Origin of the sequence: Arthrobacter sp. UYEF21, assembly GCF_040546085.1 — a bacterium.
In the GTDB taxonomy this organism is placed as follows: domain Bacteria; phylum Actinomycetota; class Actinomycetes; order Actinomycetales; family Micrococcaceae; genus Arthrobacter.
The window spans coordinates 1-54,751 of record NZ_JBEPNF010000011.1 but is presented as its reverse complement, the minus strand read 5'-3'; the positions used below and the strand labels follow the sequence as shown (position 1 = coordinate 54,751).

At 65.3% G+C, this 54,751-nt stretch carries 57 protein-coding genes, 1 tRNA gene and 2 pseudogenes (1 of these 60 cut by a window edge); 31 read left to right on the top strand and 29 right to left on the bottom strand.

Features of this window, described 5'->3' with window-relative positions; genetic code table 11:
- Positions 1-841 carry the 5' portion of a hypothetical protein gene (locus ABIB27_RS12455; RefSeq protein ID WP_354217541.1) on the bottom strand. The gene continues 530 nt to the left of window position 1, outside the view, so the window shows 841 of its 1,371 coding nt (coding positions 1-841); the start codon lies at positions 839-841; its stop codon lies off the left edge, out of view.
- Positions 842-1,245: 404 nt separating this feature from the next.
- Between ABIB27_RS12455 and acs the strand changes: the two genes are divergently transcribed.
- From acs to ABIB27_RS12440, 3 genes are all read left to right on the top strand, one after another.
- Positions 1,246-3,297, top strand: a complete 2,052-nt coding sequence (acs, locus tag ABIB27_RS12450) for an acetate--CoA ligase (RefSeq protein ID WP_354217542.1) — start codon at positions 1,246-1,248, stop codon at positions 3,295-3,297.
- A gap of 268 nt (positions 3,298-3,565) precedes the next feature.
- Entirely contained in the window at positions 3,566-4,051 is a 486-nt protein-coding gene (gene aroQ, locus ABIB27_RS12445) for a type II 3-dehydroquinate dehydratase (protein WP_354217543.1), read from the top strand.
- Positions 4,052-4,090: 39 nt separating this feature from the next.
- Positions 4,091-4,297: a hypothetical protein gene (locus ABIB27_RS12440; RefSeq protein ID WP_354217544.1), complete on the top strand. Its 207-nt coding sequence runs from the start codon at positions 4,091-4,093 to the stop codon at positions 4,295-4,297.
- Positions 4,298-4,328: 31 nt separating this feature from the next.
- Here ABIB27_RS12440 and ABIB27_RS12435 read toward each other — a convergent pair whose 3' ends face one another.
- Positions 4,329-5,513 carry a MarP family serine protease gene (locus tag ABIB27_RS12435; protein ID WP_354217545.1) on the bottom strand — a complete coding sequence of 395 codons (1,185 nt, stop codon included), beginning with the start codon at positions 5,511-5,513 and terminating at the stop codon, positions 4,329-4,331.
- Positions 5,514-5,756: 243 nt separating this feature from the next.
- Here ABIB27_RS12435 and ABIB27_RS12430 point away from each other — a divergent pair, with 243 nt between their 5' ends.
- Entirely contained in the window at positions 5,757-6,434 is a 678-nt protein-coding gene (locus tag ABIB27_RS12430; RefSeq protein ID WP_123254700.1) for a Crp/Fnr family transcriptional regulator, read from the top strand.
- Between the two features lie 293 nt (positions 6,435-6,727).
- Here ABIB27_RS12430 and ABIB27_RS12425 read toward each other — a convergent pair whose 3' ends face one another.
- From ABIB27_RS12425 to sp36, 3 genes are read right to left on the bottom strand one after another with little or no spacing between them, the layout of a single operon-like run.
- On the bottom strand, positions 6,728-7,639 hold the full coding sequence (locus ABIB27_RS12425) for an NUDIX hydrolase (protein ID WP_354217546.1): 912 nt from the start codon (positions 7,637-7,639) through the stop codon (positions 6,728-6,730).
- A 17-nt stretch (positions 7,640-7,656) separates the two neighbouring features.
- Positions 7,657-8,190: a RidA family protein gene (locus tag ABIB27_RS12420; RefSeq protein WP_354217547.1), complete on the bottom strand. Its 534-nt coding sequence runs from the start codon at positions 8,188-8,190 to the stop codon at positions 7,657-7,659.
- Between the two features lie 2 nt (positions 8,191-8,192).
- Positions 8,193-8,348, bottom strand: coding sequence for a Sp36 family protein (gene sp36, locus ABIB27_RS12415; protein WP_011693223.1), 156 nt, complete (start codon positions 8,346-8,348; stop codon positions 8,193-8,195).
- On the opposite strand from sp36, the gene ABIB27_RS12410 reads away from it, so the two are divergent.
- From ABIB27_RS12410 to ABIB27_RS12390, 5 genes are all read left to right on the top strand, one after another.
- Entirely contained in the window at positions 8,347-10,671 is a 2,325-nt protein-coding gene (locus ABIB27_RS12410) for a transglycosylase domain-containing protein (RefSeq protein WP_354253948.1), read from the top strand. The genes sp36 and ABIB27_RS12410 overlap by 2 nt on opposite strands.
- A gap of 5 nt (positions 10,672-10,676) precedes the next feature.
- Positions 10,677-11,624 (top strand): metallophosphoesterase, encoded by a 948-nt coding sequence (locus tag ABIB27_RS12405; RefSeq protein WP_354253947.1) that lies wholly within the window; start codon positions 10,677-10,679, stop codon positions 11,622-11,624.
- A gap of 156 nt (positions 11,625-11,780) precedes the next feature.
- On the top strand, positions 11,781-13,601 hold the full coding sequence (locus ABIB27_RS12400; RefSeq protein WP_354253946.1) for an ABC transporter ATP-binding protein: 1,821 nt from the start codon (positions 11,781-11,783) through the stop codon (positions 13,599-13,601).
- Positions 13,598-15,535 carry an ABC transporter ATP-binding protein gene (locus ABIB27_RS12395; protein ID WP_354253945.1) on the top strand — a complete coding sequence of 646 codons (1,938 nt, stop codon included), beginning with the start codon at positions 13,598-13,600 and terminating at the stop codon, positions 15,533-15,535. Before ABIB27_RS12400 ends, ABIB27_RS12395 begins: the two co-directional genes overlap by 4 nt.
- Before the next feature lie 93 nt (positions 15,536-15,628).
- Positions 15,629-15,705, top strand: a tRNA-Pro gene (locus ABIB27_RS12390).
- A 125-nt stretch (positions 15,706-15,830) separates the two neighbouring features.
- On the opposite strand, the gene ABIB27_RS12385 is transcribed toward ABIB27_RS12390, so the two are convergent.
- Positions 15,831-16,058: a hypothetical protein gene (locus ABIB27_RS12385; RefSeq protein WP_354217858.1), complete on the bottom strand. Its 228-nt coding sequence runs from the start codon at positions 16,056-16,058 to the stop codon at positions 15,831-15,833.
- Between the two features lie 130 nt (positions 16,059-16,188).
- Here ABIB27_RS12385 and ABIB27_RS12380 point away from each other — a divergent pair, with 130 nt between their 5' ends.
- Positions 16,189-17,466: a helix-turn-helix domain-containing protein gene (locus ABIB27_RS12380; protein ID WP_354253944.1), complete on the top strand. Its 1,278-nt coding sequence runs from the start codon at positions 16,189-16,191 to the stop codon at positions 17,464-17,466.
- A gap of 12 nt (positions 17,467-17,478) precedes the next feature.
- On the opposite strand, the gene ABIB27_RS12375 is transcribed toward ABIB27_RS12380, so the two are convergent.
- Both ABIB27_RS12375 and purD read right to left on the bottom strand, forming a co-directional pair.
- Positions 17,479-18,432, bottom strand: a complete 954-nt coding sequence (locus tag ABIB27_RS12375; RefSeq protein ID WP_354217856.1) for a phosphoribosylaminoimidazolesuccinocarboxamide synthase — start codon at positions 18,430-18,432, stop codon at positions 17,479-17,481.
- Position 18,433: 1 nt separating this feature from the next.
- Positions 18,434-19,750, bottom strand: coding sequence for a phosphoribosylamine--glycine ligase (purD, locus tag ABIB27_RS12370; RefSeq protein ID WP_354217862.1), 1,317 nt, complete (start codon positions 19,748-19,750; stop codon positions 18,434-18,436).
- Positions 19,751-19,855: 105 nt separating this feature from the next.
- Between purD and ABIB27_RS12365 the strand changes: the two genes are divergently transcribed.
- The 3 genes from ABIB27_RS12365 to ABIB27_RS12355 are packed head-to-tail and all read left to right on the top strand — an operon-like array spanning position 19,856 to position 22,884.
- The gene (locus tag ABIB27_RS12365) at positions 19,856-21,433 is read left to right on the top strand and encodes a molybdopterin-dependent oxidoreductase (RefSeq protein ID WP_354253943.1); all 1,578 of its coding nucleotides are present in this window, start codon (positions 19,856-19,858) and stop codon (positions 21,431-21,433) included.
- Between the two features lie 57 nt (positions 21,434-21,490).
- Complete coding sequence (locus ABIB27_RS12360; RefSeq protein WP_354217854.1) at positions 21,491-22,507, top strand: asparaginase; 1,017 nt, start codon at positions 21,491-21,493, stop codon at positions 22,505-22,507.
- Positions 22,507-22,884: a sterol carrier family protein gene (locus tag ABIB27_RS12355; protein ID WP_354217853.1), complete on the top strand. Its 378-nt coding sequence runs from the start codon at positions 22,507-22,509 to the stop codon at positions 22,882-22,884. The genes ABIB27_RS12360 and ABIB27_RS12355 overlap by 1 nt, the downstream gene beginning before the upstream one ends.
- Positions 22,885-22,963: 79 nt before the next feature.
- Here ABIB27_RS12355 and ABIB27_RS12350 read toward each other — a convergent pair whose 3' ends face one another.
- The 4 genes from ABIB27_RS12350 to ABIB27_RS12335 form a co-directional block, all read right to left on the bottom strand.
- A complete protein-coding gene (locus ABIB27_RS12350; protein ID WP_354217852.1) occupies positions 22,964-23,977 on the bottom strand; it encodes a putative endonuclease domain-containing protein in 1,014 nt (337 codons plus the stop codon).
- A gap of 234 nt (positions 23,978-24,211) precedes the next feature.
- Complete coding sequence (locus ABIB27_RS12345) at positions 24,212-24,922, bottom strand: HAD family hydrolase (RefSeq protein WP_354253942.1); 711 nt, start codon at positions 24,920-24,922, stop codon at positions 24,212-24,214.
- Positions 24,922-25,221, bottom strand: coding sequence for a YegP family protein (locus tag ABIB27_RS12340; RefSeq protein WP_354217850.1), 300 nt, complete (start codon positions 25,219-25,221; stop codon positions 24,922-24,924). Before ABIB27_RS12340 ends, ABIB27_RS12345 begins: the two co-directional genes overlap by 1 nt.
- 112 nt (positions 25,222-25,333) lie before the next feature.
- Entirely contained in the window at positions 25,334-27,157 is a 1,824-nt protein-coding gene (locus tag ABIB27_RS12335) for a glycoside hydrolase family 15 protein (protein ID WP_354217849.1), read from the bottom strand.
- A gap of 180 nt (positions 27,158-27,337) precedes the next feature.
- Between ABIB27_RS12335 and ABIB27_RS12330 the strand changes: the two genes are divergently transcribed.
- Both ABIB27_RS12330 and ABIB27_RS12325 read left to right on the top strand, forming a co-directional pair.
- The gene (locus ABIB27_RS12330) at positions 27,338-28,069 is read left to right on the top strand and encodes a DUF72 domain-containing protein (RefSeq protein WP_354253941.1); all 732 of its coding nucleotides are present in this window, start codon (positions 27,338-27,340) and stop codon (positions 28,067-28,069) included.
- 67 nt (positions 28,070-28,136) lie between these two features.
- Positions 28,137-29,222 (top strand): App1 family protein phosphatidate phosphatase, encoded by a 1,086-nt coding sequence (locus ABIB27_RS12325; RefSeq protein WP_354217847.1) that lies wholly within the window; start codon positions 28,137-28,139, stop codon positions 29,220-29,222.
- A 48-nt stretch (positions 29,223-29,270) separates the two neighbouring features.
- Here ABIB27_RS12325 and ABIB27_RS12320 read toward each other — a convergent pair whose 3' ends face one another.
- On the bottom strand, positions 29,271-30,818 hold the full coding sequence (locus ABIB27_RS12320; protein WP_354217846.1) for a glycoside hydrolase family 1 protein: 1,548 nt from the start codon (positions 30,816-30,818) through the stop codon (positions 29,271-29,273).
- A 97-nt stretch (positions 30,819-30,915) separates the two neighbouring features.
- Between ABIB27_RS12320 and ABIB27_RS12315 the strand changes: the two genes are divergently transcribed.
- Entirely contained in the window at positions 30,916-32,343 is a 1,428-nt protein-coding gene (locus ABIB27_RS12315; RefSeq protein WP_354253940.1) for an AAA family ATPase, read from the top strand.
- On the opposite strand, the gene ABIB27_RS12310 is transcribed toward ABIB27_RS12315, so the two are convergent.
- The 3 genes from ABIB27_RS12310 to ABIB27_RS12300 all read right to left on the bottom strand — a co-directional run bounded on the left by ABIB27_RS12310 (position 32,335) and on the right by ABIB27_RS12300 (position 33,608).
- Positions 32,335-32,712, bottom strand: coding sequence for a hypothetical protein (locus ABIB27_RS12310; protein WP_354253939.1), 378 nt, complete (start codon positions 32,710-32,712; stop codon positions 32,335-32,337). The two genes, ABIB27_RS12315 and ABIB27_RS12310, sit on opposite strands and share 9 nt — an antisense overlap.
- Before the next feature lie 28 nt (positions 32,713-32,740).
- Entirely contained in the window at positions 32,741-33,094 is a 354-nt protein-coding gene (locus ABIB27_RS12305; protein ID WP_354253938.1) for a J domain-containing protein, read from the bottom strand.
- Positions 33,095-33,185: 91 nt separating this feature from the next.
- The gene (locus tag ABIB27_RS12300; RefSeq protein ID WP_354217861.1) at positions 33,186-33,608 is read right to left on the bottom strand and encodes an Hsp20/alpha crystallin family protein; all 423 of its coding nucleotides are present in this window, start codon (positions 33,606-33,608) and stop codon (positions 33,186-33,188) included.
- Between the two features lie 143 nt (positions 33,609-33,751).
- On the opposite strand from ABIB27_RS12300, the gene ABIB27_RS12295 reads away from it, so the two are divergent.
- Complete coding sequence (locus ABIB27_RS12295; protein ID WP_354253937.1) at positions 33,752-34,072, top strand: MerR family transcriptional regulator; 321 nt, start codon at positions 33,752-33,754, stop codon at positions 34,070-34,072.
- A 12-nt stretch (positions 34,073-34,084) separates the two neighbouring features.
- Here ABIB27_RS12295 and ABIB27_RS12290 read toward each other — a convergent pair whose 3' ends face one another.
- A complete protein-coding gene (locus tag ABIB27_RS12290) occupies positions 34,085-34,867 on the bottom strand; it encodes a phosphatase PAP2 family protein (protein ID WP_354253936.1) in 783 nt (260 codons plus the stop codon).
- Positions 34,868-35,100: 233 nt separating this feature from the next.
- Entirely contained in the window at positions 35,101-35,997 is an 897-nt protein-coding gene (locus tag ABIB27_RS12285) for an NYN domain-containing protein (RefSeq protein ID WP_354253935.1), read from the bottom strand.
- On the opposite strand from ABIB27_RS12285, the pseudogene ABIB27_RS12280 reads away from it, so the two are divergent.
- Together ABIB27_RS12280 and ABIB27_RS12275 are read left to right on the top strand one after the other, a co-directional pair.
- Positions 35,896-36,408 (top strand): annotated as a pseudogene (locus ABIB27_RS12280) (FCD domain-containing protein); the annotation flags it as partial. The gene ABIB27_RS12285 and the pseudogene ABIB27_RS12280 overlap by 102 nt on opposite strands.
- A gap of 79 nt (positions 36,409-36,487) precedes the next feature.
- Positions 36,488-36,736 (top strand): hypothetical protein, encoded by a 249-nt coding sequence (locus tag ABIB27_RS12275; protein WP_354253973.1) that lies wholly within the window; start codon positions 36,488-36,490, stop codon positions 36,734-36,736.
- Here ABIB27_RS12275 and ABIB27_RS12270 read toward each other — a convergent pair.
- The 4 genes from ABIB27_RS12270 to ABIB27_RS12255 form a co-directional block, all read right to left on the bottom strand.
- Positions 36,733-38,580 (bottom strand): S8 family serine peptidase, encoded by a 1,848-nt coding sequence (locus ABIB27_RS12270; protein ID WP_354253934.1) that lies wholly within the window; start codon positions 38,578-38,580, stop codon positions 36,733-36,735. The genes ABIB27_RS12275 and ABIB27_RS12270 overlap by 4 nt on opposite strands.
- A gap of 162 nt (positions 38,581-38,742) precedes the next feature.
- Positions 38,743-39,615, bottom strand: coding sequence for an NAD-dependent epimerase/dehydratase family protein (locus tag ABIB27_RS12265; protein WP_354217838.1), 873 nt, complete (start codon positions 39,613-39,615; stop codon positions 38,743-38,745).
- A complete protein-coding gene (locus ABIB27_RS12260; protein ID WP_354253933.1) occupies positions 39,612-40,127 on the bottom strand; it encodes a nucleoside monophosphate kinase in 516 nt (171 codons plus the stop codon). Before ABIB27_RS12260 ends, ABIB27_RS12265 begins: the two co-directional genes overlap by 4 nt.
- A gap of 570 nt (positions 40,128-40,697) precedes the next feature.
- Positions 40,698-41,234 carry a DUF488 domain-containing protein gene (locus tag ABIB27_RS12255; protein ID WP_354253932.1) on the bottom strand — a complete coding sequence of 179 codons (537 nt, stop codon included), beginning with the start codon at positions 41,232-41,234 and terminating at the stop codon, positions 40,698-40,700.
- A gap of 67 nt (positions 41,235-41,301) precedes the next feature.
- Between ABIB27_RS12255 and ABIB27_RS12250 the strand changes: the two genes are divergently transcribed.
- On the top strand, positions 41,302-41,688 hold the full coding sequence (locus ABIB27_RS12250) for a response regulator transcription factor (RefSeq protein WP_354217860.1): 387 nt from the start codon (positions 41,302-41,304) through the stop codon (positions 41,686-41,688).
- 311 nt (positions 41,689-41,999) lie between these two features.
- On the opposite strand, the gene ABIB27_RS12245 is transcribed toward ABIB27_RS12250, so the two are convergent.
- The gene (locus ABIB27_RS12245; RefSeq protein WP_354217834.1) at positions 42,000-42,764 is read right to left on the bottom strand and encodes a lytic transglycosylase domain-containing protein; all 765 of its coding nucleotides are present in this window, start codon (positions 42,762-42,764) and stop codon (positions 42,000-42,002) included.
- A gap of 62 nt (positions 42,765-42,826) precedes the next feature.
- Between ABIB27_RS12245 and ABIB27_RS12240 the strand changes: the two genes are divergently transcribed.
- From ABIB27_RS12240 to ABIB27_RS12230, 3 genes are all read left to right on the top strand, one after another.
- Complete coding sequence (locus tag ABIB27_RS12240) at positions 42,827-42,982, top strand: hypothetical protein (protein WP_354253931.1); 156 nt, start codon at positions 42,827-42,829, stop codon at positions 42,980-42,982.
- 187 nt (positions 42,983-43,169) lie between these two features.
- Positions 43,170-43,367 carry a hypothetical protein gene (locus ABIB27_RS12235; protein WP_354217832.1) on the top strand — a complete coding sequence of 66 codons (198 nt, stop codon included), beginning with the start codon at positions 43,170-43,172 and terminating at the stop codon, positions 43,365-43,367.
- Between the two features lie 103 nt (positions 43,368-43,470).
- Entirely contained in the window at positions 43,471-44,307 is an 837-nt protein-coding gene (locus ABIB27_RS12230) for an alpha/beta fold hydrolase (protein WP_354253930.1), read from the top strand.
- A gap of 76 nt (positions 44,308-44,383) precedes the next feature.
- On the opposite strand, the gene ABIB27_RS12225 is transcribed toward ABIB27_RS12230, so the two are convergent.
- From ABIB27_RS12225 to ABIB27_RS19460, 3 genes are all read right to left on the bottom strand, one after another.
- On the bottom strand, positions 44,384-45,571 hold the full coding sequence (locus tag ABIB27_RS12225) for a fatty acid desaturase family protein (protein WP_354217830.1): 1,188 nt from the start codon (positions 45,569-45,571) through the stop codon (positions 44,384-44,386).
- Between the two features lie 13 nt (positions 45,572-45,584).
- Positions 45,585-46,682, bottom strand: a complete 1,098-nt coding sequence (locus ABIB27_RS12220) for a ferredoxin reductase (RefSeq protein ID WP_354217829.1) — start codon at positions 46,680-46,682, stop codon at positions 45,585-45,587.
- 147 nt (positions 46,683-46,829) lie between these two features.
- Positions 46,830-47,540 (bottom strand): DUF1326 domain-containing protein, encoded by a 711-nt coding sequence (locus ABIB27_RS19460; protein ID WP_502909205.1) that lies wholly within the window; start codon positions 47,538-47,540, stop codon positions 46,830-46,832.
- A gap of 26 nt (positions 47,541-47,566) precedes the next feature.
- On the opposite strand from ABIB27_RS19460, the gene ABIB27_RS12205 reads away from it, so the two are divergent.
- Positions 47,567-47,929 carry a DUF1326 domain-containing protein gene (locus tag ABIB27_RS12205; protein WP_354217827.1) on the top strand — a complete coding sequence of 121 codons (363 nt, stop codon included), beginning with the start codon at positions 47,567-47,569 and terminating at the stop codon, positions 47,927-47,929.
- A gap of 86 nt (positions 47,930-48,015) precedes the next feature.
- Here ABIB27_RS12205 and ABIB27_RS12200 read toward each other — a convergent pair whose 3' ends face one another.
- Positions 48,016-48,141: a hypothetical protein gene (locus ABIB27_RS12200; protein WP_354217863.1), complete on the bottom strand. Its 126-nt coding sequence runs from the start codon at positions 48,139-48,141 to the stop codon at positions 48,016-48,018.
- Here ABIB27_RS12200 and ABIB27_RS12195 point away from each other — a divergent pair.
- Genes ABIB27_RS12195 through ABIB27_RS12175 form a run of 5 tightly spaced genes read left to right on the top strand, consistent with a single transcriptional unit; the run spans position 48,098 to position 49,745 of the window.
- Complete coding sequence (locus ABIB27_RS12195) at positions 48,098-48,367, top strand: hypothetical protein (RefSeq protein WP_354217859.1); 270 nt, start codon at positions 48,098-48,100, stop codon at positions 48,365-48,367. The two genes, ABIB27_RS12200 and ABIB27_RS12195, sit on opposite strands and share 44 nt — an antisense overlap.
- An 11-nt stretch (positions 48,368-48,378) precedes the next feature.
- Entirely contained in the window at positions 48,379-48,585 is a 207-nt protein-coding gene (locus ABIB27_RS12190; protein WP_354217826.1) for a copper chaperone, read from the top strand.
- Positions 48,586-48,592: 7 nt separating this feature from the next.
- Positions 48,593-48,952 carry a YnfA family protein gene (locus ABIB27_RS12185; RefSeq protein WP_354217825.1) on the top strand — a complete coding sequence of 120 codons (360 nt, stop codon included), beginning with the start codon at positions 48,593-48,595 and terminating at the stop codon, positions 48,950-48,952.
- Positions 48,953-48,982: 30 nt separating this feature from the next.
- Entirely contained in the window at positions 48,983-49,399 is a 417-nt protein-coding gene (locus tag ABIB27_RS12180; protein WP_354217824.1) for a YidH family protein, read from the top strand.
- 4 nt (positions 49,400-49,403) lie between these two features.
- Positions 49,404-49,745 (top strand): DUF202 domain-containing protein, encoded by a 342-nt coding sequence (locus ABIB27_RS12175; RefSeq protein WP_354217823.1) that lies wholly within the window; start codon positions 49,404-49,406, stop codon positions 49,743-49,745.
- A 118-nt stretch (positions 49,746-49,863) separates the two neighbouring features.
- Here the strand turns inward: ABIB27_RS12175 and ABIB27_RS12170 are convergent, their stop codons facing one another.
- Positions 49,864-50,262 (bottom strand): hypothetical protein, encoded by a 399-nt coding sequence (locus ABIB27_RS12170; protein ID WP_354253929.1) that lies wholly within the window; start codon positions 50,260-50,262, stop codon positions 49,864-49,866.
- A gap of 458 nt (positions 50,263-50,720) precedes the next feature.
- Here ABIB27_RS12170 and ABIB27_RS12165 point away from each other — a divergent pair.
- Positions 50,721-51,327, top strand: a pseudogene (locus tag ABIB27_RS12165) (ammonium transporter); the annotation flags it as partial.
- 326 nt (positions 51,328-51,653) lie between these two features.
- Here the strand turns inward: ABIB27_RS12165 and ABIB27_RS12160 are convergent.
- Positions 51,654-52,292 carry a PadR family transcriptional regulator gene (locus ABIB27_RS12160; protein ID WP_354217821.1) on the bottom strand — a complete coding sequence of 213 codons (639 nt, stop codon included), beginning with the start codon at positions 52,290-52,292 and terminating at the stop codon, positions 51,654-51,656.
- Positions 52,293-52,504: 212 nt separating this feature from the next.
- Here ABIB27_RS12160 and ABIB27_RS12155 point away from each other — a divergent pair.
- The coding region (locus ABIB27_RS12155) for a transglycosylase domain-containing protein (protein WP_354253928.1) at positions 52,505-54,751 on the top strand (2,247 nt) is incomplete at its 3' end.

Genomic DNA, 54,751 nt, shown 5'->3' with positions numbered 1-54,751 from the left:
TCCATTCCCTGACCTCAGGGGCGGAGGACACTGCCGCGGACATGGCCGGGGCGGGGGAACCAGTACCAGCGGGTGCGGACGCAGCGGGGACCGAGGCGCCGGGCGAGGCCTCTGCCGGTTTGGAGGCAGCGGAACGGCCGGATGACCACGGCCCGGCAGGGATACCAAAAGCGCGCTTGGACGCCGGTTCGGCACCGTCCGCCGCTTTGGGTTCTTTGGGCGTGTGTGGCTTGGGAGCCGGAACGGCTGAGTCGCGCGCCATGATGTGGGCGGACATTTCGTCGCGTCCCAGGAAGTCGCCGGCAAAATACGGAATGAAGCGGCTCAGCACCGTCGCCGCGAACAGGACCACGGAGCCCACCAGGCCCACCAGGAGGCTGGGGACATAGGCAGCGGCGGCGGAAACGAAGAAGAACGCCAAAGCAAAGGACGCCACCACCGAGGCGAACTGGTCAACGGACAGCGAGCCAATCCGGACCTTGGTGGCGGGGGCCAGCCGGCGGGCCGCAAAAAGTGCGGTGACGATCATCGGCAGCACCACGCCCAGCCCAAGGAAGAACAGGCTGCCCGCATTCCAGAGATTGAACCGGCCGAAGAAGATCGGCAACACCGAGGCGACCAGGAGGATCAGGGTGGCGCCGAAAACTGTCAGGTCACGCAGCGTGAACGGGCCCAGCACGGCCTGGTTGGTGGTGCCGGGCTTGGCACCGGGTTTGGCACCGGTCGGGTGTTGCGGGTCCTTCGCTGCGGCGCTCTCTGGCGCGATGCCGTTTACTGGCACGGCGTCAGGCCCGTCCTCCATTGCGCGGCCAATTTTCTGACCGGAGCTTTGCTGGTTCATTCTGTTCTCCTTAGCGTGGCGGCACGGGACGGTTCCGCCCCAAAACTGTGCCGTCCGGAACGGCGGAGCGGCCAGGCCCGGGCAGTGATGCTCCGGATCGGACAGCCCCGTAGAAAGTCACAATTCAATCTCAGCCTAGTCAACCGTATGGCCGTTCACTAGCTGATCGGTGGCGCCCGGAGCTAAGCGGGCGTGGCCCGGCAACCATTCACCGCTTAATAAATGCCGTTCGCGGGCGGCTGTGTGACAGGTGACACACGGGGCCATGCTCACGCATTAGGCTTGATCCCGGAACAGCTCTTTGCGGAACGTCCGTGATCGGCCCTGCCCCATGCCACACAGCGGCGGGGCACGGCAACGTGACGGCCAGCCGCAGAATAGACCGATGAATGATGAGGTTCACCATGTCCCAGGACACTCCCGGCTCCATTGTCACAGCCCCCGCAGCCTCCGTGCCGAGCAGCCAGCAGGGCGACGCCTTTGAAAACCTGCTGCACGAGAACCGGACATTTGCTCCCAGCCCGGAATTCGCTGCCGACGCCGTTGTCACCGCAGCCGATTATGCAGAGGCCGACGCCGACCGCCCGGCTTTCTGGGCGAGGCAGGCCCGCGAGTTGCTGACCTGGTCAAAGGACTTTGACCAGGCGCTGGACTGGTCCAATCCGCCGTTCGCGAAGTGGTTCGTGGGCGGGGAAGTCAACGCCGCGTACAACGCCCTGGATCGCCACGTGGAAAACGGGCTCGGCGACCGGGTCGCGATCTACTTCGAAGGCGAACCCGGCGACACCCGCACCTACACCTACGCCCAGCTCACCGAAGAGGTGAAGAAGGCAGCCAACGCGTTCGAGTCCCTCGGCGTGGCCAAAGGCGACCGCGTGGCCGTCTACCTGCCGATGATCCCCGAAGCCGTGATCACACTGCTCGCCTGCGCCCGCATCGGTGCCGTGCACTCCGTGGTGTTCGGCGGGTTCTCCGCGGACGCGCTCCGTTCCCGGATCGAGGACGCCGAAGCCAAGCTCGTGGTCACCGCCGACGGCACCTACCGGCGCGGCAAGCCCAGTTCCCTGAAGACCGCCGTCGACGACGCGTTATCCCTTGGGGACGACGGTGACGGCCACACCGTCCAGAACGTGGTGGTGGTCAAGCGCAACGGCCAGGACGTGGATTGGCACGAAAGCCGGGACCACTGGTGGGCCGACACCGTCGGGGCGGCCTCGGCGGAGCACACCGCCGTCGGGCATGACTCCGAGCACCCGCTGTTCATCCTCTACACCTCCGGCACCACCGGTAAGCCCAAGGGCATCCTGCACACCACCGGCGGCTACCTCACCCAAGGCGCCTACACTCACAAGGCCGTGTTCGACCTGCACCCCGAAACGGACGTGTACTGGTGCACGGCCGACGTCGGCTGGGTCACCGGCCACTCCTACGTCGCCTACGCCCCACTGATCAACGGCGCCACCCAGGTCATGTATGAGGGCACCCCGGATTCCCCACACCAGGGCCGCTGGTGGGAAATCATCGAAAAGTACAAAGTCACCATCCTCTACACCGCCCCCACTGCGATCCGGACGTTCATGAAGTGGGGCCGGGACATTCCGGACAAGTACGACCTGTCCTCGATCCGCGTCCTCGGCTCCGTGGGCGAATCCATCAACCCCGAAGCCTGGATGTGGTACCGGGACGTCATCGGCGCCAACGCCGGGAAGAACGGCGAGAAGAAGGACAACCCGGCCCCCATCGTGGACACCTGGTGGCAGACCGAAACCGGCGCCCAAATGATCGCCCCGCTGCCCGGCGTGACCGCCACCAAGCCCGGCTCCGCGCAGGTCCCGCTGCCCGGCATCGCCGTGGACGTCGTGGACGAGAACGGCGAATCAGTGCCCGACGGCCACGGCGGTTTCCTGGTGATCCGCGAACCCTGGCCGGCCATGCTCCGCGGCATCTGGGGCGACCCCGAACGGTTCAAGGACACCTACTGGTCCCGCTTCGAGTCCATGTACTTCGCGGGCGACGGCGCGAAGAAGGACGAGGACGGCGACATCTGGCTCCTGGGCAGGGTGGATGACGTCATGAACGTCTCCGGTCACCGGCTCTCCACCACCGAGATCGAATCCGCCCTGGTCTCCCACCCCGCCGTGGCCGAGGCCGCCGTCGTGGGCGCCGCGGACGACACCACCGGCCAGTCCGTCGTCGCGTTCGTGATCCTCCGCGGGGACGCCGTGGACTCCGGCGACGCCATCGTCCAGGAACTCCGCAACCACGTGGGCAAGGAAATCGGCCCCATCGCCAAACCCAAAACCATCCTCGTGGTCCCGGAACTGCCCAAAACCCGCTCCGGCAAGATCGTGCGGCGCCTGCTAAAGGACGTCGCCGAAGGACGCGACGTAGGCGACGCCACCACCCTCGCCGACAACACCGTCATGGCCCAAATCGCGGCCTCGCTGCGGAAATAGCCGGCGAACACGCAAACACGGCGACGGCGCTTCCCACCACGGTGGGCGGCGCCGTCGCCGTATGCATGGTTTCATGCTTCCCGCCGCAGGACCGGCGGACGTGAAGCCTCGTGGGGACTCTAACCGGGACGACGCGGCTCGGCACGGTCCTGCCTGACGGATCCTGCGCAATCATTCCCCTGCCGCAGCCCACGGCCGCCGGAAATCCGGTCGCCTGGAATCGCCCGGGCCGAATGATGGTGCAGAATCCGACGGGTAGATTGGTGCCATGACTGACGCTTCCTCCTCTGACTCCAAAGCTGGCACCAGCACAACGGCCGGGCGCGGCACCATCCTGGTGATCAACGGCCCCAACCTCAACCTGCTGGGTAACCGCGAACCGGAAAAGTACGGCACGTCCTCCCTCGCCGACGTCGAACGGCTTGCCGCTACCGCGGCTGAGGCCCATGGCTTCACGGTGGACTGCGTCCAGTCAAACCATGAGGGCGTCCTGCTGGACGCCATCCACGCGGCCCGAACCACTGCCGTCGGCATTGTCCTGAACGCCGGCGCGTTCACCCACACGTCCGTTGCCCTGCGCGACGCCCTGGCGGCGGTGCAGCTGCCCGCCGTCGAGGTCCACATCACCAACGTGCACCAGCGTGAAGAGTTCCGGCACCACTCGTTCCTGTCGCCGGTGTGCGCCGCGGTGATCGTGGGAGCTGGCGTGTTCGGTTACAAGCTCGCCATCGACTACCTGGCCGAAGCCCTGTAGCCATGCCCGCCGGGCCGGAACTTCAGCCTGCACCGGACCGTGACCGCGTCCCGGCGGTTCCCGGCGGCCGCACCGCGGCGTGGTACTGCACTTCGGCACGGTGGCGGCGCCCGGCAGGATCCGCCGCGGCTGGCGGCCGGCGACCTCAATGAGCGGCAGCTGATCCTGGGCAAGTTCCTGCTCACGCACAACCGCCATCCGGTAGCCATCACCGGCCCTCACGGCCAAAGCCTCGAATGGCTTTGAGCGGTTCTGACGGGCTTTGACCGGCCTCCCGCTACTTCTGGATGCACTGTCCGGAAGACACAGGCGCGTCCAGGCCGGCAGCCTGTGACGCCACCGGGAACAGATCGTCCATGGTGATTGCGAACCCCATTTCGGCGTCGGAGGTTGCCTTCGCAAAGATGACGCCGGCCACCTGGCCGTCCATGGTCAGCAGCGGTCCGCCGGAGTTCCCGGGCTGGACGTCCCCGGCCAGGCGGTAAATATCCTCGGGTGCCGGGTTCTGGCCGTAGATATCCGGCACCAGGACCGAGGCGATGTCCTGGATGGTGGCGGGGTTGGACTTGAAGGGACCGCCGTGGGGGTAGCCGGCGAACGCGGCGGGGCTGCCGCCTGGAAGGTCGGACGTCAGGGCCAGCGGCTCGGAAGGCAGTCCGTCAACAGCCAGCACGGCGAGGTCGTGCCGGGTGTCGAAGTAGACCACGCGGCCGGGCATCGCTCCCCCGTTGGGAATCTCCACCACCGGCTGCGACACGCCCGCCACCACATGGGCGTTGGTCACAACCCGCCCGGCTGACACCACAAAGCCGGTGCCGGTCTGGTTTTGGCCGCACTGGTACGCCGTTCCCGCGATCTTGAGGACCGATGCGGCGGCCCGGTTCAGCGCCGGTGTGTTGGTGCTGGCGTTGGGCACGGACACTTGCGGACCCTGGCCCAGGCCTTCAATCAGCGTGGGAATGCCGTTGCCGATCATCGTTGAACGCAACTGCGCGAGAGTCGCCTTCAGCGGGACGGGGGTCAGGCCGTCGATGTAGCGGATCACTTTGGACTCGGCGAGCTGCTGCGACACAAGGGGAACGCCCAAGGCGCTGATACTGAAAGCCAGCATGGACATAACGAGGGCTGAAACGACCACGTTGACCGCCCCGCCCACCAGGCGGTCCACCGCGCGCAGCGGCTTGATCCGCACAGCGCCGCGGATTTTCCGCCCGATCATGGTCCCGAGACCATGGCCCAATGCCATGAGCACGACGGCGGACGCCACGATGGCGGTGAGCCGCCAGCCGGACTCCGCCACTAACTCGCTGACCAGCGGGACGGCAAAGAAAGCGGCAACGGCACCCGCCGCGAAACCTGCGATGCCGCCGAGAGTCACCAGGAAGCCGTTGCGCAGGCCATAGATCAAGTAAGACAGCAGAGCCAGGATCAGCAACAGGTCCAGAACGGTCAAGCCAAACACTGACGCTCCTCTAATACGGTTGAGACCCAATTCTAGTGGCGTCCGCTGACATTCTTCTGTGGGGGCGTCCTCCCCCGCCCGTTTCGGCCGCGTTCGGGCGCAAATGCCGCCGCAACTGGCGCTCCTCCCGGCAACAGGAAGGCCACATGGCGGCGTTTCCGCTGCCAAGTACGTCACAGAACCTTGAAAATTCTGAAACAATGGCAAAAGCGCCACAGCCGACACTTTTATTCAGGAGATTTCATGGACATCGAGGTACTGCGCCGAGCACCACTATTTGCAACGCTTGACGACGAAGCATTCCGACTGCTGACGGACGAGCTGACCGAGGTGGATTTGTCGCGCGGCGCCTCGGTCTTCCGCGAGGGTGACCAGGGTGACCAGCTCTACTTCATTGTCTCCGGCAAGGTGAAGCTGGGCCGCACCTCCCCCGATGGTCGGGAATCCCTTCTCGCCATCCTGGGCCCGGGCGAACTGTTCGGTGAAATGGCGCTCTTTGACCCCAGCCCCCGCACGGCCACGGCAACGGCCGTCTCCGAAACCCGCCTGGCCGGGCTGAAGAACGAAAGCCTCAACGGCCTCCTGCGGACCCGCCCCGAGGTTTCGGCGCAGCTGCTGCAGGCCCTGGCCCGCCGCCTGCGCCGCACCAACGATTCGTTGTCCGACCTGGTGTTCTCCGACGTTCCGGGCCGCGTGGCCAAGGCGCTCCTGGACCTGGCGGACCGCTTTGGCCGCCCGGCAACCGACGGTGTGCTGGTGGCCCACGAGCTCACGCAGGAAGAACTGGCCCAGCTGGTGGGCGCATCCCGCGAGACCGTCAACAAGGCACTGGCCGAGTTCGTCCAGCGCGGCTGGCTCCGCCTCGAAGCCCGCGCCGTTGTGATCCTGGATATGCAGCGTCTCCGCCAGCGCTCCCGCTAGTTCTTTACCGGTCGAGGCCCGAAGCCCGACATCCTCCGTGTGCTGGGCCTTCGTCGCTCTGATGCACGCCTCCGGATGCCGCGCCTCGGGCCTTTTGCGAACCTACCGCATAGGTGGGCCGGAATAGGACCGCCTCCCACCCATGGCAGGAGTGCATCGCGGGCATCGGCGGCCGCCGTGTCAACAGAGAGGATCGGGAATGGGCATCCGGCAGCGTGCGTCAAAGCGACGAAGGAGCAGCACGCCGAGGATGCGCGTTTTCGGTCCGCGGGCCCAACAGATCCGCGGACAGGCTAGCGTTCGCGCTGGTGATCTCCGGCTATGGTTTTGGCCGCCTCAACTTCTAGCATCAGTTTGCCTTCTTCCTCGACCAGGCGTGCCTGGTAGACGTGGGGTTTGCGCTTGTAGCTGAGGTAGGCGATGCAGCCGTTCGCGGCGGCCATTTTTTCGAGCATGATCTCTGAGCCTGGCACCAGGAGCTGGCCGAGGGTGAGACCTACGGTGTTCTCCTTGCCCACTTCATCGCCCATTGCGGTGGTGTGGCGTTCGGCGATGACGTTGGTGGCGCACACCCAGCGGCCCCAGATGCCCTTGCTTTCCAGGAGGCTGGGCTGCTGGTTTAGAGGCACTGTGGCAGCGAAGTAGCGGGTGTCGAACCGGTGGTGGGCAAAGTCCGGACTGCGCCAGTTGACCAGCGGTTTCAGGAGGTCTGTACGCAAGGAGAGGCCCCGCTTGGCCAGCAGTTCGGTGAAGGTCTTCTCCTGGTCGGCCACTGCCACCCGGCTCCGCATCCACTCGTGACTGGAGGTGCCTTCAACGGTGGTGGACATGTCCGGTCCGGCCAGGAGCACCCCGGTTTCCTCAAACAGCTCGCGAATGGCGCCCACCACGTGACGGCGCGCCAGCCCGACGTCGGCCGTTCCCAACTGCTCAGCCCAATGCTGGGGTGAGGGGCCCAGCCAGCCGACGGCGTCGTCGTCGGACGCCTCCAAAGACCCCCCGGGGAAGGCGAGCACGCCCAGGGGCGAGGACCCGGGCCGGTAGCCCAGCCACGTTTCCAGGCCCGTGGGCGAGTCCCGCAGAAGCACCACGGAGGATGCCAAACGGGCGGCACGCGGTGTCCGCTCGCCGTGGTCGAGCCAGCTTTGAGCCGCCCCTTCAAGCTCCGGAGGGAGGGCGAACATGCGTCGGGCAAGCTGCGGCAATTGAGTGAACCGGGTCCTTAGCTGAATTCAGCGATCAGTTCGACCTCTACTGGAGAGTCGAGCGGAAGAACAGAAACGCCGACGGCGGAACGGGCGTGCTGGCCCGCGTCGCCAAATACCTGGCCGAGGAGCTCAGACGCGCCGTTGATGACGCCCGGCTGGCCGGTGAAGGACGGGTCCGATGAAACGAAGCCCACCACTTTCACGATCCGGGTGATGCGGTCAAGGTCACCTATGACGCTCTTCACTGCCGCCAGCGCGTTGATGGCGCAGACTGCGGCGTAGGCTTTGGCGTCCTCCGGGGACACTGTGGGCTCGTCGGAGGCGCCCTCCGTGCCGGTGGAAACCTTGCCGGTAGCTTCGAGTTTGCCGTCAATAAACGGCAGCTGCCCGGACGTGTACACGTGGCTGCCGGAGATGACTGCCGGGACGTACGCGGCAACTGGTGCGGCCACCTCGGGAAGGGTGAGGCCCAACTCGGCGAGTCGCTGCTCGACGGCGGAAATCGGCGCGTTAGCCGCGCCGGACGTGGTTTCTGCGGGGGTGCTCACTGTTACTGCTTCTCCCTCTTGAGGTAGGCAACCAAGCCGTTGCCGTCCGGTCCGGTGACAACCTGGACGAGCTCCCAGCCGTCCTCTCCCCACTGGTCCAGGATCTGCTTTGTGGCGTGAATAATGAGCGGAATCGTCGCGTACTCCCATTTGGTCATGAAAGAAAGACTAGTCGTTGCCGGTAAAGTGGAAAACATGGTGACTCGTAAGAACCCCATTTTCGACACGGCCACTACCCTCGGAAAGATTTTTGGCTTCCTTGGCGTGAGCGCTATTTGTGGTGTCCTGGTGGCGGGCCTGTTGGTCCCCGCCGCGGCTGTCTCCGGCAGCGCGGCGAGCGGTTCGATCGAGTTCTTCGACACCCTCCCGGCGGAGCTGAAGGTGGACCCGCCCAACCAGACCACCAGGATCCTGGCCGCGGACGGCAGCCAGATCGCCAGCGTGTACTCAGAGAACCGCACCAAGGTCAGCCTTGACCAGATTTCGCCGTTCATGAAGGAAGCCATCATCGCGGTGGAGGACAGCCGGTTCTTTGAGCACGGCGGCGTTGACACCACTGGCATCATGCGGGCCCTCGTGTCCACCGCCCGGGGAAACAAGCAGGGTGCCTCCACCATCACCCAGCAGTACGTCAACAACGTCCTCAACGCCAACCTTGCAGCCGAGGGAAATGAAGAGGCCATCAAGCTCAACGGCGTTAATAAGGGCGTCGGGGACAAGCTTCGGGAGATGAAGCTAGCCATTGCCCTTGAAAAGGAATTCTCCAAGGAGCAGATCCTTGAGGGCTACCTCAACATCGTCTTCTTCAACCGTGACGCCTACGGCATCGAGGCCGCGTCCAAGTTCTTCTTCAGCACCAATGCCAAAGACCTCACGCTCGCGCAGTCCGCACTCCTTGCAGGCCTCGTCAACAGCCCGTCGGCCTTTGACCCGATCACCCACCCTGAGAACTCCAAGGTCCGCCGGGACTTGGTGCTGGGCCTGATGCTGAACCAGGGCAAGATCACCCAGGCCGATCACGACGCCGCCGTGGCAACCCCGGTGGAGACGAAGATAACGCCTGCGCGCCAAGGCTGCGCCTATGCGTCCACTGGGCCCTATTTCTGCGACTACGTGCTCCACCTGCTGGAGAACAACCCGGCCTACGGCGCCGACGTCAAAGAGCGCCAGCGGCTGATCTACGGTGGCGGCCTGACCATCACCACCACGCTGGATCCCGCAGCCCAGGCATCAGCCCAGGAGCAGGTGAACGCCTCGGCCGGCGCCAACCCGGACAAGTGGGGGGCTGCAATGGTCGCCGTGCAGCCGAACACAGGCAAGATCATCACCATGGCGCAGAACACGTCGTTCCTGCCGGCCCAGGGCGGCTTTGACTCCCAGGTGAACTTCAACGTGGACCAGTTGGATAAGAACGGCAACGACCTCAACGGCATGGGCGGCGCCCAGCCCGGGTCCACCATGAAACCGTTCACCTTTGCCGAATGGCTTGATGAGGGCAAGACCATGAACACTGTGGTCAACGCCGCCCAGCGGCGTTATCCGCTGAACTTCCCATGGAAGAACTCTTGCGGGGTGATGAATGGCGCCTACAACACCGCGGAGAAGGCCCTGGGCGCGGCAGACGACCTGCAGAACGCGGAGCCCCAGTGGTACCGGCCCCTTACCGTCCTTGAGGGCCTGTACAACTCCATCAACACGGTGACCTTTGCTACCGCGGCCCAGCTGGACTTCTGCGGAATCCAGAAGATGGTGGACGCGGTGGGACTTCACAGCGGCCTGCCCGCCGCGGATGGGACGCCGAATCCCAAGGTCGACATGTTCACCCTGGGCAACCTGCTCGGTTCCACCCAGACCTCGCCGTTGACCATGGCCAGCGCGTTCGCCACGTTCGCCAACGACGGAAAGTACTGCGAGCCGATCGCTGTCACCTCAGTAACGGACGCCACCGGCAAGCAGTTGCCGGCGCAGTCCACCAGCTGCCGGGACGCGGTCAAGCCTGAAGTTGCACGCGGCGTGAACTACGCGCTGCAGGAAGTCCTGAACCGTGGCTCCGGTGCCCTGATCCAACCACGGATCGCCACCAAGACCAGCTTCCCGATCGGCGCCAAGACCGGCACGTCCAATAACAACGGGTCCACCTGGGTGGTGGGCCACACCACCGGCCTGGCAACGGCTGCCTGGTACGGCGATCCTTTGGGCAATCAGAGCCGGTCGGGCCAGAACGTGACCATCAACGGCAAGTTCTACCAGGGCATTGACGGATACATGATTGCTGGCCCCATGTTCTCCAACTTCATGAGCAAGATCGCGCCGGGCTACGGAACCAACCCGTTCCCCGCGCCGCCCACCAGCATGGTGAACGGAACGCCCGCCAGGGCTACGCCGTCACCGCAGGGAACCACGCCTAGAAAGGCCCCCGCCCAGCCGGCTCCTACACCCGCGCCCAGTGCGCCGGGCAACAGCGACAACAAGAAAGACTAGGCCGCATGGCTCTCAGTCCCGACTTGGCCAGCCGTGTCCGGAACATCGGGCGCGGCTTTGCCGTCACCGCCGCCACCGGCACTGCGGCAGGTCTCGCTGCCTTCGGATACGGGCTGTGGGAGAAGAACCAATTCGTCCTGCGCGAAGAAACCCTGCCCATTCTGCCGGCGGGCCAGGCGCCCTTCCGCGTCCTGCATTTGAGCGACATCCACTTTGTCCCGGGCCAGGACACCAAGGCAGCCTGGCTGGAGTCCCTGGCATCGCTGAAGCCGGACCTTGTGGTCAACACCGGAGACAACCTCAGCCACGCCAAAGCCGTGGACCCGCTCCTCAAGGCGCTGCGCCCGCTTTTGGAATTTCCCGGCGTGTTTGTGCCGGGGTCGAATGACTACTTCGCACCGTCGTTCAAAAATCCGGCGTCGTACTTGCTGGGGCCGTCGAAGTCCACGCCGAAGCCGGCGGAACTTGACTGGCCTCGGCTGCGCTCCGGGTTTGGCATGCGCGGCTGGGTGGACCTCACCAACCGGCACCAGTCCGTGGTGCTGAAGGGGATCCGCTTCGACTTTTCCGGGGTGGACGATCCGCACCTGAACCGGGAACGCTATGCGGGCTGGCCCCGCGGCACCCGGAACCAGGACAACGATCCGCACCTCCGCATGGCTGTCACCCACGCCCCGTACCAGCGGGTTCTGGACCATTTCACCAGGGACGGCGCAGACCTGCTGCTCGCCGGCCACACCCACGGCGGCCAGCTCTGCGTTCCCGGCTACGGAGCGCTCGTGGCCAACTGCGACCTCCCCACGTGGCGGGCCAAGGGCCTCAACGACTGGGAAAGCGAAGGACGTACGACGCCGGTGAACGTCTCGGGCGGCATCGGCACCTCACGTTTCGCCCCCGTCCGCATCGCGTGCAAGCCTGAAGCCGTGCTGCTGACGCTGACGTCCCGCGACTAACCCCGTTGCCCTATCACTTATAGCTCTTATCCGAGGTGGTGTCGACGACATAAGTTATAGGGCAAGTAGGAAGTGTACTGTGTGAATCGGCTCACGCCGTGGCATAGGGTAGTTGCTACGGGAAACTACGTTCGATTTAAAGCTTGAGAAGCGGGCATGGCCAAGCAGACCTCATTTTTCAGATCCATCAGACGTCTCTACCCCCATGTCAGGCCGATCATTCCCCGGCTGGTACTGGGACTCCTCAGCGCCCTGCTGGCCAGCCTCGTGGCTCTGACCATCCCTCAGGTGCTCCGGGTTCTCGTCAACGAGTCACTGAAACCCGGCGGTGCGACGGACGCGGTCTGGACGGCCGCCGTCGTGATCCTGGTCCTTGGCATTGCCGAGGCGGTCCTGATAGCCCTGCGCCGGCAGTTCGTGATCAACCCGGCCACCACCGTGGAAACCCGGATGCGCGTCTCGCTCTACAGGCACCTCCAGGACCTGACTGTCTCGTTCCATGACCGCTGGGGCTCCGGCCAGCTGCTCTCCCGCGCCATGACGGACCTGAACTTCCTGCGCCGCTGGATGGCGTTCGGCGCCATCATGCTGGTGGTCACCACCCTGACGGTGGTCATCGGCATTGTGGTGATGTTCTCCATGAGCTGGCAGCTGGCCCTGATCTTTATGGCCGCTGCGGTGCCCATCATGGCCTACGGATTCCGTTTCCGGACCCGCTTCAGCAAAGTGGCGCGCCGCAGCCAGGACCAGGCCGGCGACCTCGCCACCACCGTGGAGGAATCCGTCCACGGCATCCGCGTGCTGAAAGCCTTCGGCCGCAGCCGCGAGGCACTGGAAAGCTTCAATGAACAGGCGGAGGAACTCCGCCAGACCGAGATCGCCAAGGCGAAACACCAGGCGACCTTCACGATGGTGGTCACGCTGCTCCCGGAGCTCGCCCTGGGCACCGGACTGGTGGTGGGCGTGATGCTCAGTGCCAGCGGCCAGCTGAGCATCGGCGTTTTGGTGGCCTTCTTTGCCACGGCGGCGGTCATCGCCACGCCAGTGGAATTCTCCGGCATGCTGCTGGCCATGGCACTGACCGCCAAGACCGCGGTCGACCGCCATTACGAGGTGATGGACTCGGTCAATACCATTACCAGTCCCCCGGCCCCGAGCAGGCCGTCGCAGCTGAAAGGGGCATTGCGCTTCGACAACGCCACCTTCGCATTTGAGGACGCCCCGGACAAGCCCATCCTGAAGGACATCAACCTGGAGGTCCTGCCGGGCGAAACCATGGCGCTTGTGGGCATTACCGGGAGCGGCAAGAGTGCGCTGATCCAGCTGGTCCCGCGGCTGTTCGACGTCACGGCCGGTGCCATCACCATCGACGGCGTGGACCTGCGCGGGTTCGACGTCGACGAGCTCCGGCGCGTGGTGGGCGTCGCGTTCGAAGACACCACGCTGTTCTCCAACTCGGTCAGGGACAACGTGCTCCTCGGAGCGCCGGAGCGGACCGAGGCTGCCCTGGACGAAGCACTGGACGTGGCGCAGGCACACTTTGCGTACTCGCTGCCGGAGGGGGTGGACACGCTCATCGGCGAGGAAGGCCTGAGCCTGTCCGGCGGGCAGCGCCAGCGCATCGCCCTGGCCCGGGCCATCGCGGCCAGGCCCAGGGTCCTGGTGCTGGATGACCCCCTGTCTGCCCTCGACGTGCACACGGAGGAGCTGGTGGAAAACCGGCTCCGGGAGGTCCTGAACGACACCACCACGCTGATCGTCGCGCACCGCCCGTCCACGGTGGCTCTCGCCGACCGCGTGGCGCTGCTCGAAGACGGCCGGATCGCCGCCGTCGGAACCCATACCGACCTGCTGGCGCACAACCCCCATTACCGCTACGTCATCGCCAGCCTCGACCAGGAACCCCGGGACCTGGATTCGGAACTGTCGGACCTTGAAGAAGAGGCCGATGCCGTGGCAGAGGAAATCACCCGATGAGCAACGCAACCTTCGGCACGGCCAACGAGGATAACGCCCACCTCAGCAAGGCGGACAGCAAAACCGTACGACGGCGGTCGCTCGCCTTGCTTGCCAGGCTGATCCGTCCGGTTCGGCTCAGGTTCTGGCTGACCATCACCATGGTGGTCCTCTCGCAGGCCGCCCGGGTGGCGGGGCCGGCGCTCATCGCCTTCGGCATCGACCATGCGCTGCCCGCACTGCAGGGCGGCGACAACTTTCCGCTGGTGCTTACCGGCGTCGCCTACCTCCTCGCGGCGATCGCGACGGCGGGACTCACCGCCCTCTACGTCACCTCCACCGCGCGGCTCAGCCAAGCCATGCTTCTGGACCTTCGCGTCCGGGTCTTCCGGCACACCCAGCGCCTCAGCCTGGAATTCCACGAGAAGTACACCTCAGGCCGGATCATCGCCCGGCAGACCTCGGACCTGGAAGCCCTTCGCGAACTCCTCGACTCCGGCGTCAGCTCACTGGCCTCCGGCCTGCTGTTTATGGTCTTCACAGTTATTACCGTTTTTGTCCTCGACTGGCGGAGCGGGCTGATTGTCCTGGCCGCGGGCGTGCCCATGTACTTCCTGGCGCGCTGGTACCAGAAGCACTCCCAGATTGCGTTCCGGGAGTCACGGGTCGTCTCTGCGCGGCTCATTGTGCACTTTGTGGAGACGATGACCGGGATCCGCGCGGTGAAGGCCTTCCGCAAGGAGCAGGAGAACGCTGAGCGCTTCGGCGAGCTCTCCGAGGACTACCGGCACGTCACCGTTCGCTCCATCAACCTGAACGGCATCTTCCAGCCGGGCCTGGTGCTGATCGGGAACGTCTGCATGGCCGTGGTGCTGCTGTTAGGCGGGTTCCGGGCGCTGGGCGGCGACCTGGCGGTTGGCGTGCTGCTGGCGCTGATCCTGTCCACGAAGCGCTTCTTCCAGCCCGTGGACCAGATGGCCATGTTCTACAACTCCTTCCAGAGTGCCCAGGCCGCCCTGGAGAAGGTATCCGGCCTCCTGCAGGAGGTCCCCACGGTCCGCCCGCCCAAAAATGCCGTGGCGCTGCCAAACGCCCGCGGAACCGTCGATTTCAAGGGTGTGGAGTTCCGGTACGGCGACGGTCCGGTGGTCATCACCACGATGGACCTGCACATCCCCGCCGGCCAGACCGTGGCGCTGGTGGGCCAGACCGGTGCCGGCAAATCCACGCTGGCGAAGCTGATCGCCCGCTTCTACGATGTCTCCGCCGGTTCCCTGACCCTGGACGGCGTAGACCTCCGCAGCCTCAGCAGCACCGACCTGCGGCGGAATATCGTGATGGTCACCCAGGAGGCGTTCCTGTTCAGCGGCTCGGTAGCGGACAACATCGCATTGGGCCGGCCCGAGGCTTCGCGGGCCGAGGTTGAGGAAGCGGCCCGGGCCGTCGGCGCCCACGGGTTCATCACCGAACTCCCCGAAGGCTACGACACCGACGTCAACAAGCGCGGCGGCCGCGTCTCCTCCGGGCAGCGGCAGCTGATCAGCTTCGCGCGGGCGTTCCTGGCCCGGCCCGCGGTGCTGATCCTGGACGAGGCCACGTCTTCGCTGGACATCCCCTCCGAGCGCCTGGTGCAGAGCGGCCTGGCCCGGCTCCTGCATGGAACGTCCGACGGCGGGACTTCGCCAGATGCCCCGGGTTCCGTGGGTGGCGCGGGTTCAGCCCGCAATGCTGCGGATGCCCCGGATTCCGTCGACTATGCGCACGGCAGCGCCGCCGCAGGCGTCGGCCGGACGGCGCTGATCATCGCGCACCGGCTCTCCACGGTGGAAACGGCGGACCGGGTGTTGGTGGTCCACGACGGCCGCATCGTTGAGGACGGCACCCCGGCCGAACTCATTGGTGGCGGGGGAAGGTTCGCTGACCTCCATGGTGCCTGGAAAGAATCCCTGGTCTAGGGCTGTGACGTAGGGAACAGGTGGGGACTGCCGGCCGATTTCGCATCCGGACCAAGCATCCGCTATTCTTGTAAAGTTGCTTTTGCAGCGGATCGGGATGTGGCGCAGCTTGGTAGCGCGCGTCGTTCGGGACGACGAGGTCGCAGGTTCAAATCCTGTCATCCCGACCAAATCAAGAAGAGGGTCTCCCCAGGGAGGCCCTCTTTTTGTATCTCATGACTTATTCGCCGGGCATAGAAATAGCCCCGAAGCATGGAGACCACACTTCGGGGCTACCGCCTCCTGAGAGGATTTCTTACACCGGGTTGGGCCAGTTACCGCTGAGCGTGGTGTAAGTGGTGTCGGTACTCTTTTTGCCCTTCTCGACCTTCACCTTTTCGGACACGGGATTCGGCCAGTTACCGCTGGCAACCGCTGCACCCCTGCTGTCTGAAATGGAACCTGCGGACAGGACGGCTGGGGCCGCCGCGGAGAATGCCAGTGCGCCGGCTAGGACGGCGGCTGCCGCTATCTTCTTGAACATGTGAGTTCCTCAATGCGAGTCGGATTCGTTACAAAGTCAGCACGTCCTTGTTGACACTTATTGTAAAATGGATCCCACAGGGCGTGTCAAGCTTTGCGTACAAAGACGGCCCGGAATAAGGAGGAATCCCGTGGGTAACGGATTCGGGGAAAAGCTTCGAGCCGAGCGACTCGAGCGCGGGCTGACACAAGCCGAACTCGGCAAGAACCTCTATTCCCCCAGCTACATTTCGCTCCTTGAGACCGGCCGCCGCGAACCTACCGCCGAAGTAATCGATGAACTCGCCCGTCGGTTGGAACTGGCACCCAAGGCCTTGGAGGCGTGGAGCCAACCCATCTCGGTCAGCGACGCTGAATATGTGCTCGCCGGGCTCTACGCCCGGCAAGCCTGGGACCTTCGCGATTACGAGCTTGCCGCGAGCCATGCCGCCACGGCAGCAAGTATTGCCCTTGAAGGGAAGAACACCAGCGCCTGGTGGAATATGACCTACATGCAGGCCGAATGCCTGGTGCGGCACGGTGATCTGCTCGAGTGCCAGGCCATCACTGAGCGCCTCATTGAGCATCCGATGGCCAGGGAGTCCGTGGGGCTCGGCGTGCGTGCCCGCCAAATGCTTGCAGCTGTCCTGCAGCGGCAGGGCCAGCTGTCTGCCGCTGTCGACCAGGCAATGGAAGCCACGAAGCTGTCCGAGGAGCTGCCTCAAAGTTCCGTAGTTGTGATTGGCACCTTACGCGTCCTCATCGGCGCCCTCGCAGAAAGCGGTCGGCTAGACGAATCGTGGAAGTACTGCCAGCTGCTCGTGGCCCAGGTGGATGAAAATACGATGCCCCAGCTTGCGGGTGAGGTGGCCTGGGTAGTGGGAAATGTGGCCTTCATGCGGCATGACTACGCCGAAGGAGTCAGGGAACACGAGCGGGCGGCGAAACTTCTTTCCCCCGCCAATGACATTGAACTGTGGGCCCGGTTCAACAAAGCGTCTGCCGCCGTCCGGCTGCAGGCCGGCATCGTAGAGCCTGAGACGCTGGCCTCGATTGAACGGGCCGAGCTTGCTTTTTCCATCGTCTACGAGATGAAGAGCGATGAGCTCGAAGTCGCCTTCATCCGCGCCCGCTGGCTGTACCTCACCGGCGACATCGTGGCTGCCATAGAGAAACTTCGCAAAATCCATGCGGAACGCGAGGCCTTGGCCAAGCACACCGCCGGCGAGGTTGCGCTCCTATTGGGAAAGTCCCTCAAGGCCGCTGGCGAGTCCGAGGAAGCGATCGTCTACCTGAAGGAAGCACAAAAGGCCTTCAGCTCCGCCGGAGCCCAAGATCTCGTCCAGCAGGCGTTGGACGCAATCCTGGAAATCAACCTGGCCCAGCAGCGGGCCGCCGCAGCAGCAGCAAAAAACTCCAAGGCCAGCTAACGCCGGAAGCGGTTAGGCGAACGCCCGGCCGGTCAGTTTCTCGTACGCCTCGATGTACCTGCTGCGGGTGCGGGCCACAACGTCCTCGGGCAGCGCCGGCGGTGGCACATCTGAGGAACGGTCCCAGCCCGATTCAGCCGAGGTCAGCCAGTCGCGCACGTACTGCTTGTCGTAGGACGGCTGCGCCTGCCCGGCTTGGTAGGTGGCCGCATCCCAGAAACGGGACGAATCCGGGGTGAGGACCTCGTCGCCCAGAGTGATTGCACCGGCCACGGTATCGTAGCCGAACTCCACCTTGGTATCGGCCAGGATGATGCCGCGTTCGCGGGCGACCTTCTCGGCAGCGGCATAGATCTTCAGGGTCAGTTCGCTGAGGCGTCCTGCGATGTCGTCCCCCACCATCGCTGCAACGTCGTCGTAGGTGATGTTCTCATCGTGTTCACCCACCTCGGCCTTGGCGGACGGCGTGAAGATGGCCTGCTCCAGCCGGGATCCGTCCACGAGGCCTTCGGGCAGCGGAATCTCGCAGACCGTCCCGGCGGCGATGTACTCCAGCAGCCCGGATCCGGTGAGGTAGCCGCGGGCGATGCATTCGACGGGGAACATGTCCAGCTTCTTGCAGATCATCGCACGGCCTTCAACAGCCGCGGGAACTCCGCCTTCCACGGTGGATGCGAGCACGTGGTGCACGACGTCCAGCTGGTCGAACCACCACAGGCTCAGCTGGGTCAGGATCCGGCCTTTGTCCGGGATCTCGCTCGCCAGGACATGGTCGTAGGCGCTGATGCGGTCGCTGGCAACCACCAGGACACAGTCCTGGCCCACCTGTTCCCGGATGGTGTCATCCGCCGGTTCGTACAGGTCTCGGACCTTGCCGGAATAGACGTGCGTCCAGCCGGGCAGCTCAAGGGTTGCCGTGCTTAGGCCGCGCTGCTTTTCTGGTTCCTGAGCGGGATTCGCGGTCATGTTATGCCTTCGCTTTCGTGACAGGCAGCGCTCCGGTTGCGTTGGACACAACCTTGATCTCGCCACGGGTCGCCTTGCGTCCAATGTCCGTCCGGAACTGGGAGCCGTCCAGCTGAACCAGCTCCACGCCGTCGTACGCGCGTTCCCGCGCCTCCACCAGGTCACTGCCGAGGGCTACCACGGCGAGCACGCGGCCACCGGCGGAAATCACTTTACCGTTCTCGTCCAGCGCCGTGCCGGCGTGGATCACATGCACACCCTCGAGTGCATCCACTTTCTTGAGTCCCCGGATACGGTCTCCGGTGCGCGGAGTGTCGGGGTAGTTTTCGGACGCGACGACGACGGCGACTGCAGTCTCCTTGGACCAGCGCAGCTCGTCTGCCTTGTCCAGTTCGCCCTTGGCGGCTGCCAGCAGCAGCGCACCGAGCGGGGTCTTGAGCCTGGCCAGCACGGCCTGGGTCTCGGGGTCGCCGAAGCGGACGTTGAACTCGATGACGCGCGTGCCGCGGGACGTCAGGGCCAGGCCAACAAAAAGAACGCCCACGAACGGGGTGCCGCGGTGGGCCATTTCGTTCACGGTGGGCTGGGCCACGCGGTCGATGACTTCCTGGACCAGCCCGGCCGGGGCCCATTCAAGCGGGGTGTACGCGCCCATCCCGCCGGTGTTGGGGCCTTCGTCATTATCAAAGATGCGTTTGAAGTCCTGGGCCGGAGACAGCGCCACGGTGTTGCGGCCGTCGCAGAGGACAAACACGGAAACTTCCGGGCCGTCCAGGAATTCCTCGATCACCACGGTGCCGCCGGCGTCAAAGCACGTCTGGGCGTGGGCCAGGGCTTCGTCGCGGCTCTTGGTGACCACCACGCCCTTTCCGGCGGCCAGTCCGTCGTCCTTCACCACGTAGGGTACGCCGAAGGTGTCCAGGGCTGAGGCGGCTTCCTCGGCGTTGGTGGCCACCAGGGCCATGGCCGTGGGAACGTCCGCCGCGGCCATAACCTCCTTGGCGAATGCCTTGGAGGCCTCCAGCTGGGCGGCTGCCTTGCTGGGTCCGAAGACTGGAATGCCGGCTTCGCGGACGGCGTCGGACACGCCGGCAGCAAGCGGCGCCTCGGGGCCGACCACAACGAGGTCCACGCCGAGCTTGGCAGCGAGGGCCGCGACGGCGTCGGGATCATTCCCGTCAATGTTGTGGGTGGGGACCAGCTTGCTGATGCCGGCGTTGCCGGGAGCAGCATGAACCTCGGAGACGTTGGGGTCGGCGAGCAGGGAGCGGACAATGGCGTGTTCGCGGCCTCCAGGGCCAATGACGAGTACCTTCACAGTCCCCAAGGGTACTTTGTGCACCCTGCCCTTTCCTAAGGGGTGTGTTCCAAAGCTGTGTCCCCGCACAACCATCCCTGTTGCCGTCCGCAACGAATCCACACCATGAAGAAGCTCCTGAACTGGCTCAAAGAACCCGCTGCCCTGGCCGCCCTGGCAGGCGTGGCTGCCGCCGCCGTCGTGCTCTCCGTGGCTGAACTGATCGGCGCGTTCTTTACGGCGCGGGCCACCCCGGTCATTGCCCTGGGCTCCACGTTCATCGACTTCACCCCGCTGTGGATGAAGAACTTTGCCGTCGAAACGTTCGGCACCAATGACAAAGCCGCCCTGTTCGCGGGGATGGGCCTGACCATCCTCGTGCTGGCCGGCGTCCTGGGCCTGGCGGCCTACCGCAAATGGGCCCTCGGTGTGGCCGGGGTGCTGCTGATGGGCGCCGTGATTGTGGCCAGCGTTGTGACGCGGGCCAGCGTGAAACCACTCGATGCCCTCCCCACCGTCCTGGGCACGGTAGCCGGCCTGGTAGTGCTGAGGCTGCTGATTGCCCCACTCTGGCGGCTAAAGTCCTGGCCGGAAGCACCTGCGGACACGGGGGCCGAGGAGCCTGGGCGGCCCGCCGGCAGCCGCCGCCGTTTCTTCGCCGCCACGACCGCCACACTGGTGGGGGCGGGGATTGCAGCCACCGGTGGACGCCTGCTCAGTTCTGCGCGCAGCAGCATCGCCAAGGCCCGCGAGTCCCTGCAGCTGCCCACGCCGGCCAAGGCTGCCGCAGCTGTGCCTGCCGGCGTCCAGTCCCCGACAGCAGGCGTCACCCCGTGGCTGACGCCCAATGGCGAGTTCTACCGGATCGACACAGCCCTCAGCGTGCCCGAAATCAATGCCGCGGACTGGGAACTCCGTGTCCACGGCATGGTGGAACAGGAAGTCCGGCTTACCTTCCAGGACCTGCTCGACGCTGAACTCATCGAATCGCACGTGACCCTTACCTGTGTCTCCAATCCCGTGGGCGGAAACCTGGCCGGCAATGCAAAATGGCTGGGATTCCCCCTCCGCGAGGTCCTCAAACGGGCCCGGCCACAGGACGGAGCGGACATGGTGCTGTCGACGTCGATCGATGGCTTCAGTGCCTCCACGCCGTTGGAAGTCCTGCTGGATGACCGCGACGCACTGCTGGCGATCGGTATGAACGGCGAGCCGCTGCCGCTGGAACACGGTTATCCGGTGCGCATGGTGGTGCCGGGGCTGTACGGTTTTGTCTCCGCCACCAAGTGGGTGGTGGACCTGGAAGTGACACGGTTCGCCGACAACAAGGCCTACTGGACGCAGCGTGGCTGGTCGGAGCGCGGGCCCATCAAGACCATGGCCCGGGTAGAGATCCCGAAATCCTTCGCCAAAGTGCAGGCCGGCCGCGTAGCGATCGGCGGGACAGCGTGGGCGCAGACCCGCGGCATCACCAAAGTGGAGGTCCAGATCGACAACAACCCTTGGGCCGAGGCTGTGCTGTCCAACGAGGCGTCCCTTATCACCTGGCGCCAGTGGTCTTTCGACTGGGAGGCCACACCCGGGCCGCACTACATCAAGGTCCGCGCAACGGACGGGACCGGCGCGGTACAAACCGACCAGCGGGCCGATCCAGTGCCCGACGGCGCGTCCGGCTGGCAGTCTGTCATGGTCACTGTGGAGTAGCCGGGCCTTCCCGGGACAATCCCCGGGCTGTCCCTCCAGGGGCCCTAGACTGGCAGGATGCCGCACAACCCGCATGCCACGTTCACCGTGGACTCCGCCGTCGAACTCGCCGTTATTGAACGCAGCGGCTTCGTGGAGTCCCGACACATCGGCTCCGCCGTCGTTCTTTCCGCCGACGGCAGCGTAGTCACAGAACTGGGTGACGTCAGAACTCCGATCTACGCCCGCTCCTCGCTCAAACCGCTGCAGGCGCTGGCGTCCATGCAGTCCGGGGTCCCGCTGCGCGGCGCGCAGGTGGCACTGGCCTGCGGCAGCCACGTGGGCTCCCTGGACCACATGGATGTGGTTGAGGGAATGCTCAAGGCCGCCGGTGTGAAGGAAGAACAGCTGCAGTGCCCCGCTGCCTGGCCCCAGGACGAGACGGCCCGGAACTGGATGCTGCGCTCCGATCGCGGCCGGTCCAAACTCGCTTTCAATTGCTCCGGGAAGCACGCTGCTTTCCTGTGGGCCTGCACGGAAAACGGCTGGGATACCCACAGCTACCTCGAGCCGAACCATCCGCTGCAGCAGCGCGTCCGCAGCGTAATCGAAGAATACAGCGGCGAACAGATCGCGCACCTGGGCATTGACGGATGCGGGGCCCCGGTTGCCGCCATTTCGCTGACCGGACTGGCCCGCGCCTATTCGCTGCTGGCCAAGGCGCCGGGAGACAAGAACTCCAACGCCCGCGCCGCCACCGTTACCACGTCCATGCTCGACTACCCGTGGGCGGTCCAGGGCCGCGGCGAGGCCAACACCGTGGTGATGGACGAGCTGGGCATCATTGCCAAGATCGGCGCCGAGGGCGTCCTGGCCATGGCCACACCCCAGGGTGTCTCGGTGGCCCTCAAAATGCTGGACGGGAACCTGAGGGCCACCTCCCTGGTGGGCCTGACGCTCCTCGCAGCCGCCGGCGCGGTGGATATTCCGGGAGTGTCCAGCGTCCTGGAAAAAGTCGTAGCCCCCGTAATGGGCGGCGGCCATCCAGTGGGCAAGATCCGCCTGGGCACTGCCGTGTCCGCACTGCTCGACTGATGGCTGTTGCGCGCCGACGGATCGGCATTGAAGAAGGCACCGCGGCACTGGCCGCGTGGCAGGAGGCTGCCGCGTCGCCGTCGGACGCTCCGCCCCCCCGCAGTCTCACCGCCACAGCCGTGCGCTACTCGCTGGAGGAGGTGACCGCGCGGGCGCCGGGCAATTCGGTGGAGGTGCGGGTGCCGCCGTTCGGCGTCACCCAGTGCGTGGAGGGGCCGCGGCACACCCGAGGCACCCCGCCGAACGTGATCGAGTGCGACGCCGCCACCTGGCTGGGGATGGTGACCGGCCAGTTGACGTGGGCGGACGCAGTAGCTGCGCACCGGGTGGCAGCGTCCGGACTGCGCGCGGACCTGTCAGCCCTCCTGCCGCTATAACCTCCCTCCCCTTCCCGAGTTTTTGTCCACTTATTGGTCCTTCCGGACGGTATTTAGCGAGTTATATGCCCAAAAACTCCTAACGCTGCCAGCCCTGTTTCCGGAGTGCCTGCTTCACCCGGGATACCACCCAGCCGGAGCCATGGTCCATGTCGATTTTGTTGATCTTCACCTGCCGCCACCCCGCGTCGGTAACCCGCTGATCGCGGTAGGCGTCCAAGGCCTGCTGGTCTGGCGTCAGATGATGCAGGCCCTCGTATTCAATACAAGTCCGGAACCGGGCGTTGCCAAGATCGGTCCACACTGGCCGGCCCAGGACGTCGTCAACGGGAAAGTTCGGCAGGAACTCAGGGAGCCCGGCGTCGTCCAGCATCAGGCGCAGAACGGTTTCCGGGGGTGAGTCAACGCCGACACGCAGGGATTCGAGCGCGATCCGGGCCTTGCGCACACCGTGAATGCCGTTCGCCTTTTCCACGAACGTCCGGAGCACGGGCAAAGGAACCATCGCCACTTTTGGCGAGCCGAAAGTCCTAGCGTGCTCGCTGACAATCGCGTCGCCGGCCACAATGAGATCCTCCAGTGGTAGGACCGACCCCAGATCCACCCACGTCCGGGCAGGCGAAGTCACCCGAAGCCCGTCGACGCTGATGACGTCGCCGTCGCGGATCCGGAGCCGATGCCCGGCAACGCCCCTCCGCCGGGGCAGCGTCGCGGCATTTCGGCGCGAAAGGTGCAGGAAGCGGCCGGGCTCCCGGAAGTGGGGGCCGCTTTTCTTACCCCAGGGAACAGGTTCGACGACGGCGGTCACCGGGCCGCCGTCGTCGGGCCTGAACTGGCCCCATGGCGGCAGTGGAACGCCGAGAACCTCTGCTGCCGTCAGCAGACTGGCGAACGTGTCCTCATCCAGCTGGGTGTGGGACCTGACCAGCTCTTGGAGGGTGTGGTCCCCTGACCTTGGCACTCTAATTCCGCGGCTTGGCCGGTGAAGGTCGTCTTTGAGCAGCCGAATCGCGGGAATACCCGCCGAGGCGGCCTCGGCGAGGGTGAATGGCCGCGCGCCGATCTCTTCCGGGAGGGGCGTCAATCTGCTCATGTTCAATTGAGGCACGACCCGCCGGCCCACAGAGAGTTATCCACAGGACGACTTCCCCGCCCCGGAGTTTTTGTCCAGATAATGCGCGTAACAGGCGAGATTTTGGGCATTATCTGGACAAAAACTCGGAGAGAGAGACGGGTCTGGGTGGGTAGGGAAAGGAGGTGAGTGGGGAAGGACGTGGGAAGGACGTGGGGGTGGGCGAGGAGCCTCGGGGGGAGGGGTGGGCCGTGGTCAGGCCGGCAGCGCTAGCAGTTTGCCGATGGCACTTGCCTGCAGGTTATCGAGCAGATCCCGGGGGCCGGCGTAGACCTCTCCGGCGCCCGCTTCAAGAAGTTCAGCGGCGCTCCTGCCGCCGCAGGTGACGCCGATGGCGGGCATCCCCAGCGCGGCGGCGGCTTTCATATCCCACACCGCATCCCCCACAAACACCGCGCCGGCAGCCGGAACGCGGACCGCTTCCAGAGCTGCCACCAGGATGTCTGGGGCGGGCTTGCTTTCTTGGGCATCGTTGGAGCTGGTAGCCGCATGGATAAGGGCATCCGCTGCGAGCGCCTTGCGGTTGGCAGCCAAGTCCTCCCGGCGCGCGGACGATGCCAGGGCGACGGCGAGTCCGCCGGCGTGGCACTGGGCAAGCAGGTCCTTGGCGCCGTCGAACGCGCGCAGCGACGGCCAGCTCATGGCGAAAATCGCCGCATGGCTGGCCAGGATGGCGGCGTCGGCATCACGGTCCCGGCCTGCCGGAAGGAGGGCATCCACCAACCGGTCGCCACCCATTCCGACGCACCAGTGGATGGCTGCCATGGGGACGTCGTGCTGGTGCTGGCGGAATGCCTGCCACCACGCCAGCGTGTGGACGTAGGCGGAGTCCACCAGCGTCCCATCAACGTCAAAAAGGACGGCTCCCCGCCACCACGTGGCGGGGCCATGACTCTGCGGGGCCATCACCGGACTGCCGCGCGCTTGGTCTTGGACGCCTTCCTGCTGTGTGGCACGGTCCGCTCCCTGTCCTTCGGCGCGGACGCCGGACGGGTCCGATCGGGGATGACTGCCCCAGCGCCGTCGCTGCTGCAGTCCCTGATCAGCCCCGTACCGGCAATCTCGCGGGCCATTGCAATGCCGGCCACGGCGGCCCGTTTGGATGGAAAAGTCACCGAGATGGCGATCAGGCTCCCTGCGCCGTCCAGCATCCTCACCCGGTAGCCGCCGTCAGGCGCATCAACCAGCTCAAAATGTCCGGCCATTAGTACCACCCCTCGTTCTCTCGCGGGAAGATGCTTTCTGGAAGCACTCCACAAATATTAGTAAGTGTACTTAGCTCTTTAGCGTAGTTTAAGAGCCAAGCACCCCAAGGCCTCACTGTCCTACCCTCTCTGACTCCGCTCCCGCTTCCGGCGGAATCGGGAGATCACTCCGGCGCACCATCTCCTGATGCAGCGCGAGGGCGCTTGTCACAAGCGCGAAGTGGCTGAAAGCCTGCGGTGTGTTGCCCAGCTGCCGTTTGGCCCCCACCGCCCATTCCTCGCTGAGCAGCCCCACGTCGTTGCGGAGCTCGAGCAGCCGTTCAAAGAGTTCCGTGGCCTCGTCGGCGCGGCCCGCCCCCAGAAGCGCCTCAACCAGCCAAAAGGAGCAGGCCAGGAACACCCCTTCGTCCCCCGGCAGGCCGTCGTCGCTGTCTGCGGGACGGTAGCGCAGCACAAACCCGTCTTCCGTGAGCTCGCGCTGGATGGCGTCGATGGTCCCCACCACCCGTGCATCATCCGGCGGCAGGAAACCTACCCGCGGGATCAGCAGCAGGCTGGCGTCAAGCTCCGGCCTGCCATACGACTGCACGAACGTGTTGCGCACCGGATCAAAGCCGTTGGCCATCACCTCCTCGCGGATAGTGTCGCGGAGGGCCTCCCACCGTTCCACAGGTCCAGGCAGGCCGAAATCACGGACGCCTTTGACCATCCTGTCGGCGGCCACCCAGGCCATGACTTTGGAATGCGTGAAGTGGCGCCGCGGGCCGCGCATTTCCCAGAGCCCGTTGTCCGGCTGGTCCCAGATGGTTTCCAAATGCTGCATCAGGGCCACCTGCACATCCCAGGATTCGTCGGTGTGCTTTAGCAAGGAATTCCGGGTCAGGGACAGGCAATCGAGCACCTCGCCCCAGACGTCGAGCTGAAACTGCTCGGCCGCTCCGTTCCCGATCCGCACCGGCTTCGAATTCTCGTATCCGGCCAGCCAGGGGAGCTCCATTTCGGGCATCCTGCGTTCGCCGTGGATCCCGTACATGATTTGCAAATCGGCCGGATCGCCGGCCACTGCCCGGAGCAGCCAGTCACGCCACGCCGCCGCCTCCGCCGTGTAGCCGGCAGCCAGCAGCGCCTGCAGCGTCAGCGTGGCGTCCCGCAGCCAGCAGTACCGGTAATCCCAGTTGCGGGGACCGCCGAGCTGTTCGGGGAGGGAGGTGGTCACCGCCGCGACGATGCCGCCGGTGGGCGCGTAGGTCAAGGCTTTGAGGGTCACCAGCGAACGGACCACGGCGTCCTGATACTTGCCCTTGACTGTGCACTGCGAAGACCAGCCGCGCCAGTAGGCCAGGGTTGTGCCCAGCACGTGCTCGGCGTCAACGGTGTGCGGGCGGGGAACGTGGCTGGGCGCCCACGTAAGGACAAAGGGCACACGCTCCCCCGCCGTGACCGTGAAGTCACTGACGGAGTGCATCTTCTCCCCGTGGACGGGCGCCGTGGTGACGAAGTAGGCCGCGTCCGGGCCTGCGATCGCGTGCAGGCCCCGCTTGTCCCTCCGAACCCAGGGAACAATGTGGCCGTAGTCGAACCGCATGGCAAGCTCGCTGTGCATCTTGACGCTTCCGGACACGCCCTCGACAATCCGCACGATGTCTGCCACCTCATCGCGTGGCGGCATAAAGTCGATCACCCTCACGGTGCCGTCCGGGGTGTCCCATTCCGTTTCAAGGACCAGCGTGCCGTCCCGGTATCCCCGCCTGGTGCAGGAGCCGCCGCCCTCGGGAGCGAGCAGCCAGCGGCCGGCGTCGGGTGTATCCACGAGCGCGCTGAAACATGCGGGGGAATCGAAACGGGGCAGGCAAAGCCAGTCGATGGAGCCCTCCGTGCTGACCAAAGCGCCGGTATGAAGGTCGCCAACAACTGCATAATCCTCGATGCGCGCCATTACATTACCCTGCCACAAGGACACCTCCCACAGGGGAAAAACGGGAGAAACGGGAGAAACACGGTAAGTTCCGGTGGTCAGGCACAGCGGGTAGCCTGAAGGAGCAGCGAGTCCCGCGAGAGCTGGAGGCATCATGACTGACGCGCTTCGCACAGACCGCAAGCCCGCGGAAGCCTGCTGATGGCGATTCACATTGGCACCTCCGGCTGGAGCTACGACCACTGGGAGGGTGTGCTGTACCTGCCGGGCCTCCCTGCCCGGGACAGGCTCCAGCACTATGTTTCCCGGTTCAGCACGGTTGAGCTGAACGCCAGCTTCTACCGCTGGCCGCGGGATACGTCCTTCGCCAGTTGGCGGCGCAGGCTGCCGGACGGCTTCGCAATGTCGGTCAAGGCTCCCCGCGGCCTGACGCACGGCAAAAAACTCTACGCGCCCGAAGTTTGGCTGGAACGGATTGCACGGTGCTGGCACGAACTCGGCGACAAACGGGCCGTCCTGCTGGTCCAGCTCCGCCCGCAACTGGAGCGCGACGATGCCCGGCTGGATTACTTCCTAGCCGCGGTCCCGTGGTGGATCCGGGTGACCGTGGAGTTCCGGCACCCCAGCTGGGACCATCCGGACGTGTATGCCCTGCTGGAACGGCACGCCGCTGCCTACTGCATCATGAGCGGCGCCCACCTCCCCTGCATCCTGCGCGCCACCGCGCCCTTCGTCTATCTCCGGCTCCACGGCCCCGACCAGCAGCACCTCTACGGCGGTTCGTACTCCGATGCGGACCTGCAGTGGTGGGCGGACCGCATCAGGGAATGGTCGGCGTCGGGCCTGGACGTTTACGCCTATTTCAATAACGACGGCGGCGGGAACGCGGTGCGCAACGCCGAGACCCTCCGGTGGTTCCTTGGGTCGGGCTGACGTCACGCACGACGGCGGCACCGCCGCACGTGACCGGCGGGGCGGTGCGCTGTGGCAGAGTGGAGGCATGGACAGGGCTCCGCAGAACGCGCCACACAACACTCCGCACCCAGCACCGCTGTCCGGCACGCAGCTGTTCCGCCTGGCGCACCGGGTTTCCGACACCGTCAACGGCGTGCGGGTCCGGCTCGCCGGACGCTTGAATTTCGCGCCGCAGACCATCGCGTACCAAGGCTACGGATCATCCACGGGCTGGGTGCGCGTCCTTGGCCGGGTCCTGCTGACCAAAAAGCCCACCCCCGGCAGCAGGGCCGAAAACGCAGCCCTCAACGGCACCCAGAACGTCCGCGGCTGGCGGGCCTTCACCAGCGTTCCCGTGGCGCACACCGGGGTGGAAATAACCATCGGCGGAGTCACCACCCGGGTCAACGCAGACCGTGGCGGGCTGATCGACACGGTGGTGGACGTGGCACTCGCCCCCGGCTGGCACACTGCCGTCCTGCGGGCCGACGGGACCGAACCAGTGGAAACACTGATCCAGGTGATCGATGCCAACGCGAAGTTCGGCATCGTGTCCGATATCGACGACACCGTGATGGTGACTGCCTTGCCGAGGCCGTTCCTGGCGCTGTGGAACACGTTTGTGCTCAGCGAGCGGGCACGGATGGCCACCCCAGGGATGGCCGTCCTGTTGGACCGCCTCACCATCGAACATCCCGATGCGCCGGTCATCTACCTGTCCACCGGTCCGTGGAACGCCGCCCCCACGCTGAAGCGGTTCCTGAGCCGGAATATGTACCCTTCCGGCGCACTTCTGCTCACGGACTGGGGCCTCACCCAGGACCGCTGGTTCCGCAGCGGGCAGGAGCACAAGCTCCGCAATCTGGAGCGCCTCGCCCAGGAATTCCCGGGCATGCGGTGGCTCCTGATCGGCGACAACGGCCAGCACGACGAGCAGATTTACTCCGGCTTCGCCCACGACCACGACGACAAGGTGGCCGCCATCGCCATCCGGCAACTCTCCGTCAGCGAGTCAGTGTTTGCCGGCGGGCACTCCGAGGACGGGGACCACACAACCTCGGTAGTGCCCTGGATCTACTCGACGGACGGCGCGGGAATGGCCAAACAGCTTAAGGCCATGGACCTGCTCTAGGCCCCCCACCCAGGCGGTGGCACCTCACGTCAGGCGGTGCGTCCAGCCTCAGGCGGAGGCATCCGCGGTGGTCACGCCGTCGTCGGGAACTTCTGCTGCCTCCGGTTCCCCGCTGGCGGCCTGCGCGACGGCGGCCCCCGCCGCCCCTGCGAGGTTCCGCTCCTCGATGAGCTCCTGAAACCAGAAATAGGACGCCTTCGGTGTCCGTTCCAGCGTCTCGAAATCGACATGCAGCAGGCCGAACGGCTGCTTGTAGCCCGCAGACCATTCGAAGTTGTCCAGCAGCGACCACACGTAATAGCCGCGCAGGTCTATCGCGTCTGCTTCGCCGCCAGGCGCCGTGGCCTTCAGCGCCGTCTCGATGTGGTCAGAAAGGTATTTCAGGCGCCGCTCGTCCGGGATGAAGGTGGTGTTGGTGGACTTGTCGCGGACGATAATGTCCTCAAAACTGGCTCCGCCTTCGGTGATGATCACCGGCGGCAGGCCGGGATACCGCGCGGCCATCTCCTTGAGCGCAACCGCCATGTATTCGGGCTTGACCGGCCAGCCGTAAGAGGTGATGTCGGCCTCGGGCCAGGTCTCCACGTGGAACGGGGTGGCACCGTTGCCCGCAGCACTCAGGTCGCTGCCCATGGCTTCCGCCATGCTTGCCGGCACGGCCCCCTCGCCTGGTCCCACCGCAACTTTGGTGGGCATGTAGTAGTTCAGGCCGTAGTAGTCCAGCGGCTGGGAAATGATCTCCATGTCCTCGTCCGGGTGCTCGAAGGAGCCGAAAAACTTCGCGGCCCGGATCAGGTCCGGGTACTTGCCAGTCAGGACCGGGTCAGCGTACAGCCGGTTCTGGGCAACGTCCATCAGTCCGGCGCTGATTTTGTCCAGGGGATTAATCGAGTTGGGGACCATCGGCGAGTACACGTTGGTCATCCCGATTTCGCCGGGGACCCCCGCCGCACGCAACGCCTGCATGGCCAGCCCGTGGCCCAGCAGTTGGTGGTGGACGGTGGGCAGGGCGTTGAGCATGAGCGCTTCGCCCGGCGAGTGCAGGCCGAGCGTGTAGCCGTTGGTGGTGACGGTGGCTGGCTCGTTGATGGTGCACCACCGCGCCACCCGGTCACCGTAGGCCGCAGCGGCGATCGCGGCGAACTCCCCCAGGCGGTAGGCGGTATCGCGGTTCATCCAGCCGCCGGCGTCGTCCAGCGCCAGCGGCGTATCCCAGTGGTACAGGGTGAGCATCGGGGAAATGCCGTTAGCCAGCAGCTCGTCAAGGAGCCTGTCATAGAAGGCCAGGCCAGCCGGGTTCACCGGGCCGCTCCCGTTGGGCTGGATCCGGGACCACGAGAGCGAGAACCGATAGGAATCCACGCCGAGCTGTTTCATCAAGGCCACGTCGCCGGGCATGCGGTGATAGTGGTCGCAGGCAACGGCTGGGCTGTGGTTGTCCACAATGGCGCCGTCCCTGGCGGAAAACACATCCCAGCCAGCCGGGCCGCGGCCGTCTTCAGTGAGCGCGCCTTCAATCTGGAACGCGGCGGTGGCCACCCCCAGGGTGAAGTCCGCAGGGATGAGGGCTGCCAGGTCTTTGGCGGAAATATGCATGCTGTCAGCCCTTAATGATGGCGGAAACTGGAACGGGTAAGAATCAGAATGGCACACGCCGGGCGTGGCTGGCCAACGCGGCTGCTAGGGTCTGGGAATGGATGAAAAACTGGGGAAGTTCATCGACGATTTTGGCGCACTGGTCCAGCTGGCGCAGGCCGGAAACTACCGGGAGCAGAAGGGTCAGCAGCTGCTTCCGGCGCTGACCGGGCATCTCGGGGTACCGGCCGACGGGCTGTCCGTGGTGGAGGAGAAGATCCTGCCGCACCGCTTTGTGGACGCTGACATTGTGATGGCGGGACTCGCCGCCCAGGACCCCGTCAGCCGGCTGGTGGGAATCGGCGGCGGCGGCCAGCGCCACCACCAGTCCCTCAGCGACATGGTCCAGCAGTCCCAGCTCTTTCCGCAGTTTCCGCTCGCCCAGCCTGACTACGCCAACCTGGCGGTAGGGCCGGACAAGCAGCGGCAGGCCGTGGCGCTGGGCCTTTGGCTTTTCGCCTTCGCCGGGAGTCCGCTGGCTGTCCTGCAGCGCGACGCCGACCCCCGCTCCGGACGCCAGACCGCCTCGCTGGAAGTGCTGGCCGGCAGCCCGGAAACGGCCGCCCGGTTCCTGGCCGAGTTCCGCCTCCGGATGGACAGCAACAGCGTCCTCAAGGGACAGGTCATTTCCCTGGTGATGTCCGAATACGGCCCCAGCACCGCAGGGGTGACGTTCCACCACCGCCCCAGCCTCCCGGCGTCGGACGTCATTTTGCCCGAAGGACTGCTGCAAAAGGTGGCCGACCACACCGTGGGCATCGCCACCCACCGGGCGTCCCTCAAAAGCCACGGCCAGCACCTCAAACGCGGCATCCTGCTCTACGGCAGGCCTGGAACCGGGAAAACGCACACTGTGCGCCACCTGCTCAGCCAGAGTGAAGGGTCGACGGCGATACTCCTCTCGGGCGGGTCGCTCGCCCGGATCTCCGAGGCCGCCCGCATGGCCCGCGCGCTCCAGCCGTCCATTGTGGTGCTGGAGGACTGCGACCTCATCGCGGAGGACCGGAGCTTCGGGCACGGGCCCCAGCCGCTCCTCTTTGAGGTGCTGGACGCCATGGACGGGCTGGACAACGACGCGGACGTCGCGTTTGTCCTCACCACCAACCGGCCGGACATGCTGGAACGGGCACTGGCGCAGCGGCCCGGCAGGGTGGACCTCGCCGTCGAAATCCCGCTCCCGGCGCACGCCGAGCGGGTCCGGCTGCTGGAACTGTACGGCCACCTCGTCGCGTTCAGCACCGAAGCCCTGGAGGCGGCGGCGCAACGAACAGAGGGCACAACCGCGTCCTTCGCCCGCGAGCTGGTCCGCCGGGCGGTGGTGGCCGCGGCGCTGGAAGACGCGCCGGTGTCCGACGCCCACCTTGCCGCCGCCGTCGAGGATCTGATGGCGGATGCCGAAACCCTCACCCGCAGCCTGCTGGGCAGCGGCGCGGAATCGGCGGCCGCGCCTGGTCCCGGCTTCCCTGGGCGGCCCGGCCTATTGTGAGCCGAACAGGAACTCCTTGGCGTGGGCCACAGCCTTCCGGTAGGCATCGTTCCGGAAGGTGACGAGGTGTTCGGTGTCGCCGTCGGCCGGTTCGAGGTATCCCGTGTAGCCCGGACGGAGTATCCAAATGTCACCGGTGGGCGGGAGATAGAACACCCCGAAGGAGCGCTGCTGGCCTTCGTCGGCCGTCCACACCGGCACCACTGCCAGCGCCGCACCCGTGGAAGGGTTAATCCACTGCGCACGAGGAACCGGCTCCTCATGAGCCTCGGGATCGAGGAACGGTGCCGTGCCCTTGCCCCAGCGCTCTTCGAAGCGCTCATGGAACGCCGGAATCAAATGGGAATCGTAGCGACGCCACTCGCTCATGGAAGTTCTCCTCTGGTGTGTTCGGGACCTAGGCCGAGGGCCCGCTTTCCCAGCGAACCGGGGTGATCCCGATGGCATGGGTGGGCTGGCTCCCGCGGCCTGCGACCTTCCGGATGGGGATGACGGTAGGGGCGGCACTCGGCGTGGTGGCCCCCGCGCGGTTCCCGTCGTAGGCAGCGCGCCGCTCAGGGTTGCGCAGAACGGCATAGGCCTGCATGATCCGCAGCAGCTCGCCATCTTCCGCATGGTGATCAGCTACTTTGAGGCCCTCGACGTCGGGGTGGCGGGTGCGTATCAACGAGCGGTAAGCACGTGAAATCTCCTGCTGGCTGGCGTCGGGTTTCACGCGGAGAACGGCATCAGGGTCGGGCTGGCTTGGCATAGCGGTACTTCTTAAGGATCCGGACGGGTAAGGGGCGCCGGAGGCCCGGCCGCAGCCGGGTCCCCCGCCGCATAAGCCAGTTCTGGACCGGCTACTTAGCTATCTCGTGCACCTGGCTCGTGGTTTCGATCTCTATCCTGCGCGCCTTGACCTGATTGGCCACCGGAATCCGCAAGGTCAGGACGCCCTGGTCGTAGCTGGCCTTGATGTTGTCAGTATCCAAGGTGTCGCCCAGGATCAGTTGGCGGCTGAACACACCGCGGGGGCGTTCCGAGGCCACCAACTCAACATTGGGCTGGGTCGGATCACGGCGCTCGGCCCGCACGGTCAGAACGTTCCGCTCAACATTCAGGTCCACGGAGTCCACTTTGACGCCAGGCAGATCGAACGCCACCACAAACTCTCCGTTGTCCTGCCAGGCGTCCATTGGCATGGCCGCCGGCCGTGCCGCGGTACCGAACACCTGCTGGGTCAGCCGGTCCAGCTCACGGAACGGGTCTGTACGCATCAACATCATTTCCCACTCCTTCAGCATGCCTTTGCATTGAATCTGAGCATATCCACCGCCGCACTTATCTATGGTGGTGAATATAGATTTTTTATAGCACTTGTGGGAAGCTGAAGCAAGCCACTTGGACCAAATTCTTTGGAGCGAAAATGACCGGACCAGAGCCCGCACGTGGACCCACTCCCCAGGCCAGCCGGGCAGTCTACGCAATCTCCGTTGCGTCCCAGCTGGCAGGCACGGGCCAGCAGAACATCCGCCTTTACGAGACCCGCGGACTCCTGACGCCCGCCCGCACCTCCGGTGGCACACGGCAGTACAGTAACGCAGACATCGCCGTCCTCCTGCATATCGGGGAGCTGCTGGAACAGGGACTCAATCTCGCCGGCGTCGCAAAAATACTGGAACTGGAGGCCATCAACGCCGAGCTGGTGCGCGCCCTGGCACGGGCGCGCACCAGCTCGGCGAACTAGCAGTTGCCGGCGTCAGTCGCCCGGCATGTCCGCTTTGGAGAGTTCGCCGGTGACCCGTTCGCCGGGAATCCTGGCCGTCCGCCAGGTATCGAGGGCGATGACGGCGCCCAGAATCACCAGGGACAAGGAAACAGACGCGAGCGCATCACTGAGCCAGTGGTAGCCGAGATACAAGCGGCTTATCACGGCGAGGACAATGCCGATGACCGCTCCCACGAACCCGAAGACGACCGATCGCGGGTTTTGACGCCTCGAAAAGACCAAGAACGCCGTCACCAAGAGGAAATCACAGGCACCCAGGACGTGGCCGGAGGGGTACGAAAACGTGTGGTCGGCCCCGAACAGCATGAGGTCCACAGGCGGACGGGACCGGCGAATGATCTGCAGGATAATCTGCGAAACAATAACTCCGGTCAGCATTGCACCGGCCAGGAGGATGGGGCGCCATGCGTGTTTAGCCGCGAAGCCCCAAACTACAGTCACCACCAGCACGATGATGGGCAGTGCGATCGGGCCAAATATTATGGCCAGAAAGATCATCACGCCAGTGAGCGTTTCGGTCCGGAGCGACACCAGCCATTCGCGGGTGGACTCGTCGGGAACTGAAGGTCCGATGTTGCTCTGCAGGACCACCCACAAGGTGATCGCAAACAGCGCTGTCCCCACGATCATGAGGACCACACCGGTCCGATAAAGACCCTTCCGCGCGGCTGGCTCCACGAAGCGTTCCTCCACCACGAATTTCTCGTGGAAGGTCCGCCAGAGTCCGTTTTTCTTACTGGAATCGCCTGACATACCGGGTCCTGCCTTCTCTGTCACGGTAAATTCTGCCCGTGCGCTGCTGGATTTTTTCCTAGGGTGAAGATTATCCTTTTTCGGGCAGCAGTGGCCCGCTCATGTTCCGCCGGCGCCATTTTTCACAAGGGGGAAGGCCGGCTTCCCGACGGCCAGACCTTCCACGCAGCCGGCGCCTCGGCTGGTGGGTGAACCATCCTGGCGCAGGTTCGCCCCATGCGGGGGTCCGGGACCTAGGCGGAGCTGCCGATCTTCCGAACGGCGCCTCCTGCGGGCTGTGCCGCAGTCTTGAGCCCGCAGCCCTCCTCGACGAACCGGGTAAGGGTGGCATAGCCGAATGTCTTGTACGTGATGTTGGGCCACCGCTTTCGCAGCAGCAGACCCAGCCGCTGCGCACTGACCTTTCCGTTCACCCACAGCGTGGGATCGTCCCTGATGAACCCATGGATGCTCGCCTTATAGAGCTTGAGTTCAGGGTGCTCGAGTACGGTGGCTTTGGGTGCCGGGGACTTCTTTTGTGCTGGCTGGGGCTTTTTAACTGGTTGCGGCTTCTGGTTGCCTGGTTTCGGCTTCTTGGCCGGCTGGGCCTTCTTAGGAGGCAGGGCCCTTTGGGCAGGGACCACGGCCGGGGCTTGGGCGACGTCGATGATGTGGAAGCGGTCTGCAACGGACGGCAGCAGTTTGTTGACCGCACCGGCCGCCGGGTGCGAGGTGGTGGCCACGAAGGATCGCTTCCCCAGGGCATGGAGCCGGCGGATAAGGGGCACGAAGTCACCGTCGCCGCTGACAATCACGAACAGCTCGATCCATGGCATGTCTGCCGCGACTTCCAGGGCGTCCACCACCAGCTCGATGTCAGCGGCATTCTTGGTGCTGTGGTCGAAGGAGAAAACCTGTACAGGCTTGATGCTGCCGGCAAGCAGCTGGCGCCTGTACCCGGCCATGTCGCCCCGGGCCCAGTTGGCGTAGGCCCGGGCGACAGCTGTCTGACCGCCCAGGCCGCTGCGGGCCACCTCCGCTTCGATGTCATGTATCACCTGGTCGAGCGGCACGGTGGCGACATCTTTGCCATAGCCGCCGAAGAGGTTCTCCATGTCCACGAAGATGGCAACATCTCGCTTCTGATCCACCGGCACTGGCTCCTCCCCCAAACGAACAGTAAGCAGAGCCTACATCGCGGGGGCTGTCAGCGAACGGTGGCGCCACTCTCCGTTGTTGCCGTCAGCGCGAGCTCGTCCCGGCTGGCGTCCCGCCGGCGGTTCAGCACAGTGGTGCAGCCCGAGGAAGCCTGGATCCGCTATGACCCGCAGGTGATCCGCTGGCGGCTCGCCTCATCCCGGCGCATGGAGCAGCTTCAGGCGCTCAACGAGCTCCGCGGCGCCATCGAACCACAGGCGGCCCGGCTGGCCGCCGAACGTGCTTCGTGGGATGCTGGCAACGAGCTGGTCTCGCTCGCAGCACGTCTGTGGGCGGCAGGCCAGCGCGGCAACCAGGAAGAATTCCTCCGGCTGGACGTCGAGTTCCACGCGGCTGTGCTCAAGGCATCGGGCAACGCCATGTTTTCCCAGCTCCAAGACCTTTGTGTCCGAGGTCCTGACCGGTCGGGCCGAGCATGGCCTGATGCCGCACCTGCCGCACCACGAAGCTCTGCAGCTGCACGTGGATGTGGCAAGTGCCATCCAGCGTGGCGAGTCCGCTGCCGCGCATGCTGCCATGAACAGGATCGTGGAACAGTTCGCCGAAGAGGTGGGTCACATCTGGTCAGAGCATCACCCTGACAGCGGACCGGACTCATCCCGGCAACCGGGAAAGCCCGACGGCGCTCCCCAACGGCCGCCGTCGGACTCCCCTCGCGCGCCGCAGGATTAGAACGAACCCGTTGTAAACTGCCATGTCCTGGGGGCCAGCGGATTGCCCGCAAGGTCGCGGATGGCGGCTCCACCGCCGGTGACGGTGACCGTGTACTTGGTCTTGGCCGAGAGCGCATTCTGGGGGTCCAGGAGCCACTGGTTGGTGGTGCCGTTGCGGACGACGGCGGCCGCCACCACTGTCCCGGTGGCCGCGTTCGTCACAGTGAATGTCCCCGTGCCAACACCCTGGACAGCCTCACTGAAGGTCACCGAAATGTTGTTGCTCCGCTTCACCAGGAGGGCGTTGCTGCCGGGCGTAAACGCCGTGATGCTGGGCGCCGGCCCCGTGGTGAATGTCCAGCTGGTATTGGCCAGCGGTGTGCCCGCTGCGTCCCGGATGGCAGTGGAACCGCCCACCAGCGTCACGGTGAAGACGCCGTCCGCGGACAGGTTTACGGACGGATCGAGGGTGGCCGTCTTCGTGGACGCGGTGTAGCTGACCGTTGCAGGAATACCCGTGCCTGCGGCGCTCCGGAGCACAAATGTTCCGGCGCCAACCCCCAGGACATCGGTGCTGAAGATGGCGGTCACGTTGCTGGCCACCGGAACCGCCGTCGACTGGGCGCCGGGTGATTTGGCCGTAACAGTGGGGGCGGGTGCCGGGGCGGGAGCAGCCGCCGCGGTGTACAGCAGGCGGTTCGGCGTTCCGGTCCCGCCGCCGCTAATGACTCCGGCGGTGGCGCCCGAGATCAGCGCGGAGGCGACCTGGGCCGGAGTGAGCGCCGGGTTTTGGGACAGCAGCACCGCCGCGGCGCCAGCCGTGTGGGGCGACGCCATGGATGTGCCGGACATGGAGGCTGTCGCGGTGGTCGAGGTGTAGTACGCGGACGTGATGCCGACGCCGACGCCGGGAGCATACAGGTCAACGCAGGAACCGAAGTTCGAAAAGGAAGCCTGCCGGTCGGCGGAATCGCTCGCTGCCACGGTTACGGCGGCGGGGAGTCGCGCCGGCGAGCTGCCGCAGGCGTCCGCCGCAGAGTTGCCGGCGGCAACCACCGCAGCGACGCCGTCGTTGATGACACCTTGCAGCGCGGAATCCACGGCTGCACTGGCCGCTCCGCCCAGGCTCAGGTTGACCACCGCGGGCTGCCCGGGCGCGTGGTTGGCGGCGATCCAGTCCAGGCCAGCGACAACGTCGGAGTTGAAGCCGGAGCCGTTGCAGTCAAGGACGCGGACGCGGACAATCGTTGCCCCTTTTGCCACGCCGTAGGTTGACCCGGCAATGGTTCCGGCCACGTGGGTGCCATGCCCGTTGCAGTCGACGGACCCGCGGCCGTCAGCCACGGCGCTCCAGCCTTCGGTGATGCGGCCGGAAAACTGGGTGTGGGAGGCCAGTACCCCGGTGTCCACCACATACGCACTGACTCCGGCGCCTGCGCCGGTCCAACTGAAGGTACCGGACAGTGGCAGTGCCCGCTGGTCCACGCGGTCCAGTCCCCACGGCGCTGCCTGCTGCGTTTCAGACACCGTGACGGCGGCGTCCACCTCCACGGAGGCAACGCCTGCCGAGCGGGACAGCGCCGCAGCCTGCGCAGGGGTTGCAGTCACCACCGCACCCCGGAGGGCGTCTGAAAAGGTGCGTCCGACACCGATGCCCTGGGACTTTAGGCGCGCCGCCTCGGCGGGAACATCCGTTCCCGGGGCGTAGCGGACCAGGTAGCGGACGCTCGCCTCGTTGCCGGTTTCGGCCCTGTTGCCCGTTCCGGCCCGGTCCGCGGCCGCTGCCGGGAGCGCGGGAGCCGCGAGGACTGCGGCGGTGATCAGCATCGTGGCAGCGGGCAGCACAAAACGGAGGGTGCGCATGGTGGGTTCCTGGCGTGACGGTGCGGGCTGGTTGGCGGCGTTAAGATCTCCGCCTCTCACCAGAGTAGGAGCCCGTGACGCACTATGGACGGGACCTCAGCCGATCCTGCGCCAAACCTTCGCCGGCTCTGCGAAACCGTGGTTTCTGTGGAGGTTGGCCGTTCAGTCTTCCGTGGGGGTGGTGCGGTTCGAGTGGTAGGACCGCCAGGTGTGTTCGGGCTCGAACCCCAGGAGGCGCCGGGCTTTGTCGATGGACAGCATGGTTTCGTGCTCGCCCAGTTCCTTAGTTACCGTGACGTTGGGGAAGACCTCTGCGGCAAGGCTGGCACTGGATCGGGACATGACGGTGTCAGCGTTCGCGATGATGAATGCCTCGAATCCTGGCTGGCCGTTTTCGAGGGCGCGTGCCACGGCCTGGGCCCCGTCCCGCCCGTCGATGTACCCCCAGAGGTTCCATTTGCGCATCAATGCGTCCGCATCGAACGACGGAAACTTGTCGTAGTCCTCCGGGTCCATCACGTTGGAGAACCGCAGGCCGGCGATGCTCAGCTCCGGGTCCCAGCGTGTTAGCTGGACGGCCATCTGCTCTTCAAGATGCTTGACAAGCGAGTACGTGCTTTCCGGCCGCGCCGGGTATTCCTCGTCCACCGGGATGTATGGCGGGTCGGTGGCGAACGGAATCCCCAGAACCGTCTCGCTGGAGGCGTACACCACCCGCTTGATTCCGGCCCGCCGGCAGGCCTGAAAGACGTTGTAGGTGGAGAGCATATTGTTCTCGAAGGTGGCAGCGTCCGGAATGATGCCCGGCGCCGGGATGGCTCCCAGATGAACCACTGCGTCGAAGCCACTGTGCCTGCTGTCGAGGCTGAGCAGCACATCGAGGACTTGGCCGTAGTTCCGCAGGTCCACGATTGCCAGCCCCGGGTCCCTTTCGCCGGCACGGTCCAGGACCATAACCTGGTGTCCGTCCGCGATCAACCTGCGGACCACGTGCCGCCCGAGTTTTCCGTTTCCGCCTGTCACTGCAATTTTCATGGGTTTACTCCTGCCGCGAGGAACTTTTCGACGGCGGCGATGGCCCTTTCGGTGATGGCACAGGGGGCACCGCTGCCTTCGACCGAAACCACCTTTCCCCGGCCGGCATAGACCGCCACTGCCTCATGGGTTTCGCGGTGGTAGAGGTCCAGCCGGCGCCGGAACACCTCCACGGTGTCGTCTTTGCGTCCCTGCTCCTTGGCCCGCTGCAGCATCCGCTGCTCCAGTTCGGAGTCCGGTGCACGGAGTTCCACGACGGCCTCTAGCCGGTGGCCCTGCGAAGCGAGCATGTTGTCCAGCTCCATGATTTGGGGCGCAGCGCGGGGGAACCCGTCCAGCAGGAAGCCGGGCTGGACATCGGCGTCCAGGAGCCGGTCCTTGACTAGTGCGGTGGTGAGATGGTCCGGTACAAAAGCGCCGTCGTCGAGGTATTTGGCGGCTTCCACGCCCAGTGGCGTTTCCTGGCCGACGTTGGTCCGGAAGGGCGGCCCGATGATGAGCAGTCTGGTCATGTTCGATGTCCCTCCGCGGCGCCATCGCCGGTTGGTGTCGGGTCCACCGCCGGCAGTGGCCAGCGTGAGCTACATTCTGCCCACAAGTGGCGACACAACGCCAGCGTCCTGGCGTGGATGGCCGGGCTGCTTCCCCGTTCGACCTTGATTCGGTGAGCATGACGCTGGCACCGGTCAGAGCTGTATGTACTGCTGGTTATCGGTTTAGCCGCAGGCCGTTGGATAGTTCGACGATCCAGCGATCGCCGCCGCCCTGACGCCTCATGGCCGCCTCGGTGGACCAGCCGACTGTCCATGTCCCGGACCTTGAGCGTGAAGTCCGGTGGCCCGAATACGCCGCAGCAGTGCTGGGCCTCGGTGTCCGGTCAGTCCTAGCCATCCCCTTCCAGCTGGAGGGCGAAACCAAGGCCACGCTGCTGCTGTGCTCCCACCGGAGCGGCCGATTCGAGGGCCGCACCCTGGAAACGGCGGAGGACTTTGTCGGGCAGACATCCCTGGCCCTGCGCCTGGCGGTGCGATTCCCAGACGCACTACGAAGGCTAGCGCCGGGACGGACTGATGCTTCCGGAGCTAAGTCATGTCGTAGACCAATTCCGTCCCGTGGATCCGCACCCCGGAGGTTGGCTGGTGGGGCGTCAGCTTTCCCCCGGGCATCAGATGCAGGACCTTCACGCCGTCGAGCAATACGGCGTGGTCGGCTATCAGCCGCCGATGGCACCTCCACCACACGGTCTCGCTGCACATGATCACCACGGCCTCTTCCGACGCCTGCGCCAGGAGATCATCGAGGGCCAGCGAAAAATCCGCAGACCGCATGTACGCCGCGTAGGCCCTGAACGAGTCATTGCGCAGCGCCACGTCCGGAGATTCCGGCGGAAGTTTCCGGAACCCGCCCAGCCGTTTCTCCCAGCGATACAGCACCCCGGCCGCAGGCAGCCACTGTGCCAGCAGGTCCTTGCCAAACTGTGGAAACGTGCGGCTGCCGGGGGCGATGCGGACGTCAACCAAGGATTGGACTCCTGCCGCGGCCAACAGTTCGGTGAACTCCTCTTGGCTGGCCGTTCCGTGGCCAACCGTCACCAGCGTCCGTTCTGTGGAATGCGTCATACCAGCGATTTTCCACCTCCCCACCCCGTAGACTGATTCCAAGCTGGCTCTGGGGGCTCATTTGGAAATGAAACGCGTCTGCCTCGTCATCGAGGACAACTACGATATCCGCGGGCTGATCACAGTGGTACTGGCCCGTGCGGGCTTTGACGTGCGGGCAGTTGGCAGCGGCGCCGAGGGCATCGCCGCGGCAGCCGACCCCTGCGTTTCCCTCATAACGCTCGATCTTGGGCTGCCTGACATGGACGGCCACGTGGTGGCCCGGGCCATCCGTGCGCTCAACGGCGCTCCCCTGCTGTTCCTCACCGCCCGGTCCGAACAGCATGACTACCTGGCCGGCATGGCGTCCGGCGCCGCCGCCTACCTGACTAAGCCGTTCCACCCCAAGGAACTGAAGGAGCTTGCACTGCGGCTCTGCCCGGTCACCGAACCTGCGCCCTCCGCGCCTGCATAGGCAGCATCCTTGGCCGCCAACCAGGATTCCGCCACCCGCCAGCCTCAGTAAGCCGCCCCGCCGGGTGAGGCGCAAGGCCCGCCGGCTTTTCGTCCGGACCGTAACGTGGCCAGTAACTCAGGGCGGAACGCTGACGACCACGGCCGCCATGGCGTGAGTCTCGGCCACCACCCCGGGACGTTGCGCCGGTAGTCGAGGTACTGCTCCCCGTAGGTGCGGGTGAGTGCCAGCTCCTCGTAGCCCTTCACGAACGCGACCACCGCGGCGAGGGCTATTCTTCGTACCGCGCGAGGTGCCTCAGCCCCGTTGTCCTATCCGGCGGTGCCCGTCTTCTCAGCGTAGGAAGTTGCCCGGTCGCGCACCTGGCCCACGTAGGCATCGGACTGGTTGTAGGAGTAGATGGCCCCGGTCCAGCCGTTCGCGGTAGTGAGGTCACGGCCATGGGCGCATAAGTACCCGGCCGCACTCAGGGCGGCGTCGTCGATATTGAAGGGGTCCGCTTTTCCGTCACCGTTCCCGTCCTGTCCCGCAAGCTTCCAGGTGGAGGGAATGAACTGCATGGGTCCGACCGCGCGGTCCCAGCGGGCGTCGCCATCCAAAGCGCCGGCGTCCGTATCAGCGATAGCGGCAAATCCGTTGCCGTCGAGGCTCGGGCCAACAATTGGTCCGCTGGCCTGCCCCGCGGGAGTCAGGCTTCCACCGCCGTAAGCTCCGTGGGCGGACTCAACAAAACCGATCGCCGCCACCGTATTCCAGCCGATCCCACAGCCGGGGGCGGAATAGTTGGCCGCGCCGGCCGCAGCCACGTAAGCCCGAAGCGCACGGGCAGGAATACCGGTCTGGGCGGCAGCCTGTAGGAGCCACTGGGCGTCCGCGTTCCGAGTGATGTTCACGGCCGGGGCAATGCCGGTTGAGATCGCTTCGAGTTTCGCCTCCGACCGTGGAGGAGGAAGAGCCTCGCCCGCGCCGGGCTGTCGCAGTGCCCAGAATGACACCGCGGTGATCACGCAAATCGCAAACACGCAGAAAACGAGGAGCCGTTTCAAACGGAGTTTAAGGTCACGCGAGTAAGTCACGGGTTTGATCCTATCGACCGAAGCCCGCCAGGATGGACGCTTCCCCGTGAATCAGCAGGTGAATGCCCCGCAACGGGGCCCTGGACGTTGGCGGCGAACTGAAGGTAACCGGCGGCACTGCTGCAGCGGCTGATCAGGTGGGCACGGTGACGGCCGGCGAATACACCGCAGCCCAGGGCCCCGGCGGCGGAGGCGGCGGCTTCGGCCCTCGCGGCTAGCCCCGCCACCCTCCCCCACCCCAAACGCTCTCTCACCTCCCGCAGTCGCCATCACCCGAGGTACGGGCGTCGGCGTATCAGCGTCAAAAGTGAGAGAGCGTTTGGTTTTTCTGCGGTATGCGAGAGAGCGTTCGGCCGTAACGGCGCATAATTGACTGCACAGACGGCCACGGCGCTAGGAGGCACCATGAAGTTTCTCGGAGCACTGATTGTCATCTGGCTGATCATCGGAGGCGTCGCTGCCTGGCAGCGCGGCTACTTCGGTGGCGCCCCCGGAACTTGCGCCGAGGCGGGCACCGTGGCGGTCACCATCGTCGCCGGGCCGCTGAACTACATGGGCGTTAATCCGAAGATTGGGTGCGAACTGCCCCGGCCCTCCCAGTAGCCACATCCTTGGACCCGCAGCGGGCCTAGAGTAGGGAATGCCGGGCGCGGCTCTGCGCGTTCTGCCCTGAACCTGATTCCGAACCCTCGAAAGGACCGCCGAGATGGCATTCGTCACCGTTGGAACCGAGAACAGCACCGATATTGAGCTCTACTACGAAGACCACGGCAGCGGCCAGCCTGTGGTCCTGATCCACGGCTACCCGCTGGACGGTTCCTCTTGGGAAAAGCAAACAACCGCCCTCCGGGAGGCTGGCTACCGCGTCATTACCTACGACCGCCGCGGGTTCGGAAAATCCACCAAGACCCCCGAAGGCTACGACTACGACACGTTCGCCGCCGACCTCAACACCCTGGTGGAAACCCTGGACCTGAACGAGGCCGTACTGGTGGGCTTCTCCATGGGAACGGGCGAGGTGGCCAGGTACCTGGGCACCTACGGTTCGGCGCGCGTCGCAAGGGCCGTTTTCCTCGGATCCCTGGAGCCGTTCCTGCTGAAGACTGACGACAACCCGGACGGCGTTCCGCAGGAAGTCTTTGACGGCCTCACCAAAGCTGTCACCGCGGACCGGTACGCATTCTTCACCGAGTTCTTCAAGAACTTCTACAACTCGGACACGTTCCTGGGCACGCCACGCCTCAGCCAGGAAGCCGTGAACGCGAGCTGGAACCTGGCTGCCGGGTCGGGTTCCACCGCCTCCGTGGCCGCGCAGCCCACCTGGCTGACCGACTTCCGCGCCGACATTCCCAAGATCGATGTCCCGGCCCTGATCGTGCACGGCACAGCGGACAACATACTGCCCATCGACGCGACGGGCCGGCGCTTCGCCAAGGCGCTCCCCAGCGCTGACTACGTAGAGATCGACGGCGCCCCGCACGGCATGCTCTGGACGCACGCCGCGGAGGTCAATGCCGCCCTGCTCGCCTTCCTCGCGAAGTAGAGCAGCAGAAAGCCCAAAAAGCGGATGGGCCAGGCATTTCGCCTGGCCCATCCGCTTTCGTTGTTTAGCTGTTAGGTCAGGCCTTCGCGGCCTTGCCCGGCAACGCCAGCCTGAAAATCTTGCCCCAGGTTGATCCGACCTGTTTCAGCAGCGGACCAGTGGTGTACTTCAGTCCGTACCGCTGGCAGATCTCACGGACCAGCGGGGCAACCTCGGCGTACCGGTTGGACGGCAGGTCCGGGAAAAGATGGTGCTCGATCTGGTGCGAGAGGTTGCCGGTCATCAGGTGCATGAACTTGGACCCGGAGATGTTGGCGGAACCGATCATCTGGCGGACGTACCAGTCGCCGCGGGTTTCGCCTTCCACCATTTCCTCGGTAAAGGTGTCCGTGCCTTCCGGGAAGTGGCCGCAGAAGATGACCGCGTGCGCCCAGACGTTGCGGACGGCGTTGGCCGTCAGCGTGCCGTAGAGGGCCTGCTTGCCGGAACCGGTGAGCATGGCGACGGCGGGAGTGGCCGCGTAGTCCTTGGTGAACTGGGTGACCACCTTCTTGCCCAGCGACTTGAGGTCCTTGAGCAGTGCTTCCTTGGACTTCTTGCCCTCTTTGAAATCGTTGAGCTCGAGGTCGTAGATGGCGATGCCCCACTCGAAAAGGGGCGCCAGGATGGCGTTGTACAGCGGGTTGCCCAGGTTCATGGGGACCCACGGCTGGCTCTCGTCCATGCGGAGGAGGTTGTATCCGACGTCGTTGTCCTTGCCCACCACGTTAGTCCAGCGGTGGTGGAGGTCGTTGTGGGTGTGCTGCCAGGAGCGCGAAGGGGTGACGAAGTCCCATTCCCAGGTGGTGGAGTGGATGTCCGGGTCCCGCATCCAGTCCCACTGGCCGTGTAGGACGTTGTGCCCGATCTCCATGTTTTCCAGGATCTTGGCCAGGCTCAGCAGGGTGGTGCCGGTGACCCATGCTGCCTTGTTCTTGCTGACCAGGAGTGCGGCGCGGCCGGAAATCTCCAGGCCGCGCTGGATCTTGATCATGCGCCGGATGTAGGCGGCGTCGGTGGCGCCGCGCTTGGCGAGGATATCGTCGCGGATCGCGTCGAGCTCCCGCCCCAGCTCAGCTACCTGTTCGTCGGAAAGGTGCGCCGCGGTGGGAGGGCGCACCGAAGGACTGCCGGACTCGGCCAGCGCTCCGGGGCGCGTCCTTGGCGCCCCGGCCGGGGCGGTCTTGCCTTCTGAAACTGTCTTTTTTTCTGAAACTACTGACATGCGGTGAGGCTCCTCAGAGTTCGAGGTTGACGGGTCCGGCGGCTGCCGAGACACACGTTTGGATTAATTGGCCGGGCTCGCCGTGGATCTCGTTGGTACGAAGATCACGGACTTGTCCGGCCAGGAGCGGGGTCAGGCAACTATGGCAGATTCCCATCCGGCATCCGCTGGGCATCAGCACGCCGGCGTCTTCGCCGACGTCGAGCAGCGGCGTATCACCGTCGGCGTCAACTTCCCGGTCCGACGCCTCAAAGGTGACAAGGCCGCCGTCGTGCCCCACACCCCCGGCGAAGGTGGTGTTGAACCGTTCGATCATCAGGTTGCCGGCCTCGCCGTTGATCGCGACGTCCGAGCCGGGGGCTCCTGCCGTGAGCGAGGCCTGCTTCCACAGCGCTTCGGCGTCGTCCAGGAAACTGTCCGGCCCGCAGGCGTACGCGGCGCGTTCCTTCCAGTCCGGGCAGATCTCATCAAGTTCCGCCGTGTTGGTCAGGTCCATCCGGCCCTGCTCGCCGGTGTACCAGTGGGCCAGCCTGAAGTTGGGGAACTGGTCGGCCAGCTCGGCTAGTTCCTCACGGAAGAGGCTGTCGCCGGGTGTGCGGGCTGAGTGGACAAGCACGACGTCGGCATCCGGGCGGCGCGGGACAAGCGTGCGGATCATGGACATCACCGGAGTGATGCCGCTTCCCGCGGTGACCATCAGGAGCGGCCGCGGGTGCTCCGGCAGGACGAAGTCACCCTGCGGGGGTGCAAGGAACAGGACGTCGCCAGGTTTGGTGGTGCGCACCAGGGTTCCGGAAACCGCGCCGACGTCGGTGACCGTGATGGCGGGATCCTTGCCGGCGGGGGCACTCAGGGAGTACGAGCGCCAGTGGCGGACGCCGTCCAGCTCGACGCCGATGCGCGCCCACTGGCCGGCCAAGTGCGAATGCCAACCGCGTCCGGGGCGGAAAAAGATGGTGGCGGACTGAGCTGTCTCCTGGACCACCCGGGTCACTACACCGCGCAGCTGGCGGGCCGAGAAGACCGGGTTGAACAGCGCCAGAATATCTTCCGGCGTTAGGGGCGTCGTCAAGACGGAGGCCGCTTGGGCCAGCTGTCGTAACCGGATCATGCAGTTGTACCTATCGCGGCGCGAGCCATATTTCTCTCTCCTGACCCTTCCGCAGTCACACTGTAGACGTCATGCTGTACTAAGGGGCGATTGAAGCCCCAATGCCCGCTATAAGCCTAACGGCTGCGGCAAGTGGATGGTTCCGGATCAGCGGCCATCGCGTTCGTCGAATTCCTCATCGATGTCATGGTGCCTGAACTCGGTCTCCGGATTCGGTTCGCCCTCGGCCACGTACTCGTAGTCCAGCTGGCGCTGCACTTGGCTATCCAGAACCTGCAGTTCCTGGTCGGGGAGGGAAGAGAGATCGTCCGGGAATTCGTCTTCCGGCGTGAGATGGAGCTTCTCGGACATGGGGGCGCCTCTCTGGCTACGGGGCAGGGCAGGAATAGGAAGTTTGCCCGGTCCCCAAATAATAGTCCCCCCACAGCCGATCACCCACCGGAATTTGCCCCGGATCCGCCGCAGGCGGGTCCTTTTCACCAGCGAAAGACTAAAATGGCGGACGTAGGTACCGCGACATATTGGCGGAAATCCAGGTTCGCCAGAGTCAGCCCATTGAAGGCCGTCCCGCAAAACTCGGGCTCCATCACACGATGGCGGTGGGCTTTCGGGGAGGGCACGCCGTCGGACTCCGTATAGGTTCATCAATGAAACCAGAGTGGTCACCATGGCCTGTACAAGAATGGCGCCGAGATCGTCCAGCCGGACGCCGTAGTTGTAGCCGGTGGTGATGTGCATGGCAAGTGGGATGTAGCACCGCTCATTGTCCGCCGGTCCCTGCAACGAGGACGTAACGCACGGGCAGAGGACATCGCAATTGCAGTTTTCGAGATATTCGCCTGTTAGTTCCCTCGCCAGCCATCATGGGTTCCGGCTGATGGCGGGTGGCCGTCTACCTTGACGAACCGGCCGACGACGGCCAGCGCCAGGCGTTGGGCGGCATCCACTCCGGGGCGCTGGGTGGGCCGCCGGCCATGCTGGCGGGGCTCATCTCGGAGCAGCTGGGCGTGACATTCGTTCCCATCACCTTTGAAACCCACCACGACACCCGCCGGGTCACAGTGCCGGGCATCATGGACTTCGAGGTGACAGGCATCCGCGCCACCGGGTCCGATGCGGTCATGAGGCTCCAGCATATTTTCCATCCGATGGGCCCCGATCTTCCGATCGCGCAGAGCAGCATTGGAACCTTCAGCGACCCGGACTACGGCTGGTCGTTCGACAATGCCGGCAAGAATGGCCATTAAAGAGACTTCGCCTGGGCGGCGTAGCACCGCTGCCGGCTGGTCCGTCCTCCCGCTGCTTCCGTCCTCGCGTGGGCGTTTGTCGTGGCCTATGCGGCGGGCATGCCGGCTGGCATGGGAATGATCGCGATGCCGGCCGATGTCGGTGCGTTTCCGGGCATTTGGGTGTTGATGATGGCGGCCATGATGCTGCCGTCGGGCGCGCCCGTGTCCACGGCGTATGCGCACGGGCGGCTCCGTCCGCGCCCGTTCGGTGCGGCGAAGGAAGGGCGGGTCGCCTTGCTGGTAGCAGGTTACCTGCTGGGTGGGCGGCCTACGGACGTGTTGCCTTCGCGTCGTTCTGGGTATTTTCGGCGCTCGGCGGGCAGTCGGGTACCGCTCCCGTATGGATTGACGGCGTGGTCCTCGCCCTGGCGGCGGCCTATCAGTTCACGCCGCTGAAGAATCGGTGATTGAGCCACTGCCGCTCACCGATGGCCATCCACGTCTGCAACTTCCGAGGTCCGCTGCGTGATGCCAGGGCCGGCTTCTGGCACGGTGGCTATTGCGTGGGTTGTTGTTGGTCCCTAATGCTGGTCCTCGTCGCCGTGGGCCTGATGGACATTCTGTGGATGGCCGCCCCACCCCGGCAAAACCGCATGCGTTCCCGGCTGGCATGATAATCCTGTGAATATTCCCGCTGAAACGGTCTCCATCGCCAAAACGGCTCTGCTGTTCGTCCTGGCTGCGGTGGCCGAAATCGGCGGCGCCTGGCTGGTGTGGCAGGCCGTCCGCGAGGGCAAGGACTGGTGGTGGGCAGGGCTTGGCGTCATTGCGCTGGGCCTCTACGGTTTTGTGGCCACGCTGCAGCCAGACGCCCATTTCGGTCGGATCCTGGCGGCCTACGGCGGGGTGTTTGTGGCCGGTTCGCTGGCCTGGGGGATGATCTTTGACGGCTTCCGGCCGGACCGGTGGGACATTGCCGGTTCCGTCATCTGCCTTCTGGGCGTGGCCGTGATCGTGTTTGCGCCCCGGACCGCCGGCTGAGCGGCCTCGGCCAGCGGCTAAACTGTCCCCGTGTCCAGCAACCAGCCACCGCCCGGCGAGCCCGTGCCGCCGTCGCCCCCGCCGTCGCGCGGAAGGATTGCCGAACGGCTCCTGCCCGGCGGCACCGAGCCTGACCCCCGCTTCACGCTGGCCAACGAACGCACTTTCCTGGCCTGGATCCGCACCGCGCTGGCACTGCTGGCCGGCGGCATCGCCATCGAAGCATTCACCTCGGACCTGTTCCTGGAACCTGTCCGCAAGAGTTTGGCGGTGCTGCTCCTGCTCCTGGGCATGCTGCTGAGCGCGGGCGCCGCAGGGCGCTGGATCCGCGTCGAACGGAGCATGCGCAATAAAACCCCGCTCCCGCTGCCGCTCATCGTGCCGCTGCTGGCCGGCGCAGGGGCGCTGGCCGCCGCCGTCGTCCTCGTTTTTATCCTCTCGCGCTAGCCCCGTGGTCCGCACCCGGTTGCCGGACGCCGCGCCCCATGGGGACCCCGGGCTCCAGCCCGAACGGACCACGCTGGCGTGGGGCCGGACCATGCTGGCGCTCGTGACTGTCAGCGCCATCTTCCTGCGATGGCTCCCCCACCACGGCATGCCCATCCTACTGCTGTTCGCGGTGTCCTCCGCCGCCGCGGCGGCCATCTACCTCACCCAGCGCCGCCGCTACAGCGCCAGTTCGCACGGCATCGCCCGGGGAAATGTCGACGCCGATACCTCCGCGGTGCTCTGGACCGCTTTCGCAGGGGTTGCCTTGGGCGGCCTGGGGATCGTGGTGGTCCTCACCGCTTAGCCGTTAGACAGCCGGGTTCTCTTGAAAGGGCCGCGCAGTGCCACGGCCGTGGCAACGAGCAGGAGCGGCGGCGGTGAGGACCACGGTCCAACTGGCTGGCACTGTTCCTGAGGAGTATTCAGAACATCGGCAGCAGAAACCCGGCGATTAGCGCCGCGGCGCCGATTCCGGTCAGGACCCGGCCAAGCACGACGGCGGTGCTCCCCACCGCGTCCGGGGTTGCGGTCTGCCACTGGGTGGGTCGCTTGGGATGGTAGTAAATCGGCAAGGTGTCACCGACGGCGAGGTCCTTGATGTCGTGCGGGGACATGGGCGCATGCTGGACCCGGAATTTGCGGTCGAACCAGCGGAACCCGGTTCCGGTCTCGTCCGCATAGACCACCGCCTCCGCAACCGACCACGGGTGCACAAAACGGCGCAGGATGCCGGAGTAGAAGAGCAGGCCAAGCCCGGCAGGCAGGCACAGCCAGGTCAGCATCTCCAGGATGGGACCTGCCATTTCAAGCGCGGTGGGCATGGAAATGATGGTACCGGTGGTTGGGCCCGGATCTTGCGGCTCTGGTCACTTCCGGGGTGCATCATTAGCCTGAGTGGACCGGCTGCCGAACAGAGGAGAAGCCTTGAACGATCAGGACATTTTGGGCCACATAGAGGCGCTGGTCGCGGAGGAGCACGAACTCCGTGAAACGGCCGCGGTGGTGAGCCGCTGGTCACGTCCAGGAAATGCAGCTGGTTGCCGCATCCGGGTATCACCGTTTCGCGGCCCCGGTTTACCTGCCTGAAACATGCGGGTCACGCGATCTTCATTTAGGGGCGCGGTACGTAACGTGCACGCAACGTGTGGAGGCACAGGTGGAAACACCGGGCCCCGACTATTGAGCCGGGGGATTGCGCGGGCCAGGTATTGAGTCCCGTTTTTCAGGCGCTATCGGAAGGGACCCGCAGGTTTAAATCACTGCGCAACATGTCTGGCTGATGATCGCGGCGGCAATGGTGCTGCTCATGACTCCGGGGCTCGGCCTTTTCTACGGCGGCATGACGCTGTCCAAGGCAGCCCTGAACATGATGAGCTTCATCTCCGCCGGCATCGTGGGTGTTGTCCGGGTCCTGTGGGGTTGCTCCATGACCACCGGCGAGGGCGTCCTGGGCATTTTCAGGGGCTCCCCCGATCTGATCAAGGCCGGCTTCAGTGGCCATGATCAGCGGCGCCATTGCGGACCGCGCCAAGTTCAGCGCCTGGGCCTTGTTCGTCCCGGTCTGGGTCACCCTGGTCTACTGCCCCCTCGCCTACATGATCTGGGGCGGCGGGCTCATGAGCGCCGGCGGGGCCATGACCGGCATCTTCGGCCAGGTCATCGACTTTGCCGGCGGCGCGGTGGTGGAAATCAGTTCGGGTACTGCGGCCCTGGCACTCGCCCTGGTGGTGGGCCAGCGTCACGGTTCCGCCAAAGACCCCAGCCACCGCCCGCACAACGTCCCCTTCATCATGCTCGGGGCAGCGATCCTGTGGTTCGGCTGGTTCGGCTTCAACGGCGGAGCCGCCACCACCGCGGGGCAGGCCGGCCTGATCTGGATCAACACGGCGTGAAGTCCCGGATGATCGAAAAGTACGGCCCCGAGGAGCTGAAGAAGCTCGTCCAGGAACGCCCGCAGGGCCCTGACGTGGCCGCTTGGCTTAACCTGGTCCACGTACCGACGAGCACAACGCCCTGCTGCCGCCAGACGCCTTCCACCTGCCGGTGGGCCGCCCCGTCACGCACAAGATCTACCGTGACGCGGCCCACCAGTCCCGGCTCGTCCTGCCGTTCACCACGCGCAGGGGAGCGGGGGAACGGGCAAACTAGTCCCCACCGGGACGCCCCGGAGACCCTCAGGATCCCCGGGACAAATCGCGACGCCGGATCCTGGTCAGTCGGCCAGGATCCGGTAGAGCGCCCGGCGGGTTTCGTCGAGCTTCTCCACCGCAGCATTGCGCTGCTCTTCGGTGGCGGCACTGCGGAACTGATGAATCACGCCCATCAGCTTTCCCACGCTCTGGTGAAATGCCGGCCCCGATCCTTCAGCATCGCTGTTCCACGCGTTCTGCAGTTCCTCCGCATGCTCGGACACATAGGCCTTCCCGGCGTCGGTAAGCGTGAAGTCCGTCCGCCTTCCATCGCTGAGCGGCGTAATGAGGTCCTCGTCCACCAGTTGCTGGAGCGTCGGATATACGGACCCCGGGCTGGGCCGCCAGGCACCCGAAGTCTTCTCCGCGATGGTCTTGATCAGGCCGTAACCATTCGATGGCGTCTCAGCCAGGAGCGACAGGATGGCCCACCTGACATCTCCCCTGCTGGCCCGCCGGGACCCCGGCCCGAAGCCGGGACCAAACCCTCCGCCCAACCCGGTCCCGGGACCAAAACCCGGACCAAAACCGCCGCGCGGCCCAAACCCCGGCCCGAAACCGCCCCCGCGGTGACCGTGCGGCCCACGCCGGCCCCTGCCGCGCTCAAACCTGCCCCGGCCAAACGGGGGTTCCAAAAACCACTCGTCCTGTATGCCTTGCATGGTGGCATCGTCCCTTCATACGGTTGTTGAATTGTCTTCCTGTGAACCAATCAGCGATAGTTAACGATATATCGATAACTATCGGCTGACAATAGCCCAGGAAGATCATTCGGCACGCAATATTGCGGCTTGGCATCATTTCATCCGTGCATCTGGATGCAGCAGTCGCTGCGGCGTATCCTGTTCACACGTCGCGAGCTTGAGGCTGAAAAATGACGCACCGCAGGAAACGCAAGCACCGTTTGGCCGCCACCCTGGGCCTGGTCATCGGATTCTTTGTGACGAGTGCCATGTGCGGCGTCCTGGCCGCGAGCCTGGTGGTCCCGGCCGTCGCAGCGGCCGGACTCGGCGTCAGCAACTCCATCAACTTCTTCGAGAAGCTGCCGTCCGAACTGATGGTTCTGCCGCCGTCGCAATCCACCAAAGTCCTCACCGCGGATGGCCAGCCGATCGCCACGTTCTACGTGGAGAACCGGGTCAAGATCCCCCTCGCCCAGATGTCCCCATCTGTTCGTGATGCCATCGTGGCCATCGAGGACAGCCGTTTCTATGAGCACCCGGGGGTTGACCCGCAGGGAATTCTCCGGGCTGCGGTTTTCAACCTGACCCAGCAGGGGCAGCAGGGCGCCTCTACGCTGACCCAGCAGTACGTCACGAACGTGATCAACGAGTCTTACCTGTTCCAGGGCAAGAGCAACGAGGTGGTCCTCAGCGGACAGAAGAGCATTGGGGACAAGCTCCGCGAAATGAAGCTAGCCATTGCGCTGGAGAAGAAGTTCACCAAGGAGCAGATCCTCGAGGGCTACCTCAACATCGTGTTCTTCAACCGGGAGGCATACGGCGTCGAGGCCGCTGCCCGGTATTTCTTCAGCACCACGGCCAAGGACCTCACCCTGCCCCAGGCTGCCATGCTCGCCGGGCTGGTCAAAAGCCCCAGTTTCTACAATCCTGCGGTGAACCCGGAACAGGCCCTCAGCCGCCGGAACCAGGTGCTGGACAAGATGCTCGAGCAGGGCAAAATCCAGCCGGCGGACCACGACGCCGCTGTAGCAACACCAACAGAAGTCAAACTCAGTCCCGCAAAACAAGGCTGCGCCAACGCCACCATGGCGCCGTACTTCTGCGACTACATTTCGCACCTGATCCTGAACAACCCGGCCTTCGGCGCCGGTCCGGCGGAACGGGAGCGCAAGCTCTACCGGGGCGGGCTAAACATCGTTACGACGCTCGACAGCAGGCTGCAGGCGGCTGCCCAGGCCCAGGTGGATGCCACCGCCGGGCCGAATCCCGACCACTGGGGTGCGGCGCTGGTTTCAGTCCAGCCGGGCACAGGGAAGATCCTGGCCATGGCGCAGAACACGGTGTTCCTGCCGGCCGAGGGGAAATTCAATTCACAGCTGAACTTCAACGTGGATTCCCGCGATGCGCAGGGCAACGATCTGAATGGGGCGGGCGGTTTCCAGCCCGGCTCCACCATGAAGCCCTTCACGTTCGCCGAGTGGCTGAATGAGGGCAAGTCGCTAACGGCAGTGGTGGACGCCTCCCGGCGGGTATATCCCGTGGGCTTCCCGTGGCGCTCCAGCTGCGGCAAGGTGCTGGGCGCCTACAGCACGGCACAGAAAAATCCTGAACTCGGCGCCACCGATGACCTGCAAAACGCCGAGGAGGGTTTCTACCGCCCGATGCCCATCAACTACGGGCTGTATAACTCTATCAACACCGCCACGTTCGCCACCGCAGCCCAGCTCGATTTCTGCGGAATCCAGAAAATGGTGGATGCCGTGGGGCTGCACAGCGGCCTGGACGGTGCCCAGATCAACATGCACCAGCTGGGTAATCTGCTGGGGGCTGTCGGTGTGGCGCCGGTTCACCTGGCCAATGCTTTCGCGACGTTCGCCAGTGACGGCAGATACTGCGTCCCCATCGCGCTGCAGGAGATCACGGACCTAACCGGCGCGAAACTTCCAGCGCAGACCAGTGACTGCCGCAACGTCGTCAAACCGGAGGTTGCCCGCGGGGTTAACTCGGTGCTCCAGGACGTCCTGAAAGTCGGGTCGGGGGTGTGGATCAATCCCAAGATCCATACGAAGATGCCGGTTGCCGCCAAGACCGGCACCTCGAATAACAACGGCTCTACGTGGGTGGTTGGCTACACCTCGGGACTGGCTACGGCGTCTTTCTTCGGTGACGCCTTGGATGGGCAGAACCGCGCCGGCCAGAACGTCACCATCAACGGCCAGTTCTACGCCGGGCTCGATGGGTGGATGATTGCCGGGCCGCAGTGGGTCAACTACATGCTGCAGGCGGCCCCGCTCTATCCAGCTGATCCGTTCCCGCCGCCACCGGCCTCGATGACCGGCCCGCCGGCACCGGCCCCCGCGCCCGCCCCAGCACCGGCCCCCGCGCCTGCGCCGGCACCCGCCCCAGCACCGGCGCCCGCCCCAGCACCGGCCCCCGCG

Coding starts and splice junctions, on each gene's coding strand:
- ABIB27_RS12395 (WP_354253945.1), top strand. CDS start 13,598: ATGAGCAACGCAACCTTCGGCACGGCCAACGAGGATAACGCCCACCTC.
- ABIB27_RS12385 (WP_354217858.1), bottom strand. CDS start 16,058: ATGTTCAAGAAGATAGCGGCAGCCGCCGTCCTAGCCGGCGCACTGGCA.
- ABIB27_RS12160 (WP_354217821.1), bottom strand. CDS start 52,292: ATGCAAGGCATACAGGACGAGTGGTTTTTGGAACCCCCGTTTGGCCGG.
- ABIB27_RS12235 (WP_354217832.1), top strand. CDS start 43,170: ATGAAGTTTCTCGGAGCACTGATTGTCATCTGGCTGATCATCGGAGGC.
- ABIB27_RS12345 (WP_354253942.1), bottom strand. CDS start 24,922: ATGGCCCCGCAGAGTCATGGCCCCGCCACGTGGTGGCGGGGAGCCGTC.
- ABIB27_RS12295 (WP_354253937.1), top strand. CDS start 33,752: ATGACCGGACCAGAGCCCGCACGTGGACCCACTCCCCAGGCCAGCCGG.
- ABIB27_RS12405 (WP_354253947.1), top strand. CDS start 10,677: ATGGCTCTCAGTCCCGACTTGGCCAGCCGTGTCCGGAACATCGGGCGC.
- ABIB27_RS12195 (WP_354217859.1), top strand. CDS start 48,098: ATGATGGCGGCCATGATGCTGCCGTCGGGCGCGCCCGTGTCCACGGCG.
- ABIB27_RS12315 (WP_354253940.1), top strand. CDS start 30,916: ATGGATGAAAAACTGGGGAAGTTCATCGACGATTTTGGCGCACTGGTC.
- ABIB27_RS12240 (WP_354253931.1), top strand. CDS start 42,827: ATGCCCCGCAACGGGGCCCTGGACGTTGGCGGCGAACTGAAGGTAACC.
- ABIB27_RS12355 (WP_354217853.1), top strand. CDS start 22,507: ATGGCTGTTGCGCGCCGACGGATCGGCATTGAAGAAGGCACCGCGGCA.
- ABIB27_RS12255 (WP_354253932.1), bottom strand. CDS start 41,234: ATGACGCATTCCACAGAACGGACGCTGGTGACGGTTGGCCACGGAACG.
- sp36 (WP_011693223.1), bottom strand. CDS start 8,348: ATGACCAAATGGGAGTACGCGACGATTCCGCTCATTATTCACGCCACA.
- ABIB27_RS12225 (WP_354217830.1), bottom strand. CDS start 45,571: ATGTCAGTAGTTTCAGAAAAAAAGACAGTTTCAGAAGGCAAGACCGCC.
- ABIB27_RS12220 (WP_354217829.1), bottom strand. CDS start 46,682: ATGATCCGGTTACGACAGCTGGCCCAAGCGGCCTCCGTCTTGACGACG.
- ABIB27_RS12260 (WP_354253933.1), bottom strand. CDS start 40,127: ATGACCAGACTGCTCATCATCGGGCCGCCCTTCCGGACCAACGTCGGC.
- aroQ (WP_354217543.1), top strand. CDS start 3,566: ATGACTGACGCTTCCTCCTCTGACTCCAAAGCTGGCACCAGCACAACG.
- ABIB27_RS12375 (WP_354217856.1), bottom strand. CDS start 18,432: ATGACCGCGAATCCCGCTCAGGAACCAGAAAAGCAGCGCGGCCTAAGC.
- ABIB27_RS12170 (WP_354253929.1), bottom strand. CDS start 50,262: ATGCCCACCGCGCTTGAAATGGCAGGTCCCATCCTGGAGATGCTGACC.
- ABIB27_RS12250 (WP_354217860.1), top strand. CDS start 41,302: ATGAAACGCGTCTGCCTCGTCATCGAGGACAACTACGATATCCGCGGG.
- ABIB27_RS12290 (WP_354253936.1), bottom strand. CDS start 34,867: ATGTCAGGCGATTCCAGTAAGAAAAACGGACTCTGGCGGACCTTCCAC.
- ABIB27_RS12305 (WP_354253938.1), bottom strand. CDS start 33,094: ATGCCAAGCCAGCCCGACCCTGATGCCGTTCTCCGCGTGAAACCCGAC.
- ABIB27_RS12430 (WP_123254700.1), top strand. CDS start 5,757: ATGGACATCGAGGTACTGCGCCGAGCACCACTATTTGCAACGCTTGAC.
- ABIB27_RS12320 (WP_354217846.1), bottom strand. CDS start 30,818: ATGCATATTTCCGCCAAAGACCTGGCAGCCCTCATCCCTGCGGACTTC.
- ABIB27_RS12270 (WP_354253934.1), bottom strand. CDS start 38,580: ATGCGCACCCTCCGTTTTGTGCTGCCCGCTGCCACGATGCTGATCACC.
- ABIB27_RS12340 (WP_354217850.1), bottom strand. CDS start 25,221: ATGGCCGGACATTTTGAGCTGGTTGATGCGCCTGACGGCGGCTACCGG.
- ABIB27_RS12265 (WP_354217838.1), bottom strand. CDS start 39,615: ATGAAAATTGCAGTGACAGGCGGAAACGGAAAACTCGGGCGGCACGTG.
- ABIB27_RS12350 (WP_354217852.1), bottom strand. CDS start 23,977: ATGAGCAGATTGACGCCCCTCCCGGAAGAGATCGGCGCGCGGCCATTC.
- ABIB27_RS12230 (WP_354253930.1), top strand. CDS start 43,471: ATGGCATTCGTCACCGTTGGAACCGAGAACAGCACCGATATTGAGCTC.
- ABIB27_RS12310 (WP_354253939.1), bottom strand. CDS start 32,712: ATGAGCGAGTGGCGTCGCTACGATTCCCATTTGATTCCGGCGTTCCAT.
- acs (WP_354217542.1), top strand. CDS start 1,246: ATGTCCCAGGACACTCCCGGCTCCATTGTCACAGCCCCCGCAGCCTCC.
- ABIB27_RS12410 (WP_354253948.1), top strand. CDS start 8,347: ATGAAAGAAAGACTAGTCGTTGCCGGTAAAGTGGAAAACATGGTGACT.
- ABIB27_RS12365 (WP_354253943.1), top strand. CDS start 19,856: ATGAAGAAGCTCCTGAACTGGCTCAAAGAACCCGCTGCCCTGGCCGCC.
- ABIB27_RS12400 (WP_354253946.1), top strand. CDS start 11,781: ATGGCCAAGCAGACCTCATTTTTCAGATCCATCAGACGTCTCTACCCC.
- ABIB27_RS12360 (WP_354217854.1), top strand. CDS start 21,491: ATGCCGCACAACCCGCATGCCACGTTCACCGTGGACTCCGCCGTCGAA.
- ABIB27_RS12335 (WP_354217849.1), bottom strand. CDS start 27,157: ATGGCGCGCATCGAGGATTATGCAGTTGTTGGCGACCTTCATACCGGC.
- ABIB27_RS12300 (WP_354217861.1), bottom strand. CDS start 33,608: ATGTTGATGCGTACAGACCCGTTCCGTGAGCTGGACCGGCTGACCCAG.
- ABIB27_RS12275 (WP_354253973.1), top strand. CDS start 36,488: ATGCCGCACCTGCCGCACCACGAAGCTCTGCAGCTGCACGTGGATGTG.
- ABIB27_RS12325 (WP_354217847.1), top strand. CDS start 28,137: ATGGACAGGGCTCCGCAGAACGCGCCACACAACACTCCGCACCCAGCA.
- ABIB27_RS12330 (WP_354253941.1), top strand. CDS start 27,338: ATGGCGATTCACATTGGCACCTCCGGCTGGAGCTACGACCACTGGGAG.